The sequence below is a fragment of the Serratia sp. PF-27 genome, assembly GCF_030053255.1.
Classification (GTDB): domain Bacteria; phylum Pseudomonadota; class Gammaproteobacteria; order Enterobacterales; family Enterobacteriaceae; genus Serratia; species Serratia bockelmannii.
Window position 1 is genome coordinate 152,939 of sequence record NZ_JASGBT010000020.1, and the last position, 54,836, is coordinate 207,774.

57 protein-coding genes (2 of these 57 running past the window's edge) are annotated in these 54,836 nt (G+C 60.4%); 29 read left to right on the forward strand and 28 right to left on the reverse strand.

Annotation, left to right across the window (positions count from 1 at the left end):
* From QMZ29_RS13680 to QMZ29_RS13690, 3 genes are all read right to left on the reverse strand, one after another.
* A protein-coding gene (locus QMZ29_RS13680; protein WP_049295263.1) for a fimbria/pilus outer membrane usher protein crosses the window boundary here: on the reverse strand, window positions 1-336 show its 5' end (the start). Its footprint begins 2,280 nt before the window's first position; only the first 336 of its 2,616 coding nucleotides appear in the window; its start codon is at window positions 334-336; its stop codon lies beyond the left edge, outside the window.
* A gap of 27 nt (window positions 337-363) precedes the next feature.
* Entirely contained in the window at window positions 364-1,047 is a 684-nt protein-coding gene (locus tag QMZ29_RS13685; protein ID WP_019454457.1) for a fimbrial biogenesis chaperone, read from the reverse strand.
* Between the two features lie 66 nt (window positions 1,048-1,113).
* Window positions 1,114-1,641, reverse strand: coding sequence for a fimbrial protein (locus QMZ29_RS13690; RefSeq protein ID WP_004939088.1), 528 nt, complete (start codon window positions 1,639-1,641; stop codon window positions 1,114-1,116).
* Between the two features lie 514 nt (window positions 1,642-2,155).
* Between QMZ29_RS13690 and QMZ29_RS13695 the strand changes: the two genes are divergently transcribed.
* The 3 genes from QMZ29_RS13695 (at window position 2,156) to QMZ29_RS13705 (ending at window position 5,296) form a co-directional block, all read left to right on the forward strand.
* A complete protein-coding gene (locus QMZ29_RS13695; RefSeq protein ID WP_016928483.1) occupies window positions 2,156-2,872 on the forward strand; it encodes an EAL domain-containing protein in 717 nt (238 codons plus the stop codon).
* A gap of 21 nt (window positions 2,873-2,893) precedes the next feature.
* Window positions 2,894-3,484: a LuxR family transcriptional regulator gene (locus QMZ29_RS13700; protein WP_004939094.1), complete on the forward strand. Its 591-nt coding sequence runs from the start codon at window positions 2,894-2,896 to the stop codon at window positions 3,482-3,484.
* Between the two features lie 186 nt (window positions 3,485-3,670).
* Window positions 3,671-5,296, forward strand: coding sequence for an FMN-binding glutamate synthase family protein (locus QMZ29_RS13705; protein ID WP_025302112.1), 1,626 nt, complete (start codon window positions 3,671-3,673; stop codon window positions 5,294-5,296).
* 109 nt (window positions 5,297-5,405) lie between these two features.
* Here QMZ29_RS13705 and betA read toward each other — a convergent pair whose 3' ends face one another.
* From betA to betI, 3 genes are all read right to left on the reverse strand, one after another.
* Complete coding sequence (gene betA / locus QMZ29_RS13710; RefSeq protein ID WP_049295261.1) at window positions 5,406-7,073, reverse strand: choline dehydrogenase; 1,668 nt, start codon at window positions 7,071-7,073, stop codon at window positions 5,406-5,408.
* A gap of 134 nt (window positions 7,074-7,207) precedes the next feature.
* Window positions 7,208-8,680, reverse strand: coding sequence for a betaine-aldehyde dehydrogenase (betB, locus tag QMZ29_RS13715; RefSeq protein WP_025302110.1), 1,473 nt, complete (start codon window positions 8,678-8,680; stop codon window positions 7,208-7,210).
* A gap of 14 nt (window positions 8,681-8,694) precedes the next feature.
* A complete protein-coding gene (betI, locus tag QMZ29_RS13720) occupies window positions 8,695-9,297 on the reverse strand; it encodes a transcriptional regulator BetI (RefSeq protein ID WP_025302109.1) in 603 nt (200 codons plus the stop codon).
* A 400-nt stretch (window positions 9,298-9,697) separates the two neighbouring features.
* On the opposite strand from betI, the gene QMZ29_RS13725 reads away from it, so the two are divergent.
* Entirely contained in the window at window positions 9,698-11,737 is a 2,040-nt protein-coding gene (locus QMZ29_RS13725) for a choline transporter (RefSeq protein ID WP_004939112.1), read from the forward strand.
* 44 nt (window positions 11,738-11,781) lie between these two features.
* Here QMZ29_RS13725 and QMZ29_RS13730 read toward each other — a convergent pair whose 3' ends face one another.
* The 4 genes from QMZ29_RS13730 to QMZ29_RS13745 are packed head-to-tail and all read right to left on the reverse strand — an operon-like array spanning window position 11,782 to window position 14,052.
* A complete protein-coding gene (locus tag QMZ29_RS13730; protein WP_004939115.1) occupies window positions 11,782-12,252 on the reverse strand; it encodes a YkgB family protein in 471 nt (156 codons plus the stop codon).
* Window positions 12,253-12,303: 51 nt separating this feature from the next.
* On the reverse strand, window positions 12,304-12,594 hold the full coding sequence (locus tag QMZ29_RS13735; protein WP_025302107.1) for a pentapeptide MXKDX repeat protein: 291 nt from the start codon (window positions 12,592-12,594) through the stop codon (window positions 12,304-12,306).
* 59 nt (window positions 12,595-12,653) lie between these two features.
* Window positions 12,654-13,430 (reverse strand): molybdopterin-dependent oxidoreductase, encoded by a 777-nt coding sequence (locus tag QMZ29_RS13740; RefSeq protein WP_025302106.1) that lies wholly within the window; start codon window positions 13,428-13,430, stop codon window positions 12,654-12,656.
* Between the two features lie 10 nt (window positions 13,431-13,440).
* Window positions 13,441-14,052, reverse strand: coding sequence for a cytochrome b/b6 domain-containing protein (locus QMZ29_RS13745; protein ID WP_261423937.1), 612 nt, complete (start codon window positions 14,050-14,052; stop codon window positions 13,441-13,443).
* A 150-nt stretch (window positions 14,053-14,202) separates the two neighbouring features.
* On the opposite strand from QMZ29_RS13745, the gene QMZ29_RS13750 reads away from it, so the two are divergent.
* Window positions 14,203-14,916 carry a winged helix-turn-helix domain-containing protein gene (locus QMZ29_RS13750; protein ID WP_025302104.1) on the forward strand — a complete coding sequence of 238 codons (714 nt, stop codon included), beginning with the start codon at window positions 14,203-14,205 and terminating at the stop codon, window positions 14,914-14,916.
* A 3-nt stretch (window positions 14,917-14,919) separates the two neighbouring features.
* Window positions 14,920-16,386, forward strand: a complete 1,467-nt coding sequence (locus QMZ29_RS13755; RefSeq protein ID WP_049208889.1) for a sensor histidine kinase — start codon at window positions 14,920-14,922, stop codon at window positions 16,384-16,386.
* A gap of 13 nt (window positions 16,387-16,399) precedes the next feature.
* Here the strand turns inward: QMZ29_RS13755 and QMZ29_RS13760 are convergent, their stop codons facing one another.
* Complete coding sequence (locus QMZ29_RS13760; RefSeq protein ID WP_197835452.1) at window positions 16,400-17,818, reverse strand: heavy metal sensor histidine kinase; 1,419 nt, start codon at window positions 17,816-17,818, stop codon at window positions 16,400-16,402.
* Window positions 17,815-18,486, reverse strand: a complete 672-nt coding sequence (locus tag QMZ29_RS13765) for a heavy metal response regulator transcription factor (RefSeq protein ID WP_021504273.1) — start codon at window positions 18,484-18,486, stop codon at window positions 17,815-17,817. Before QMZ29_RS13765 ends, QMZ29_RS13760 begins: the two co-directional genes overlap by 4 nt.
* Before the next feature lie 140 nt (window positions 18,487-18,626).
* On the opposite strand from QMZ29_RS13765, the gene QMZ29_RS13770 reads away from it, so the two are divergent.
* From QMZ29_RS13770 to QMZ29_RS13785, 4 genes are all read left to right on the forward strand, one after another.
* A complete protein-coding gene (locus QMZ29_RS13770; RefSeq protein ID WP_025302101.1) occupies window positions 18,627-19,253 on the forward strand; it encodes a hypothetical protein in 627 nt (208 codons plus the stop codon).
* Between the two features lie 13 nt (window positions 19,254-19,266).
* Window positions 19,267-19,872 (forward strand): cytochrome b/b6 domain-containing protein, encoded by a 606-nt coding sequence (locus QMZ29_RS13775; protein WP_049203409.1) that lies wholly within the window; start codon window positions 19,267-19,269, stop codon window positions 19,870-19,872.
* On the forward strand, window positions 19,865-20,632 hold the full coding sequence (locus QMZ29_RS13780; RefSeq protein WP_025302099.1) for a molybdopterin-dependent oxidoreductase: 768 nt from the start codon (window positions 19,865-19,867) through the stop codon (window positions 20,630-20,632). Before QMZ29_RS13775 ends, QMZ29_RS13780 begins: the two co-directional genes overlap by 8 nt.
* A 122-nt stretch (window positions 20,633-20,754) precedes the next feature.
* Window positions 20,755-21,330 carry a hypothetical protein gene (locus QMZ29_RS13785; RefSeq protein WP_060432716.1) on the forward strand — a complete coding sequence of 192 codons (576 nt, stop codon included), beginning with the start codon at window positions 20,755-20,757 and terminating at the stop codon, window positions 21,328-21,330.
* Window positions 21,331-21,431: 101 nt separating this feature from the next.
* On the opposite strand, the gene ygbI is transcribed toward QMZ29_RS13785, so the two are convergent.
* The gene (gene ygbI, locus QMZ29_RS13790; protein ID WP_025302098.1) at window positions 21,432-22,202 is read right to left on the reverse strand and encodes a DNA-binding transcriptional repressor YgbI; all 771 of its coding nucleotides are present in this window, start codon (window positions 22,200-22,202) and stop codon (window positions 21,432-21,434) included.
* Window positions 22,203-22,485: 283 nt separating this feature from the next.
* Between ygbI and ltnD the strand changes: the two genes are divergently transcribed.
* From ltnD to QMZ29_RS13820, 6 genes are all read left to right on the forward strand, one after another.
* The gene (ltnD, locus tag QMZ29_RS13795; protein ID WP_261423943.1) at window positions 22,486-23,400 is read left to right on the forward strand and encodes an L-threonate dehydrogenase; all 915 of its coding nucleotides are present in this window, start codon (window positions 22,486-22,488) and stop codon (window positions 23,398-23,400) included.
* Entirely contained in the window at window positions 23,400-24,659 is a 1,260-nt protein-coding gene (gene otnK, locus QMZ29_RS13800) for a 3-oxo-tetronate kinase (RefSeq protein ID WP_282981104.1), read from the forward strand. The genes ltnD and otnK overlap by 1 nt, the downstream gene beginning before the upstream one ends.
* Window positions 24,656-25,288, forward strand: a complete 633-nt coding sequence (otnC, locus tag QMZ29_RS13805) for a 3-oxo-tetronate 4-phosphate decarboxylase (protein WP_038629064.1) — start codon at window positions 24,656-24,658, stop codon at window positions 25,286-25,288. Before otnK ends, otnC begins: the two co-directional genes overlap by 4 nt.
* A gap of 3 nt (window positions 25,289-25,291) precedes the next feature.
* Window positions 25,292-26,068 carry a 2-oxo-tetronate isomerase gene (gene otnI / locus QMZ29_RS13810; protein WP_261423945.1) on the forward strand — a complete coding sequence of 259 codons (777 nt, stop codon included), beginning with the start codon at window positions 25,292-25,294 and terminating at the stop codon, window positions 26,066-26,068.
* Window positions 26,069-26,172: 104 nt separating this feature from the next.
* Window positions 26,173-27,543, forward strand: coding sequence for a GntP family transporter (locus QMZ29_RS13815; protein ID WP_048795956.1), 1,371 nt, complete (start codon window positions 26,173-26,175; stop codon window positions 27,541-27,543).
* Window positions 27,544-27,606: 63 nt separating this feature from the next.
* Window positions 27,607-28,137, forward strand: coding sequence for a GNAT family N-acetyltransferase (locus QMZ29_RS13820; protein ID WP_025302092.1), 531 nt, complete (start codon window positions 27,607-27,609; stop codon window positions 28,135-28,137).
* A gap of 4 nt (window positions 28,138-28,141) precedes the next feature.
* Here QMZ29_RS13820 and QMZ29_RS13825 read toward each other — a convergent pair whose 3' ends face one another.
* Window positions 28,142-29,014 carry a LysR family transcriptional regulator gene (locus QMZ29_RS13825; protein ID WP_261423953.1) on the reverse strand — a complete coding sequence of 291 codons (873 nt, stop codon included), beginning with the start codon at window positions 29,012-29,014 and terminating at the stop codon, window positions 28,142-28,144.
* Window positions 29,015-29,105: 91 nt separating this feature from the next.
* On the opposite strand from QMZ29_RS13825, the gene QMZ29_RS13830 reads away from it, so the two are divergent.
* On the forward strand, window positions 29,106-30,089 hold the full coding sequence (locus QMZ29_RS13830) for a nitrilase family protein (RefSeq protein ID WP_060432711.1): 984 nt from the start codon (window positions 29,106-29,108) through the stop codon (window positions 30,087-30,089).
* Between the two features lie 86 nt (window positions 30,090-30,175).
* On the opposite strand, the gene ompX is transcribed toward QMZ29_RS13830, so the two are convergent.
* Window positions 30,176-30,694 carry an outer membrane protein OmpX gene (ompX, locus tag QMZ29_RS13835; RefSeq protein WP_019454480.1) on the reverse strand — a complete coding sequence of 173 codons (519 nt, stop codon included), beginning with the start codon at window positions 30,692-30,694 and terminating at the stop codon, window positions 30,176-30,178.
* Between the two features lie 400 nt (window positions 30,695-31,094).
* On the opposite strand from ompX, the gene rhtA reads away from it, so the two are divergent.
* Window positions 31,095-31,982: a threonine/homoserine exporter RhtA gene (rhtA, locus tag QMZ29_RS13840; protein WP_025302089.1), complete on the forward strand. Its 888-nt coding sequence runs from the start codon at window positions 31,095-31,097 to the stop codon at window positions 31,980-31,982.
* Between the two features lie 132 nt (window positions 31,983-32,114).
* Window positions 32,115-32,582: an N-acetylneuraminate anomerase gene (gene nanQ, locus QMZ29_RS13845; protein WP_060432710.1), complete on the forward strand. Its 468-nt coding sequence runs from the start codon at window positions 32,115-32,117 to the stop codon at window positions 32,580-32,582.
* On the opposite strand, the gene QMZ29_RS13850 is transcribed toward nanQ, so the two are convergent.
* A complete protein-coding gene (locus tag QMZ29_RS13850) occupies window positions 32,564-33,115 on the reverse strand; it encodes an AAA family ATPase (RefSeq protein ID WP_025302087.1) in 552 nt (183 codons plus the stop codon). The two genes, nanQ and QMZ29_RS13850, sit on opposite strands and share 19 nt — an antisense overlap.
* A gap of 356 nt (window positions 33,116-33,471) precedes the next feature.
* Here QMZ29_RS13850 and dps point away from each other — a divergent pair, with 356 nt between their 5' ends.
* From dps to ybiO, 6 genes are all read left to right on the forward strand, one after another.
* Window positions 33,472-33,975 carry a DNA starvation/stationary phase protection protein Dps gene (dps, locus tag QMZ29_RS13855; RefSeq protein ID WP_025302086.1) on the forward strand — a complete coding sequence of 168 codons (504 nt, stop codon included), beginning with the start codon at window positions 33,472-33,474 and terminating at the stop codon, window positions 33,973-33,975.
* Window positions 33,976-34,117: 142 nt separating this feature from the next.
* Entirely contained in the window at window positions 34,118-34,384 is a 267-nt protein-coding gene (locus QMZ29_RS13860; protein ID WP_049208895.1) for a DksA/TraR family C4-type zinc finger protein, read from the forward strand.
* 339 nt (window positions 34,385-34,723) lie between these two features.
* Window positions 34,724-35,467: a glutamine ABC transporter substrate-binding protein GlnH gene (glnH, locus tag QMZ29_RS13865; RefSeq protein ID WP_004939223.1), complete on the forward strand. Its 744-nt coding sequence runs from the start codon at window positions 34,724-34,726 to the stop codon at window positions 35,465-35,467.
* A gap of 103 nt (window positions 35,468-35,570) precedes the next feature.
* Window positions 35,571-36,230 (forward strand): glutamine ABC transporter permease GlnP, encoded by a 660-nt coding sequence (gene glnP, locus QMZ29_RS13870; RefSeq protein ID WP_019454487.1) that lies wholly within the window; start codon window positions 35,571-35,573, stop codon window positions 36,228-36,230.
* Window positions 36,227-36,949: a glutamine ABC transporter ATP-binding protein GlnQ gene (gene glnQ / locus QMZ29_RS13875; protein ID WP_004939230.1), complete on the forward strand. Its 723-nt coding sequence runs from the start codon at window positions 36,227-36,229 to the stop codon at window positions 36,947-36,949. Before glnP ends, glnQ begins: the two co-directional genes overlap by 4 nt.
* 153 nt (window positions 36,950-37,102) lie before the next feature.
* Window positions 37,103-39,322 (forward strand): mechanosensitive channel protein, encoded by a 2,220-nt coding sequence (gene ybiO, locus QMZ29_RS13880; RefSeq protein ID WP_261423964.1) that lies wholly within the window; start codon window positions 37,103-37,105, stop codon window positions 39,320-39,322.
* A 2-nt stretch (window positions 39,323-39,324) separates the two neighbouring features.
* Here ybiO and QMZ29_RS13885 read toward each other — a convergent pair whose 3' ends face one another.
* The 5 genes from QMZ29_RS13885 to rlmF all read right to left on the reverse strand — a co-directional run bounded on the left by QMZ29_RS13885 (window position 39,325) and on the right by rlmF (window position 44,289).
* A complete protein-coding gene (locus tag QMZ29_RS13885; RefSeq protein ID WP_261423966.1) occupies window positions 39,325-40,335 on the reverse strand; it encodes an alpha/beta hydrolase family protein in 1,011 nt (336 codons plus the stop codon).
* Window positions 40,323-40,961 (reverse strand): GNAT family N-acetyltransferase, encoded by a 639-nt coding sequence (locus QMZ29_RS13890; protein WP_148123253.1) that lies wholly within the window; start codon window positions 40,959-40,961, stop codon window positions 40,323-40,325. Before QMZ29_RS13890 ends, QMZ29_RS13885 begins: the two co-directional genes overlap by 13 nt.
* Before the next feature lie 11 nt (window positions 40,962-40,972).
* Window positions 40,973-41,542 carry a TetR/AcrR family transcriptional regulator gene (locus QMZ29_RS13895; protein WP_060432707.1) on the reverse strand — a complete coding sequence of 190 codons (570 nt, stop codon included), beginning with the start codon at window positions 41,540-41,542 and terminating at the stop codon, window positions 40,973-40,975.
* Between the two features lie 182 nt (window positions 41,543-41,724).
* Complete coding sequence (locus QMZ29_RS13900) at window positions 41,725-43,029, reverse strand: methyl-accepting chemotaxis protein (RefSeq protein ID WP_261423970.1); 1,305 nt, start codon at window positions 43,027-43,029, stop codon at window positions 41,725-41,727.
* A 294-nt stretch (window positions 43,030-43,323) separates the two neighbouring features.
* Complete coding sequence (rlmF, locus tag QMZ29_RS13905) at window positions 43,324-44,289, reverse strand: 23S rRNA (adenine(1618)-N(6))-methyltransferase RlmF (RefSeq protein ID WP_167325058.1); 966 nt, start codon at window positions 44,287-44,289, stop codon at window positions 43,324-43,326.
* Window positions 44,290-44,407: 118 nt separating this feature from the next.
* On the opposite strand from rlmF, the gene QMZ29_RS13910 reads away from it, so the two are divergent.
* From QMZ29_RS13910 to QMZ29_RS13920, 3 genes are all read left to right on the forward strand, one after another.
* A complete protein-coding gene (locus QMZ29_RS13910) occupies window positions 44,408-45,037 on the forward strand; it encodes a flavin reductase family protein (RefSeq protein WP_025302078.1) in 630 nt (209 codons plus the stop codon).
* Window positions 45,038-45,203: 166 nt separating this feature from the next.
* On the forward strand, window positions 45,204-45,464 hold the full coding sequence (bhsA, locus tag QMZ29_RS13915) for a multiple stress resistance protein BhsA (protein ID WP_025302077.1): 261 nt from the start codon (window positions 45,204-45,206) through the stop codon (window positions 45,462-45,464).
* 286 nt (window positions 45,465-45,750) lie between these two features.
* A complete protein-coding gene (locus QMZ29_RS13920; protein WP_025302076.1) occupies window positions 45,751-46,386 on the forward strand; it encodes a carbonic anhydrase in 636 nt (211 codons plus the stop codon).
* Window positions 46,387-46,449: 63 nt separating this feature from the next.
* On the opposite strand, the gene QMZ29_RS13925 is transcribed toward QMZ29_RS13920, so the two are convergent.
* Genes QMZ29_RS13925 through QMZ29_RS13940 form a run of 4 tightly spaced genes read right to left on the reverse strand, consistent with a single transcriptional unit; the run spans window position 46,450 to window position 51,461 of the window.
* Window positions 46,450-48,306 (reverse strand): M3 family metallopeptidase, encoded by a 1,857-nt coding sequence (locus tag QMZ29_RS13925; RefSeq protein WP_060432704.1) that lies wholly within the window; start codon window positions 48,304-48,306, stop codon window positions 46,450-46,452.
* 46 nt (window positions 48,307-48,352) lie between these two features.
* On the reverse strand, window positions 48,353-49,312 hold the full coding sequence (ybiB, locus tag QMZ29_RS13930; protein ID WP_261423997.1) for a DNA-binding protein YbiB: 960 nt from the start codon (window positions 49,310-49,312) through the stop codon (window positions 48,353-48,355).
* Between the two features lie 38 nt (window positions 49,313-49,350).
* Window positions 49,351-49,980 (reverse strand): FMN-binding negative transcriptional regulator, encoded by a 630-nt coding sequence (locus QMZ29_RS13935; RefSeq protein WP_197811178.1) that lies wholly within the window; start codon window positions 49,978-49,980, stop codon window positions 49,351-49,353.
* Between the two features lie 56 nt (window positions 49,981-50,036).
* Window positions 50,037-51,461 carry an MFS transporter gene (locus QMZ29_RS13940; protein ID WP_261423999.1) on the reverse strand — a complete coding sequence of 475 codons (1,425 nt, stop codon included), beginning with the start codon at window positions 51,459-51,461 and terminating at the stop codon, window positions 50,037-50,039.
* Between the two features lie 99 nt (window positions 51,462-51,560).
* Between QMZ29_RS13940 and QMZ29_RS13945 the strand changes: the two genes are divergently transcribed.
* Window positions 51,561-52,400 carry a helix-turn-helix transcriptional regulator gene (locus QMZ29_RS13945; protein ID WP_060447562.1) on the forward strand — a complete coding sequence of 280 codons (840 nt, stop codon included), beginning with the start codon at window positions 51,561-51,563 and terminating at the stop codon, window positions 52,398-52,400.
* On the opposite strand, the gene QMZ29_RS13950 is transcribed toward QMZ29_RS13945, so the two are convergent.
* The 3 genes from QMZ29_RS13950 to prpC form a co-directional block, all read right to left on the reverse strand.
* Window positions 52,397-53,026, reverse strand: coding sequence for a LysE family translocator (locus QMZ29_RS13950; RefSeq protein WP_147822963.1), 630 nt, complete (start codon window positions 53,024-53,026; stop codon window positions 52,397-52,399). The genes QMZ29_RS13945 and QMZ29_RS13950 overlap by 4 nt on opposite strands.
* A gap of 79 nt (window positions 53,027-53,105) precedes the next feature.
* Window positions 53,106-54,557 (reverse strand): bifunctional 2-methylcitrate dehydratase/aconitate hydratase, encoded by a 1,452-nt coding sequence (locus QMZ29_RS13955; protein WP_147823035.1) that lies wholly within the window; start codon window positions 54,555-54,557, stop codon window positions 53,106-53,108.
* Between the two features lie 50 nt (window positions 54,558-54,607).
* Window positions 54,608-54,836, reverse strand: the 3' end of a protein-coding gene (gene prpC / locus QMZ29_RS13960) for a bifunctional 2-methylcitrate synthase/citrate synthase (RefSeq protein ID WP_089180679.1). The gene runs 935 nt beyond the window's last position; only the last 229 of its 1,164 coding nucleotides appear in the window; the start codon falls outside the window, past its right edge — the gene reads right to left on this strand; its stop codon occupies window positions 54,608-54,610.

Genomic DNA, 54,836 nt, shown 5'->3' on the forward strand with positions numbered 1-54,836 from the left:
CAGCTTTACGCCATAATCCTGATAGTCCGCCGCCGTCAGGCATGGCGCTACCGGAGAGTCCTTGGATTCTTTCTTGAACTCGATTTCACGGTGATCGATACGCTGCCCGTTGAGATAGATATCAAACGGATATTTACCCGGCAGAATATCATCCCCGCTGGCCAAAGACGCCACCTGAGCGATATTGTCATCGCCATGGATGAAGGAAGTGTTGAACTGCTCCTCCGCCATGGCCATATGTGAGAATGAAAAAGGCACAGCAGAAAAATAAATTACACCATTAATCAGCTTCACCAAACGTTTTGGCGCGAGGGTTGTTATTCTTTTGTGTGCCATTTCTTTCATTCCTTGAAGTGCTTCAAATCAATTCAGTGCGACGTTTTTAATCTCGGTGTGACCGCCATAGTCGTTGATATAGGTAAACGACATAGTGTTGGCTGATTGCGCCCCCTGAGGCAGGGAAATACGCAGGCTGTCGTGTGGCTTGACCATGTCGGCGTTCACTTTCCAGCTTTTACCGCCGCTCTTGAGGTTCAATACGCCCAGCGTGACGAACAGCGGGCCATCGTTGGTCACGACCAAGTTCCCGCCCTGGCGCGTCCATTTCAGCGCTTCTGCCTGCTGCTGCAGGTTGGTTTTCAACGAATCCGGGCGGTAGAACAGCTTGATACGAGTACGGATCGCCACCTGCAGCACGTTATCTTGCTTAGGCGTTGGCGGAATTTCCTGTACGTTAACCCAGAGCAGAGATTCTCTGTCCTGCGGCAAACCGCTGCCGGAATAAATAAAACGCAAAATGGCGTCTTTCTTGGCAGCCAGCTTCAAAATGGGTGGTGTCACCACGATCGGCAAATTCTTAGGCATCTGGCTTGCGTCGCCAGTATCCAGCCAGGTTTGCACCATGTAGGTATCGTCGCTGTCATTGCTGATTGAGAGCGATGCGGATTTACTTGCACTGTTATAGATGACACGCGTCGCATCAACCTGAATGCCGGCAAAGGCATTAACAGAGAATGCGAATAAAATACCAGTCAGAATTTTTTTCATCGGAATGTCTCAACTCTCAAAATTTAGCCATCCTTGGCCAATAACTCTATCTATCCTGCCAGCGAATTATTTGTATTCGATGGTGAAGGTAGCGTTAGAGTTTGCCTGACCGGCAGTTACCAGATCCTGGAAGGATTTGTAACGAGCGCGCAGGTTGAAAGTCGCAGCGCCTGGGTTATCGCCATCAGCAGCAACAGTTACGGTAGCTGGGGTAGCCACTTCCTGAGAGATTGGCAGAGTAGAACCGTTGTTATCCAGAATTTCAACGCCAACGCCAGTTGCGCCGCCAGTTACAGCCAACAGCTCTGGGTGGCCAGCTGGAGTGTTACCGTCGAAACGCAGGGTGTAGTTACCCGCTTCACATTTCTCCAGGCTAATATCGAAAGCTTTAGCACCGCTGGTAGAACCGGCAGTTGGGAAAGCGGTGGTAGGATATTTACCCAGGTAAACTTCTTTATTCTGGTCTTTATCAACAACTTTACAGGTGGACTGTACAATTTCACCGGTGAATTTAACGTTGCCGTTTGCTGCCATTGCGTTGGAAGCAGTTGCAGACAATACCAGGGCAGCCAAAGGCAATAATACTTTTTTCATTTCCAGCTCCATAGAACAATAAAATAATCGATTCAGTGGCGGGCTTATATATATATTGCCGCCACTGAGCATACACTCAGCGATAGCACTCCCTTGCTGAAAAGGAGCGTTGCCTCGATGAACTCATTGCCGGACGAAATATAGACTAAGCATATTCTTAATGTTAAATCGTTTAAAACATTCATAAGGCCCCTCTTGATAGGAATAAACTATCGGCGGATACCTATCGATCGATGTTGACGATTCATATGAATAGGAATAATCTGTGTTTGGGAAAGCTGCAGAGTTCAAGATTTTGCATTAAGGCCTGAAAATCAGAATATTATCCCGAATATTTACATTTAGTAACAGATTGCGACGTTTGGAATTTGGCACGAATTACGCGTTAAATGGTCTGTCGACACGCTTCGGCCATTCTGACGTTTTAAATAAGAAATTTACCAATAAACCTGGAGTAACTTTCTTTTTAAGCATTTAAAATCAACAAGTTAAATATCAATCCAAGGATTGGGAAATGAGCGGTTCTTTCAGAGAGAAAAATAACGGCATTAATTATGTTTTTCAGCCAATGTTCGCGAAATCGGGACAATTGCTGGCCGTTGAATGTCTGTCTCGCTTTACGTTTAATAGCGAATACGCCCATTTTTCTCCTGAACAGTTCTTTCGTCACGCCGACAGCGCAACCCGGATTGAGATTTTGATGGATCAGATCAATCTGATCGATAAATACAAACACTGGTTTCATGAAAACCAAGTGATAGCCACTTTGAATGTTGACGATTATTCCCTGCAATCGCTGGCGAATACTCACTTTGCCGAAAGAATTAATGCCCTGCGCTGTATTCATTTTGAGATCAGCGAGAATTCAACCCGGCTGGTGAAAGATCGCGTGCACGGCGATCCGTCATTGAATAGTTATTCATTTTGGCTCGATGATTTTGGTTCTGGCTATGCGGGTTTTTCCGCGTTGTACAACAGCCAGTTCCGCTTCGTTAAGCTCGACCGTTTTCTGCTTTGGGACTTCATGAAAAAGTCCGGCGGCGAGGGCTTGATGCGCGCGTTACTGCGCTTTTTTTACCTTAATCATTACAAGGTAATTATCGAAGGAGTTGAAACTCCCGAACACAAGAAATGGCTGGATGAAATGCCATATTACGCACTGCAGGGAAAGCTGTGGAAGGAATCCAGCATCAAGGATTTGAACTCGCTTCTTACAGCTGAATACTTTTAACTCGGTATTGGTGTTTGCCCTATGTCTAAAAACAACGTTCTTGTGATTAGTGAGTGTAAGTACAGCTATGTTGGCCTGTCGGTGCTGCTAAAGAAACACTACGGCGCGTACGATATCCGCCTGTTTTCCGATTTCATGCACGGCGGCGCCAAAGCAGAGAAGATCACCAAGCACGATATTGCGCTGATTTTCACCTCGCAAAACCTGGAACAGAGCGTCAACGTGATCGAAAGCCTGGTGTCCCTGCATCAGCAGTACAACAGCAAGACGCGCCTGCTGGTGTTTTATGACGACGAGCGGGTAGTGAAACTGTTGTCGATCCTGGGGATTTCCGTCGAGTTGGTCTCCACCCGCATTCCGCTTTATTCGCTGCAGGAAAAAATCCAGCGGCTGCTGGAAAGCAAGGAACCGGGCGGTATCCGGGTGCAGAAAACCCGCGAGCTCAGTCCGGCGGAAAGCGACGTGATCTTCAACCTGCTGCGTGGCGACAGCCTGCTGCACATTGCGGAAAAGCGCGGCACGCACCCGAAAACCATCTTCTCGCAGAAATACAGCGCGATGAAAAAACTGCGGCTGCGCAGCATGAGCACCATCTTCGTCGCCGGCAAATAAATACCCAGGCTTGTTGCGCGGTTCGCCGCGCGGCAACCCGCCCCCCCTTCCGTCACGTTAAATTAATGTAACAACTGGCGACAAAGCAGCAACAGACACACAACATCCCCTCCTGTTGGTTACGATTTGCACACGGATTATCCGTGAGTCATGTCGTGTGGATTAAAATAAACATCAGGAGATGTTATGAAGTCGTCCTTATTCAGCCGCTATACCTGCTTTGTGCTGAGCATCTTGCTCACCCTGGTTTTCTTGATCATGATGCACAATCATCCGTGGTTCTGGCTGCCGGCCCTGGCCTGCGGTTGCCTGATGGTGCTGGGTATCTACGATCTCACGCAGCAACGCCACGCCATTTGCCGCAACTACCCGATCATCGGCCGCTTGCGCTTCTTCTTCGAGTTCATCCGCCCGGAACTGCGCCAGTATTTCCTCGAGCAGGACAATGAAGAAATCCCGTTTTCGCGCACCCAGCGCACGCTGGTGTATCGCCGGGCGAAAAACGAGATGGGCGACAAGCCGTTCGGCACCCTGCTAGATGTGTACCAAACCGGCTATGAGTGCATCGGCCATTCCATGCGGCCGGTGGAAGCCGCCGATCCGACCAGTTTTCGCGTCACCATCGGCGGCGCCGACTGCCGCCAGCCCTACTCCGCGTCAATCTTCAACATTTCGGCGATGAGCTTCGGCGCGCTCTCCGCCAACGCCATCCGCGCGCTCAACCTCGGCGCGGCCAAAGGCAACTTCTACCACGACACCGGCGAGGGCAGCATCAGCCGCTATCACCGCGAAAACAACGGCGATCTGGTGTGGGAGCTGGGCAGCGGCTATTTCGGCTGCCGCACCGCCGACGGCCATTTCGATCCGCGCCGCTTTGCCGAACAGGCGCAAAGCCCGCAGGTGAAAATGATTGAAATCAAGCTCAGCCAGGGCGCTAAACCCGGCCACGGCGGCATTCTGCCGGCGAAGAAGGTGGATGCGGAAATCGCCGCCACCCGCGGCGTGCCGGAAGGCGTCGATTGCATCTCGCCGGCCTCGCACAGCGCCTTCACCACCCCGCTGGAAATGATGCAGTTCATCCAACAGCTGCGCGAGCTGTCAGGTGGCAAACCGGTCGGTTTCAAGCTGTGCATCGGCCACCCGTGGGAGTTCGTCGCCATCGTCAAGGCGATGCTGCACACCCGCATTCTGCCGGACTTTATCGTGGTGGACGGCAAGGAAGGCGGCACCGGCGCCGCGCCGCTCGAACTCTCCAACTATATGGGCATGCCGCTGCGCGAAGGGCTGCTGTTCGTGCATAACACGCTGGTGGGCTGCGGCCTGCGCGACCAAATCAAGATTGGCGCCAGCGGCAAGATCATCAGCGCCTTTGACATCGCCAGCGTGCTGGTGCTCGGCGCCGACTGGGTGAATTCGGCGCGCGGCTTTATGTTCGCCGTCGGCTGCATCCAGTCGCAAAGCTGCCACACCAACCACTGCCCGACCGGCGTCGCGACGCAAGATCCGCTGCGTCAGAAGGCGTTGGTGGTGCCGAACAAGGCGGAGCGCGTCTATCACTTCCATCAAAATACGGTGAAAGCGCTGGCGGACATGCTGGCGGCGGCCGGCGTCAGCCGCCCGGAGCAGCTGACCTCGCACCATATGCTGCGCCGCATCACGCCGACCGAGATCAAGGTGTATGCCGATATCTATTACTACCTGGAGCCGGGCGCGCTGCTGCAGCCGGAGATCAAAAGCGAGTTCTACGCCCGCATGTGGCGCATGGCGACGCCCAACAGTTTCGATCAGGCGATCTCGCTGCCGGCGGCATGATGGGATAAGGGATAAAAAGAGAGTTGCCCCCTCGCCTTGGGGAAGAGCATATGGAGAGGGGTTGCTTGCTACGGCGGCCCTCCCCCTCAACGGCGAGAGGGCGTGTCGGTTACTGCTTGCGCACCGGCGCATCGCCGGCGACGTAGTAGTCGGCGGTGCTACGCGGCAGCGGCGCACGCTGGCGAATGCGATCGGCGATCTTCTCGGCGATCATGATGGTGGTGGCGTTCAGGTTGCCGGTGATGATCAGCGGCATAATCGACGCATCCACCACCCGCAATCCTTCCATGCCGTGCACCCGGCCCTGGCCGTCGACCACCGCCATCTCATCCTCGCCCATCTTGCACGAGCAGGACGGGTGGAAGGCGGTTTCGGCGTGCTCGCGCACAAAGGCGTCCAGCTGTTCGTCGGTCTGCACGTCCGGCCCTGGGCTTATCTCGCGGCCGCGGTATTCGTCCAGGGCCGGCTGCGCCATGATTTCGCGCGTGATGCGGATAGCGTCGCGGAACTCCTGCCAATCCTGTTCAGTCGCCATGTAGTTGAACAGAATGCTCGGGTGCTGACGCGGATCTTTCGATTTCACCTGCACCCGGCCGCGGCTCGGCGAACGCATCGAGCCGACGTGCGCCTGGAAGCCGTGCTCTTTCACCGCGTTGCTGCCGTTATAGTTAATCGCCACCGGCAGGAAGTGATACTGAATGTTCGGCCAGGCGAACTCTGCGCGGCTGCGGATGAAGCCGCCGGCCTCGAACTGGTTGCTGGCGCCGACGCCTGTGCCGTTGAACAGCCACTCCGCACCGATCTTCGGCTGGTTAAACCATTGCAACGCCGGGTACAGCGACACCGGTTTCTTGCAGGCGTATTGCAGGTACATCTCCAGGTGGTCCTGCAGGTTTTCTCCGACGCCCGGCAGATCGTGCACCACGTTGATGTCCAGGCTTTTCAGCAGCGCCGCCGGGCCGACGCCCGAACGCTGCAGAATTTGCGGCGAGGCGATGGCGCCGGCGCACAGCAGCACTTCGCGGCGCGCTGTGGCGTGAGTCAGCTGATTGCTGTCGCCCTGCAAATACTTGACGCCCACCGCACGCTTGCCGTCGAACACGATATGGTCGGTAAGCGCATGGGTGACGATTTTCAGGTTCGGCCGCGAACGCGCCTGATCCAGATAACCGCGGGCGGTGCTAGCGCGGCGCCCTTTCGGGGTCACGGTGCGATCCATCGGGCCGAAGCCTTCCTGCTGGTAACCGTTCAGATCGTCGGTGCGCGGATAGCCCGCCTGCACGCCGGCTTCCACCATGGCGTGGAACAGTTCGTTGTTACCGGCCTTCGGCGTGGTGACGCTCACCGGGCCATCGCCGCCGTGGTAATCGTTCGGGCCGATATCGCGCGTTTCCGCCTTGCGGAAATACGGCAGGCAGTCCAGATAGGTCCAGTCTTCCAGACCCGGCGCCTTGGCCCAGTTGTCGAAATCCATCGCGTTGCCGCGAATATAACACATGCCGTTGATCAGGGACGAACCGCCCAGCCCTTTGCCGCGGCCGCATTCCATTCGGCGGTTGTTCATGTGCGGCTCAGGATCGGTTTCATACGCCCAGTTATAGCGGCGGCCCTGCAGCGGAAACGCCAGCGCAGCCGGCATCTGAGTACGGAAATCCATCCGGTAATCGGGGCCGCCGGCTTCCAGCAGCAGCACGCTGACGTCGGCGTCCTCGGTCAATCGGGTGGCTAACACGTTGCCGGCGGAACCGGCACCGATAATGATGTAGTCAAATTCCATTCATTATCTCCTTACTTTATAGGCCTGCACGATGCGAAAACGCGAAGCGCTGATCCGCAGCAGGCGGTGTATTTGGCTCTCGAGGAGTGTCGGCCGCAGCCAACGCGGCTGCGGCTCGAAAGGCGACGGGAAGATCAGAATACCGAGGCGTATTCGCCCAGCTCGACCTGCACCGATTTGATCTGGGTGTAGTGCTCCAGCGTGGTCAGGCCGTTTTCGCGGCCGACGCCGGACTGCTTATAGCCGCCGACCGGCATTTCCGCCGCCGACTCGCCCCAGGTGTTGATCCAGCAAATGCCGGCTTCCAACTGATGAATCACGCGGTGTGCGCGGGCCAGATCGTGGGTCACCACGCCCGCGGCCAGGCCGAATGTGGTGTCGTTGGCGCGGCGCACCACTTCCTCTTCACTCTGGTAGCTGAGAATGCTCATCACCGGCCCGAAGATCTCCTCGCGCACGATTTCCATCTCGTCGCGGCAGTCGCTGAATACCGTCGGCGCCACATAAGCGCCCTTGCCGAATTCGCCATGGGTGACGCGTTCGCCGCCGCACAGCAGGCGCGCGCCGCTGTTCTTACCGCTTTCGATAAAGCGCAGCACCGACTCCATGTGCGCGAAGCTGACCAGCGGCCCGAAGTTGGTCTGCGGATCGGTCGGATCGCCGAGGCGAATGCGCTTCACGCGTTCGAGGATCTTCGCCTCAAACTGCGCCTGCAGCGCCGCCGGCACAAAGACGCGGGTGCCGTTGGTGCACACCTGGCCGGAGCTGTAGAAGTTGGCCATCATGGCGATATCGGCGGCACGATCCAGATCGGCGTCGTCGAAGATAATCAGCGGCGACTTGCCGCCCAGCTCCATGGTGACTTCCTTCAGCGTCGAACCCGACGCGTTGGCCATCACCTTCTTGCCGGTTTTCACCCCGCCGGTGAAAGAGACTTTGGCGATGCCCGGATGGTCGGTCAGGTACTGCCCCACCTCCGCACCGCTGCCGGTCACCACGTTGAATACGCCGTCCGGCAGGCCGGCTTCGGTGTAGATTTCCGCCAGCTTCAACGCCGTCAACGACGTAACTTCACTCGGCTTGAAGATCATCGCGTTGCCCGCCGCCAGCGCCGGCGCGGACTTCCACAGCGCGATTTGAATCGGGTAGTTCCAGGCGCCGATGCCGGCCACCACGCCCAGCGGTTCGCGGCGGGTGTAAACGAACGAAGTGTCGCGCAGCGGGATCTGCTCGCCTTCAATGGCCGGGATCAGGCCGGCATAATACTCCAGCACGTCGGCGCCGGTGACGATGTCCACCGCGGTGGTTTCCGACATCGCTTTGCCGGTATCCAGCGTTTCCAGCGCCGCCAGTTCATCGTTGCGCTCGCGCAGAATATCCACCGCGCGACGCAGGATGCGCGAACGCGCCATCGCCGTCATCGCCGCCCACACCTTCTGCCCGCTGGCCGCGCTGGCCACCGCACGATCGACGTCTTCAGCGCCGGCGGACTGGACTTCAGCCAGAACTTCGCCGTTCGCCGGGTTAATGGCGTTGAAGGTTTTTCCAGCGGTGCTGTCTACATAGGCGCCATGAATATAGAGCTTCTGCAAGCCAAAACGGGACATAGGATCTCCTTGAGTTAGCCTCCGGGCGGCGTTTGCCCCCGGAGTTGGAACGTGATGTATTCGGTCGTGAGCGTCAACGCCTGCGACTGATTGAACGCCGAGCCGCGCAGCGCGCTGCGCAGCCACAGCCCATCGATCAGTGCCGCCAGCCCCTTGGCCGCCAACCGCGCCTGCGGCTGCGGCATAACGCGGCGAAACTCGGCGCACAGGTTGGAATAAAGCCGGCGGCCGTTCACCTGTTGCAGCCGGTTGAGCTGCGGCTGGTGCAGGCTGCTGGCCCAAAAGGCCAGCCAGGTCTTCATCGCCGCGCTGTTGATCTGGCTGTCGTCGAAGTTGCCGGCGACGATCGCCTGCAGCCGCGCCGCCGGGCTGTTATCGGTCAGCGCCTGCAACCGCAGCTTCACCGCCTCGCCCAGATGGCTGATCAGATAGCGCATCGTGGCTTCCAGCAGGCCGTTCTTGTCCTTGAAATAATGGCTGATGATGCCGTTGGAAACGCCGGCCCGCCGCGCGATCTGCGCGATGGTGGCGTCATGCATTCCCACTTCGTTTACCGCGGCGAGCGTGGCATCAATCAACTGCTGCCTTCTGATTGGCTGCATTCCTACCTTTGGCATATTTCGACTCTCACAAAACCGACTTCGGCCTTATCTCAGCGGGCAAATTTCACTGCCGTTTCGCCCGTGATTCAGGTCATCATGAGGACTATTAAACTTTTTTTTGATTGAACGTTCAATAAAAATTGCATATATTTTATTGCCGCCTGGTTAAAAATTTGTACTATCTGGTTGTGGAACTGGCTGATTTTTGTGAGGTAATTAACGAATCTGACCAAAATCAGTGGCTGTAAGCGGTTCCCGCCACGAAGCGCTCCGGTGCTTCAGCAACAGGCGAAAGCGGCGTTTTTCAGGCCATTCCCATGGGGATGGTCGCCGCCTTCATTCGCCCGTTTTCCGGCGGCGCCAACGCGCCCCGAAATGCGGAGCGGCACGATTTTACTCAGTTCAGAGGATGACGATGACAACACGCGAAACCTCCTCCAAACCGCAGCAGGACCGCCTCAACCCTGTGGTTTTCTTCACCTCGGCGGGGCTGATCCTGGCCTTCTCGCTGATGACCATCTTTTTCACCGACTTCTCAGGGCAGTGGATCACCCGCACGCTGAATTGGGTGTCGACCACCTTCGGTTGGTACTACCTGCTGGCGGCGACGCTGTACATCGTGTTCGTGGTGTTTATCGCCGCCTCGCGCTTCGGTTCCATCAAGCTCGGGCCGGAACAGTCCAAACCGGAGTTCAGCCTGATGAGTTGGGCGGCGATGCTGTTCGCCGCCGGCATCGGCATCGATCTAATGTTCTTCTCGGTCGCCGAGCCGGTGACCCAGTACATGATGCCGCCGGAAGGCGACGCGCAAACGCTGGAGGCCGCCCGCCAGGCGATGGTCTGGACGCTGTTCCACTACGGCCTGACCGGCTGGTCGATGTATGCGCTGATGGGCATCGCCCTCGGCTACTTCAGCTATCGCTACAATCTGCCGCTGACCATCCGCTCGGCGCTGTACCCGATCTTCGGTAAGCGCATCAACGGCCCGATCGGCCACAGCGTGGACATCGCCGCGGTGCTTGGCACCATCTTCGGCATCGCCACCACGCTGGGCATTGGCGTGGTGCAGCTCAACTACGGCCTCAAGGTGCTGTTCGAGATCCCGGAAAACCTGACGGTGCAGGGCTCGCTGATCCTGCTGTCGGTGATCATGGCCACCATCTCGGTCACCTCGGGGGTCAACAAGGGCATCCGCATCCTGTCCGAGCTGAACGTGCTGCTGGCGCTGGGCCTGATCCTGTTCGTGCTGTTCTTCGGCGACACCGAGTTCCTGCTCAACGCGCTGGTGCTCAACGTCGGCGATTACGTCAACCGCTTTATGGGCATGACGCTCAACAGCTTCGCCTTCGATCGGCCGGTGGAGTGGATGAACAACTGGACGCTGTTCTTCTGGGCCTGGTGGGTGGCGTGGTCGCCGTTCGTCGGCCTGTTCCTGGCGCGCATCTCGCGCGGGCGCACCATTCGTCAGTTCGTGGTCGGCACGCTGATCATACCGTTCGTGTTTACCCTGCTGTGGCTGTCTATCTTCGGCAACAGCGCGCTGTACCAGATCATCCACGGCAACGCCGAGTTTGCTCAGGAAGTGATGCAGTTCCCGGAACGCGGCTTCTACAGCCTGCTGGCGCAATACCCCGGCTTCACCTTCAGCGCCTCGGTGGCCACCATCACCGGCCTGCTGTTCTACGTCACCTCGGCGGACTCTGGCTCGCTGGTGCTGGGTAACTTCACCTCGCGCCTGGCCGATATCAATAATGATGCACCGAACTGGCTGCGGATTTTCTGGTCGGTGGCCATCGGCCTGCTGACCATCGGCATGCTGATGACCGACGGCGTACCGGCGCTGCAGAAAACCACGGTGATCATGGGCCTGCCGTTCAGCTTCGTGATCTTCTTCGTGATGGCCGGGCTGTATAAATCGCTGCGGGTGGAAGACTACCGCAAGGCCAGCGCGCTCAGCACCCTGGCGCCGGTGCCGGTCTCCAGCCACGATGTGCTCAATTGGAAACAGCGTCTGTCGCGGGTGATGAACTACCCGGGCACGCAGTACACGCAGAAAATGCTGGATAAGGTTTGCCGCCCGGCGATGCAGGACGTGGCGCGCGAGCTGGAGTTGCGCGGCGCGAAAGTGGAGTTCAGCGAAGTGCCGCCGACCGAAGACGAGCGCCTGAACCACCTGGAACTGCTGGTGCACCTGGGCGAGGAACAGAACTTCATCTATCAGATCTGGCCGATGCGCTACTCGGTGCCGGGCTTCACCTACCGCGCCCGCTCCGGTAAATCGCACTACTACCGGCTGGAAACCTTCCTGATGGAAGGCACCCAGGGCAACGACCTGATGGACTACAGCAAGGAACAGGTGATTGGTGACATTCTCGACCAGTACGAGAAGCACCTGAACTTCCTGCACATTCATCGCGAGGCGCCGGGGGGCACCCTGACCTTCCCGGATATGTGATGGCCGAGAAATAACCACAGGGCGTAGCCAGGCTACGCCCTTTTTTATGCCTGCTCGGCCGGTAAATCGGCCTTCAGCAGCACCAGGGAACCGGCCAGCAACACCAGATCCTTAATTAAAAAACTGGTGGCCCCGGCCATGGCGGGAAACCCGCCGGCGGAGGGCTCCCAGGCACCCGGCGTGGAAAAGATCAGCGTCAGCGTGGTCAGGTAGGTCACCGTCGATCCGATCGCCCCCAGCAAACCCAGCCGCCGCGACCAGAACCCCGCCAGCAACAGTAAACCGAAGCTCCATTCGGCGACGCCCAATGCATAACTGGCGCCGCGAATGCCGAACGCCTGATGCATCCAGCTCAGCAGCGGGCTGTTGCCGATCAGAGGCACTAACCCCTGCGCTTCGTAATCAAACCATTTGGCGTAGCCGAAGGCGGCGAAGATCACCACCAACGCCGCACGCATAAAGATAACGTCCCCGTTCGAGCGCCGAAAGCGCCGCAGCCATGTCGCCAGCATCATCCTCTCTCCTTATGTTGCCCGCAGCCGCTTGCGGCCGCGGGGTGAGGCGGCTTAGTGCCCCATCGCGTCCTTTTTCATCTCGTCTTTCTTCATACCGTCTTTGGCCATACCGTCTTTCGCCATACCCTCTTTTTTCATGGCGTCTTTGCCCATTTTGTCTTTCTTCATGCAGTCCTTGCCCATGCACTCTTTCTTCATCCCATCTTTCGCCATGCCGTCGTGCGACATCTGGCTCATGCCGTCCTTTTTCATCGCGTCTTTGCTCATGCCGTCCGCGGCGTTGGCGCCGGCCACACCCAGCATCAGCGCGCTGCACATCATCATTGCGAATAACTTTTTCATGGTATTTCCTTCCGTCATGTCAAAGGCACCGGAGTGCCGGAGAATGGCCGGCGGCCGCCTCAGCTGCCGCCAAACCAGTTGTAACCCTGATCTTCCCAGTAACCGCCCGGGAAGCGGTTGGTGACCTCGATCACCTGAATGTGCTTCGGATTCTTGTAGCCCAGCTTGGTCGGCATGCGCAGCTTCATCGGATAGCCGTACTTGCGCGGCAAGATCTGGCCGTCGTAGGTCAGCGCGATAATCGTCTGCGGATGCAGCGCGGTGGCCATGTCGATGCTGGTGTAGTAGTCATCGGCGCATTTGAAGCTGACGTAGCGGGCGCTCAGATCCGCGCCGATCGCCTTGAGAAAGGTGGCGAACGGCACACCGCCCCACTTGCCGATGGCGCTCCAACCCTCAACGCAAATATGGCGCGTCACCTGGCTGACCTGCGCCATCCGATGCAGCTGCGGCAGGCTCCAGGCGCGCTTGTCCTGCACCAACCCCGCCACTTCCAGCCGATAGTCGTCGCCGTTGATGTCCGGCGCGTCCTCCTCGGCGTAAAAAGCGTTGAACGGGAACGGACGGGTGATCATCGATTCCGGGTAGACCGGCGCCAAACGATCGCCGTTGAACAGCCAGCCCTGCACCCGATCGTTGAGGCGCGAAATGCGGCTTAGCGCTTGCTCAACGTTGGCGTTGTCGCTGAGATCGCAGCCGGTGAGCATGGCGATGCCGCCCAGCGTCAGGCCATTGCGCAGAAAGCGGCGGCGCGAAGACGCGCTCAGCAAGCGCTGCGCTTCTTTGACGATCGTCTGCCCTTCGCCAATCGTCATGATCGGTTTATCCTTTTTCATCGTGAACTCCTTAACGTCCGCGCAGCATGGCCAGCAGAGTACGCGGCACCAGCGCCACCATCACCAGGTGGATCGCGACGAAGGCCACCAGCGCCGACATGGCGAAAAAGTGGATATAGCGCGCCGCCTCATAGCCGCCGAGCAGCGCGCGCAGCAGCGGAAACTGCACCGACTTCCACAGCACCAGTCCGGACAATGCGCTCAGCACGCCGAGGATCATCACCGACAGATAGGCCACGCGTTGCACCATGTTGTAATGGCGCAGGTCGGCGTGCTGCAGCCTGCCGCGCAGCGCAGCGCCGACATCGGCGAGAAACTGCTTCGGGCTGAGCGGCCAATATTTGCGTTTGAAGCGCCCGCTGGCCAGGTTGAGCAGCAGATAGCACAGCCCATTGACGCCGAACAGCCACATGCCGGCGAAGTGCCACTGCAGCGCGCCGCCCAACCAGCCACCGAGCGTCAGCTCGTTGAGAAAGCTGAAGTTGAACAGCGGCGAGGCGTTGTAGATGCGCCAGCCGCTGGTGACCATGATCAGCATCGCCAGCGCATTCAGCCAATGCGTCAACCGCAGCCACAGCGGATGCACCGTCTGTCGTTGTTCCGGGGTAAGAGTGAGGCTCATAAAGATTCCTGCCAGCTAACGATGCGATGGGCCGAGTATTCACCGGATTTGTTCCCCAAGACCTCACGCAAAGTTAAATAAAATGTGATAACTCCGCCGGTGGGGGTTGTGTAGACTTCAAAGAGGATCGGGCAATCAGCGGTAATGAGAATGGACAAGCCAAAACGAATTTTGATCGTCGAGGACGACGGCGACATCGCCGAGCTGCTGCAGCTGCATCTGCGTGACGAGGGTTACGCCATCAGCCACGCCGCCGACGGTAACCGAGGCATGGCGATGCTGGAACAGGGCGGCTGGGATGCCCTCATCCTCGATCTGATGCTGCCGGGCGTGGACGGATTGGAGATTTGCCGCCGGGCGCGCACCATGACGCGCTACACGCCGATCATCATCACCAGCGCGCGCTCCAGCGAGGTGCATCGCGTGTTGGGGCTGGAGCTGGGCGCCGATGACTATCTGGCCAAACCCTTCTCCATGCTGGAGCTGGTGGCACGAGTCAAGGCGCTGTTTCGCCGCCAGGAGGCCATGAGCCGTAACCTGCGCATGGACGCCGGCGTGCTCAGCTTCAACGATCTGACCATCGACCCCATCGCCCGCGAGGTGCACCTGCACCAACAACCGGTCGAGCTGACGCCGCGCGAATTCGACCTGCTGTATTTTTTCGCCCGCCATCCGGGCCAGGTGTTCTCGCGCCTCAGCCTGTTGAATCAGGTTTGGGGCTATCAGCACGAAGGGTATGAGCACACCGTCAACACCCATATCAACCGGCTGCGCATCAAGATCGAGCGCAACCCGGCAGAACCCGAGCGCATCCTCACGGTGTGGGGCATGGGCTATAAATTCGCGGCCACGCCGCATGAGTGAGCCATGAAAAACCTTACGTTAGCGCAACGCCTCACGCTGATCTTCACGCTGCTGATCGTCATCGGCTGCGCCTTTTCCGGCTGGATGCAGGTACGCAGCAGCACCCAGTACAGCCAGGCGGTGATCCAGCGCCTGTCCGGCAACCTGGCGCAGCATATCGCCGACAGCAATCCGCTGCTGGGGGTGAACGGGCCGGATCCTCAGGCGGTGCATACCCTGTTCGACCAGCTGATGGCGGTGAACCCCAGCGTGGAGGTTTACCTGCTCGACAAACAGGGCGCGATTATCGGCAACGCCGCGCCGGCCGGGCATCTGAAGCGGCAGCGGGTCGCGCTGGCGCCGCTGCAGGCGCTGCTCGATGGCGCGCAGATGCCGGTGTATGGCGACGATCCGCGCAGCGCGGACGGGCGCAAGGTGTTCAGCGTCGCGCCGCTGAAGGTCGACGGCCGGGTCGAAGGCTATCTGTACGTGGTCTTGCTCGGCGAAGAGTACACGGCGCTGGCCAGCAACGCCCAGTTCAACTCGGCGGTCAGGATGGCGCTGTGGACTTCTGGGTTGATGGTGCTGTTCAGCCTGCTGGCCGGCGGTTTCGCGTTTTATTGGGTAACGCGCCCGATCCGTCGCCTGACCCGGCAGGTCAGCGCGCTGGACAGCGGCGGCATCGAAGCGGTGCAGGCCTACGCGGCGCTGCCGGCGGTACGGGCCGGGCGCGACGAAGTCAGCCAGCTGCAACAGGCCTTCCACCGCATGGCGCAGCGCCTGGCCGAACAGTGGCAAACGCTGGCGCAGCAGGATCGGCTGCGGCGTGAATTCATCGCCAACGTCTCGCACGATCTGCGCACCCCGCTCACTTCGCTGCATGGCTATCTGGAGACGCTGTCGGTTAAGGCCGCCACCCTGAGCGAAGCCGATCGGCGGCGCTATCTGGAGATCGCGCTGGCGCAAAGCCGCAAGGTGGGCAAGCTGGCGCAGGAGCTGTTCGAGCTGGCTCGATTAGAGTATGGCGTGGTGAAGCCGCAGAAAGAGCCCTTCTCCCTCAGCGAGCTGTTGCAGGACGTGTTCCAGAAGTTCGAGCTGGCGGCAGAGGCGCGCAACCAGCGGCTGCACGCCGACATCGCTCCCGGCATTCCGCCGGTGTTCGCCGATCTCAGCATGATTGAGCGGGTGCTGACCAACCTGTTGGACAACGCCATTCGCCATACGCCGCCCGGCGGCGACATCGGCGTGCGGCTGTGGCGGCAGGACGATCGGGTCATGGTCCAGGTCAGCGACAGCGGCCCCGGCATTCCGCAGACGCTGCGCGCCGATCTGTTCGTGCGCCCGTCTGTTCTGAGCGGCGCCCGGCGCCCTTCCGGCGGACTGGGGTTGATGATCGTGCGGCGTATTCTGCAGCTGCACGACAGCGATATTCAGCTGATCGAACAAGCGCAAAGCGGCGCCTGCTTCCGCTTCGCCATTCCGCCGCGTTAACACGGCACAACGGTTATTGTGCGATCGGGAACCGCAGGCTGAAGAGGATGCTGGCGACAGGCGCGCGCCCGATACATTCGGCGCGCACCTCACCGCCGTGCAGCGTCATGATGGCGCGCACGATAGACAGCCCCAGCCCACTGGCATGATTGCCGGCGCTGCGTGCGGGATCGGCGCGATAGAAACGATCGAACAATTTTTCCAACTGTGCCGGCGCGATCGGCTGCCCCTGATTGATGACCTGCACCCACCAGGCATCGGCGCGCCGTTCAGCCCGCAGGACGATCAGGCTGTTTTCGTCGGCATAACGTACCGCGTTGGCCACCAGGTTGCTCAGCGCCCGCTGGAACAACATCGCGTCCGCCTCCAGCGCGCCTTCCCCTTCGCAGCTCAACGCAATGCCGCGCTCTTCCGCCAGCCCTTCGAAGTAATCCGCCACCCGCCGCAGCTCCAGCGCCACATCCAGGCGGCTGTAGTTTAGCGCAGACTGCGCCTCGCCGGCGCGCGCCAGAAACAGGATATTTTCCACCATGCGGGAAATGCGCTCCAGCTCATCCATATTGTTCGACAGCAGGGTTTCGTACTCCTCCACGCTGCGGGGCTGGTAAAGCGCCACCTGGCACTGGCCCATCAACGCCCCTACCGGCGTGCGGATCTCATGGGCCAGATCGGCGGAAAATTGCGTCAGCCGCTGATAGCCTTCATTCAACCGATCGAGCATCGCATTGAACGAACGGGTCAGCTGCTGCAACTCCTTCGGCGCCCCCTGCTCGCTGAGGCGTGTCGACAGCGTATTGGGCGCAATCTGCGACGCCTGCGCCGCCATGCGCCATAACGGCTTCAATCCCCGCCGCATGACCCCATAGCCCAGCAGCGCAATCAGCAGGAAAGCCACCGCGACCGCCGCGACGATGCGCCACAGGTAACGCGCCAGCATCTTCTGCTCGTTGGCCATCACATGCGCGGCGGAGATCTGCAACAGGCTGCCGTCTTCCAGACGCACCATCGCCGAAGCGGCGCGCAGCGGCACCCCCTGCGCCGTTTCTCCGCCGCGTATGGCGGCCAACGTCTGCGCCTGTTCAGGCGGCGTCGGCGCGATCGGCGGCAGGGCCACCCTGGCGGGGTTCACGTTGATGAGCGGTTTTTGCCCCGGGATTTGGAAAATCAGCACGTCCTGTTCATTGCCCAGCATGTTTTCAAACAGGCCGTTATTGGCGGTCAGGCGCGCCAAAGGAAAGCGCTGCCCCAGTAAATGGCGGAAATACTCTACGCGCCCGGTCACCTGCAGATCGCTGCGCAGCGTCATTTCCTGGCGCATGGCGCTAAACAGATACCCGCCTGTCCCGCTCACCACCAACGCGGCCACCAGCGCGAACAGCGTAGCGGTGCGCAGCGTCAGCGACACCGGCCGACGTGACGTGCGCCCGCTCACGAGCGTGGCTCGCAGACATAGCCGATGCCGCGCACGCTGTGGATCAGCTTGACGTCGAACGGCCGGTCGATTTTGGCGCGCAGGCGTTTGATCGCCACGTCAACCACATTGGTGTCGCTGTCAAAATTCATGTCCCACACCTGAGAGGCGATCTGCGTGCGCGACAGCACTTCGCCCTCGCGCCGCACCAGCAGGTGCAGCAGCATGAACTCCTTGTTGGTCAACGGGATCACCTGATCCTGGCGCACCGCCCGGCGGCGCAGCACGTCCAGCTGCAGATCGGCGATAGCGTAATGATCGGCTTCGCGCGCCGGCCCGCGGCGCAGCAAGGTGCGCAAACGCAATACCAGCTCGGTGAACGAGAACGGCTTGATAAGATAGTCGTCCGCGCCCAGCTCCAGACCGTGAATGCGATCCTGTACGCCATCGCGGGCGGTGAGAAACAGAATCGGCACGTCGCTTTTCTTGCGCAGCACCTCGATAATCTGCCAACCATCCAGCCCCGGCAGCATTACATCGAGCACGATCGCATCGTAGTCCTGCTCCAACGCGCGAAACAATCCGTCGGTGCCGGTGCGCGCCAAATCGACGCCGTACCCCGCCTCACCCAGCCCTTTCTTCAGGTAATCCCCTGTGCCGATATCGTCTTCAACTACCAGTATTCGCATGCTCACCACCTCGTTACGTCTGCAAAAATACTAGCAGCTTCGGCGGACAAACTTGATGACATTAATGTCATCAAACGGCCATGGCGCTGACCCAGTAGGTCAACCATGCTTAACCGGCAAACTCATTTCAGGAGAACGTTATGATTACCCGTCATCGTATAGCCGGTTTACTGTTGTCCACGTTACTGCTTTCCAGCGGATTGGCCGCCGCCGCCCAACCGCCGGGCAAGGTGATTGCGCCGCTGCGCGGCACCATCACGCAGGTTGCCGACGGCAATCTGCAGCTGACCGACCGCAAGGGCGAGACACTCAGCGTCAAGCTGAACGATCAGACCAAAGTGCTCAGCGTTTCCAAAGCCACGCTGGACGATATCAAACCGGACAGCTTTATCGGCACCGCCGCCGTGCCGCAGCCGGACGGCACGCTCAAAGCGCTGGAAGTGCACGTGTTCGCCGCCAGCCTGCGCGGCACCGGCGAAGGGCACTCGGCCTGGGAATCCGCCGACGGCAAAGTGGACACCATGACCAACGGCACCGTCGGTAAACTGGTGAAATCCAACGGCCGCACCCTGACCGTCACCTACGGCAACCAGCAGAAAACCGTCGTCGTGCCGGAAGACGTGCCGATCGTGACGCTGGATCCGGGCGATCTGAGCCTGCTGAAACCGGGCGTGCACATCGTGCTGTTCTCCGCCGCCGACGATAAGGGCGAACGCATCGCCACCCGCATTTCCGCCGGCAAAGACGGCACTGTGCCGCCGATGTAACCGGAGGAAAGCCATGAAGACCAACGCGTCGCCGCCGGTGCATCGCTGGCCGGTTCGAATCACTCATTGGATCAACCTGTTCGCCATGGTGTGCATGTTCATGAGCGGTTGGGAAATCTACAACGCCTCGCCGCTGTTCGATTTCCGCTTTCCGCCGCAGATGACGCTGGGCGGTTGGCTGGGCGGCGCGATTGGTTGGCATTTGGCGGTGATGTGGCTATTGGCGCTCAACGCCGTCTGCTATCTGTTGTGGAGCCTGTTCAGCGGTCATTTTCGCCGCGATCTGTTGCCGCTTCGCCTCGGCGCGCTGCGGCAGGATATCTGGCTGGCGTTGACGCTGCGCCTGCGCCACCGGCATGGCCGCTATAACGCCATTCAGAAACTGATGTACCTCGGCGTACTGGCGCTGGGGCTATTACTGGTGCTGTCCGGCCTGGCGATTTGGAAGCCGGTTCAGCTGCAGGGATTGGTCGCCCTGTTTGGCGGCTTCGATTTCGCGCGCTACGTGCATTTCTTCGCCATGGCCGGCATTGGCCTGTTTGTGGCGATCCACGTCTTTATGGTGGCTGTCGTGCCCAAAACCCTGTGGGCGATGATAACGGGTGGCAAACATGAATGAGAAAAAACCGCGGGCAACCGCGCCAAAACTGGAACCGGACCAAAAAAAGCAACTGGTCAATCTGCAGCGCCGCCTGATGTTGCGCTCCGGGCTGACACTGGGCGGCATCGCCATGCTCACCGGTTGCAACCTGCAAGACGGCGATCGGGTGGATAAGGTGCTGTGGGCCATGTCACGCTGGAACGACCGGGTGCAGGCCTGGCTGTTCAGCGGCCAGCGGCTGGCGCAAACTTACCGGCCGGACCAGATCACCCACCCTTTCCCCTTCAACGCGTTTTACCCGGAATACAACGTCCCCGAGATCGATCTCGCCGGCTACCGGCTTGAAGTCGCGGGGAAGGTGGAGAAAAAAGCCCCCTGGACGCTGGAACAGCTGCAGCGGCTGCCGCAGCAAAGCCAGATCACGCGTCTGATCTGCATTGAGGGCTGGAGCGCCATTGGTCAATGGGGAGGCGTGCCGCTGCGCACCTTTCTGCAGCACGTCGGCGCGGATCTGAATGCCGGTTACGTCGGCTTCAAATGCGCCGATCGTTACTACGCCAGCCTCGACATGGCCACCGCGCTGCACCCGCAGACCATCTTGGCGCTGGATTTCGGCGGCAAGGCGCTGCCGGCTGACTATGGCTACCCGTTGCGGCTGCGCGTGCCGACCAAACTGGGGTTCAAAAACGCCAAACATATCGCCGCGATCTTCGTCAGCGACGTCAATCCAGGCGGGTATTGGGAAGATCAGGGCTACAACTGGTTCAGCGGCATTTAGTTTTGCGCGGCGCTGCGCACAACTTTCATCGGCGGCTGGAGGATCGTCTCCGCCGCGGTTAATAATCTGTTCGTCACAAAGGGGATAACTATAGGAAAAATAATAGTAAAAAGGATTTTATCATGGATATTGATGTGAGGGAGATCAATGCGCGACCTGTCACGGAGTATAGGTACCGAATAACAGTTTATAAAAAAGCCAGCAGCGTTGCTGCGTATTACCTTGATTTTAAAAAAGCGACGTTAAGGATGCGTCAATGGCTTATTGGGGCGTATCCTGCCCCGGAAGTATTGGACAATGCTTACGTCATGGAACTGTACGATGTAAGAGCATTGGAAACCCGCGCCGAAGTAACCAGATCCTTATTTGATACCTATACCAGGATGGCGTACACCCGAGATGAACGAGAACAACTCTTCATTAATGGCATCGGCCTGGCGATCGTCACTTTTGTGGCGCAATACCAAGCAAGATTGGTTTTCAGCGTACCGCTCAGGCCAGCATTAGCCAGAATTTACGACTCGCTCTTGAAAAAACACGCGCATCGCGTACATTATTTGTACAACCAAGCGCTTATTGAGGACGGATTATATGTCATCGAAATCCCGCCTGTTAACGGCAGAATCCCACCCAATCCCTATGAGCATGAAGGAACGGCACCAAAAAGAGATGCAAGCCTTCCACGAAGAATGGGCTGAACAAAGGCGCCGCGAATGGCGTGAACGCGGCGGCGTTGAAGCCAGTGAACCGCCCGCACGTAGCATCGATACCGAACTTTCATCCTGATTCCGGTTCGTCCTTATTCTTCTTCTCCCGCCGTCAGCAATGCAATCCCCGCTTGCTCAATGGCCTCCCGCGCGGCGGCGGGCAACCCCTCGTCGGTAATGACAGCGTCAAAGGCAGCAATCGGCAGCGCCAGGTAGGTCGCGACCTTGCCGTATTTGGACGTATCGCTGAGCAGAATGCGGCGGCGGCTGGCCTCGACGATGGCCTTCTTCACCATCACCTTGTCTTCGTTCGGCGTCGACAGGCCGCGCATGCTCCACGAAGAGGCGGAGATAAACGCCAGATCGATAAACAGACCGCGCAGCGCCTGCGCCGCCGCTTCGCCAACGCAGGAACGGTTTTCCCGGCACACCGTGCCGCCGGTGTGGATGATTCGGCACTGGCTATGCTCTATCAGGAACCCGGCGATGACAAAGTCGTTGGTCACCACCGTCAAATCTTCACGTTCACCGATCTGTTTCGCCAGCGCCAGCGTGGTGGTACCGGCATCCAGATAAATACAGCTGTTGGCGGGAATTTGCCGCGCCGCCAGCCGGCCAATGGCGATTTTCTGCCGGCTGAACATCCCTTCTTTGGCCTGGTGCGAAGGTTCGCTTGCCACTCGCTCAGGCGCCTGCACGCCGCCCGAGACCGACTGCACCGCGCCCTGTTCCTCCAGCTTTTGCAAATCGCGGCGGATCGTCATGTGCGACACCCCCAGCCGTTCGGTCAGCTCGGCAATGCTGACGACGCCGCGTTCGGATACCAGCGCAAGAATTTGTTGATGGCGTTCTACAGGTATCACGGTTCCCTCTCGTTGCTGCGGTGATAATAATTGTGATTTTACGTCAATTTTCGTTCGCCGATAGCCCTAATTTTTCGCGGCGTGACGGCGAGCGCAGTTAGGTCAGGTAAACATAATCTTATTTAAAAACATAATAGTAATGTTGATACGGACCAGAAATCACCCGAAAAATTCGTTTCACACATTGTTAATTATTGTGATATCGATCGCGGATAAACGGCCACTAAGCGCTTACATTTAACACAACAAAACAAATTATCACTAAAATTAACAGGAGTGCAGTATGACACACCCAGGGAATTATGCCGTTTGCGTCATCGGGCTGGGGGCGATGGGCATGGGCGCGGCGCGCTCGTGCCTCCGCGCCGGATTGACCACCTACGGGGCGGACCTGAATCCGCAGGCACTGTCGGCGCTGCAACAGGCCGGCGCTAAGCAAACGTCCTCCCGCGCGTGCGACTTCGCCGCCGAGTTGGACGCCGTGCTGCTGCTGGTGGTGAACGCCGCCCAGGTGAAGCAGATCCTGTTCGGCGAACAAGGCCTGGCGCCAAAGCTCAAGCCGGGCACCGCGGTGATGGTCTGTTCGACCATTTCCGCCGATGACGCCAAACAGATCGAGCAACGGCTGCTGGACTACGGGCTGCCGATGCTGGATGCGCCGGTTTCCGGCGGAGCGGCCAAGGCAGAGGAAGGCCAGATGACGGTGATGGCCGCCGGCGCAGACGCCACCTTCGAGCGCCTGCAACCCGTGCTGGACGCCATCGCCGGCAAGGTTTACCACATCGGCGAAACGATCGGCCTGGGCGCGACGGTAAAAATCATCCACCAGCTGTTGGCTGGCGTACACATCGCCGCCGGCGCGGAAGCCATGGCGCTGGCCGCCCGCGCCGGCATCCCGCTGGACGTGATGTACGACGTGGTCACCCACGCCGCCGGCAACTCCTGGATGTTCGAAAATCGCATGCGCCACGTGGTCGACGGCGACTATACGCCCAAATCGGCGGTGGATATCTTCGTCAAGGATCTGGGGCTGGTGGCGGATACCGCCAAGGCGCTGCATTTCCCGCTGCCGCTGGCCTCCACCGCCTTCACCATGTTTACCGCCGCCAGCAACGCCGGCTACGGTAAAGAAGACGACAGTGCGGTAATCAAAATCTTTGCCGGCATTGATTTTCCGCAAAAAAAGGAGGCGCTCTGATGCTGCTTGGCGTAATCGCGGATGACTTTACCGGCGCGACCGACATCGCCAGTTTTCTGGTGCAAAATGGCCTGCCGACGGTGCAGCTGAATGGCGTGCCGCAAGACGAAACGCAAATAAACGCACAGGCGGCGGTCATTAGCCTGAAATCGCGTTCCTGCCCGGCAGAGCAGGCGGTCGAACAGTCGTTGCAGGCGCTGGCCTGGCTGCAAGAACAGGGCTGCCGTCAGTTCTACTTCAAGTACTGCTCCACCTTCGACAGCACCGCACAGGGCAATATCGGCCCGGTGACCGATGCTCTGCTCGCCGCGCTGGGAGAAAATTTCACGGTTGTCTCACCGGCGTTGCCGGTAAACGGCCGCACGGTCTATCAGGGCCACCTGTTTGTCGGGGAACAGCTGTTGTCTGAATCCGGCATGCGTCATCACCCGGTCACGCCAATGACTGACAGCAACCTGCTTCGCCTGATGGAATCCCAGGCCACCGGACGCTGTGGGTTGGTGGCGGCGGCAGAAATGGATCGCGGCGCCGAGGCGGTCAGCGAGAAGCTGCAGCAATTGGCGCAGGACGGCGTGCGCTACGCAGTGCTGGATACGCTCAACGAACGGCATCTGCTCACCCAGGGTGAAGCGTTGAAAACGATGAAGCTGGTGACCGGCGGTTCGGGCCTGGCGATCGGCCTGGCGCGTCAATGGGCGCAGAATGGCGAACGTTCGGCAGAGGCGGCCGGTGCGCCGCAGGGGGAAAAAGCGGCGGTGCTGTCGGGCTCGTGTTCTGTGATGACCAACCGGCAGGTGGCGCACTACCGTGAACGCGCGGCGGCGCAGGCCATCGATATCGGCCGCTGTCTCGATCCGCAGGCGCGAGCGGCCTACGCCGCCGAGTTGGCGCATTGGGCGCAGCGCCATGCCGGGGAAGCGCTTGCCCCGCTGATCTACGCCACTGCATCGCCGGAGTCGCTGCAGCAAACGCAACAACGGCATGGCGCCGCCGCCAGCGAAGCGGTAGAAGCCTTGTTCGCCGAACTGGTGGGGCAACTGCATCAGTTGGGGTTCAACCGCTTTATCGTCGCCGGCGGCGAAACCTCCGGCGTGGTCACGCAGGCGCTGGGCATTCGCGGCTTCCATATCGGCCCCAGCATTTCCCCCGGCGTTCCCTGGGTGCGCGCCAGCGATCGGGCCATTTCCCTGGCGTTGAAATCAGGCAATTTTGGCGATGAAGCCTTCTTCTCACGCGCGCAAACGGAGTTTTCAGTATGAGCATGACCACCGAACAGCAGGCGCGTGAAGAGATGGTGCGCCTGGGCGCCTCGTTTTTCCAACGCGGCTACGCCACCGGCTCTGCCGGCAACCTCTCGCTGTTGCTGCCGGACGGCGCGCTGCTGGCGACGCCGACCGGCTCCTGTCTCGGCGAGTTGCAGGCCGACCGCCTGTCTAAAGTGAGCCTGAACGGCGACTGGCTCTCCGGCGACAAACCGTCGAAAGAGATCAGCTTTCATCGGGCGCTCTATCTGAACAACCCGGAATGCAAAGCGGTCGTGCACTTGCATTGCACCTACCTCACGGCGCTCTCTTGCCTGCAGGGGCTGGACGCCGACAACGCCATCAAACCGTTCACCCCCTATGTGGTGATGCGCGTCGGCAAGGTGCCGGTGGTGCCTTACTACCGGCCCGGCGACGAAAGGCTGGCACAGGATCTGGCCCGCCTGGCGCCGACCCACCGTGCCTTTTTGCTGGCCAACCACGGGCCGGTGGTGACCGGTAAAGACCTGCGAGCGGCGGCGGACAATGCCGAAGAGATGGAAGATGCGGCGCGACTGATCTTCACCCTCGGCGATCGTCCGATCCGCTATTTGACCGATGATGAAATTGCCGAATTACGGAGCTGAACCATGCCTAAATTTGCCGCCAATTTGTCGATGATGTTTACTGAGGTGCCATTCCTCGATCGCTTCGCCGCCGCTGCCGCACAGGGCTTCAACGCGGTGGAATTCCTGTTCCCTTACGAGCATCCCGCGGAGCTGTTGGCCGAGAAGCTGCGCGAACACGGCCTGCAACAAGTGCTGTTCAACACCGCGCCCGGTGATGCCGCCACCGGTGAGTGGGGGCTGGCGGCGCTGCCGGGCCGCGAGCGGGATGCGCGCGCCGATATCGATCGCGCGCTGGCCTACGCCATCGCCCTTTCCTGCCCCTGCGTGCACCTGATGGCCGGCGTAGTGCCCGCGGGCGCTGATCGACAGCGTGATCTCGACACCTTTATCGCCAATGCGCGCTATGCCGCCGACGCCTTCGCCCCGCACGGCGTCAAGGTGCTGATCGAAGCGCTCAGCCCGCCGGTCAAGCCCGACTACCTGTTCGCCAGTCAACATCAGGCGGCGGAAGCGGTGGCGGCGATCGAAAGACCGAACGTGTTCATTCAGTTCGACTTTTTCCACGCGCAGTTGGTGGACGGCAATATCAGCGGGCTGCTGGAGACGCTGGCCGGGCGCTACGCGCATATCCAGATAGCCTCGGTGCCGGATCGCCATGAGCCTGACGAGGGCGAACTGAATTACCCGTGGCTGTTCGACAAGCTGGATGCGCTCGGCTATCAGGGCTGGATCGGTTGCGAATACCGCCCGCGCGGCGACACCGCCGCCGGGCTCGGCTGGCTGAAGCCTTACCGCTAAAGCCGCACGCCGACACCAGGAAATCGATTTTATAACAATGAAACGCACCCGTATCGCCTCGCGGCGATCGCGGTGCCAACGCTTACCCAACGAAAGGCTTTTTCATGTCTACCTCTCTGCTGTTGCTGATTGCCGTACTCGGCGTGGTGCTGCTGTTATTGATGGTGATTAAGGCGAAGGTGCAGCCCTTTGTCGCGCTGTTGGTGGTCAGTCTGCTGGTGGCGTTGGCCAGCGGCATTCCGACCGGTGAAGTGATGAAAGTAATGACCGCCGGGATGGGCGGCGTGCTCGGCTCGGTGACCATCATCATCGGTCTGGGGGCGATGCTCGGGCGCATGATCGAACACTCAGGCGGCGCCGAGTCGCTGGCGCAGCGCTTCAGCCAGGGGCTGGGGCCGAAACATACCGTCGCCGCGCTGACCCTCGCTGCATTTATCCTCGGCATTCCGGTGTTCTTCGACGTCGGCTTTATCATTCTGGCGCCGATTATTTACGGCTTCGCCAAGGTCGCCAAAGTGTCACCGCTGAAGTTCGGCCTGCCGATGGCCGGCGTGATGTTGACGGTACACGTCGCGCTACCGCCACACCCCGGCCCGGTCGCTGCCGCCGGCTTGCTCAACGCCGACATCGGTTGGCTGACCATCATCGGCCTCGCGATCTGTATCCCGGTCGGCGTGATCGGCTATTTCGCCGCCAACTACCTCAACCGCAAAACCTATCCATTATCGATAGAGGTGCTGGAACAGCTGCAGCTGGCGGCGCCGGAGCCGCGTCCGGAAGGGCAAGCGCCCCTCAGCGATCGCATCAACCCGCCTGGCGCCGGCCTGGTGGCGGCGCTGATCGTCATCCCGATCGCCATCATAATGCTCGGCACCGTCTCCGCCACGCTGTTGCCGGCAGGTTCGGCGCTGCGCGATGCGCTGTCTCTGCTGGGCTCGCCGGCGGTGGCGCTGATGATAGCCCTGCTGCTGGCCTTCTATTTCCTGGCGCTGCGCCGCGGCTGGAGCCTGCAACACGCCAGCGACGTGATGGGCGCCGCGCTGCCGACCGCCGCGGTGGTGATCCTGGTGACTGGCGCGGGCGGCGTGTTCGGCAAGGTGCTGGTGGAATCCGGCGTCGGCAAGGCGCTGGCCGAAGTACTGACGGCCATCGGCCTGCCGCTGGTACCCGCCGCCTTTATCATTTCGCTGGCGCTGCGCGCTTCACAGGGTTCCGCCACCGTGGCGATCCTGACCACCGGTGGCCTGTTGTCGGAAGCGGTCAGCGGGCTGAATCAGCTGCAGCTGGTGCTGGTGACGTTGGCGACCTGTTTTGGCGGGCTGGGGCTTTCCCACGTCAACGACTCCGGTTTTTGGATCGTCACGCGCTATTTGGGGCTGTCGGTGGCCGATGGCCTGAAGACCTGGACGGTGCTGACCACCCTGCTCGGTCTGAGCGGCTTTCTGTTCACCTGGCTATTGTGGCTGGCGGTGTGATTTCTCTGGCATACTGAACGCCGTTGTTTTTCATCGCCTTTCACCCTGTGCAGGAGCAGCAACATGACCGTAATCAACACCGCGCCAACGCTTGTCACCGAACGCCTGCGGCTGGACGCACACACGCTGGACGACTTCGACTCGCTGGCCGCTCTGTGGGCCGATCCGCTGGTGGTACGCTATATCGGCGGCACCCCGCGCGACCGAGAAGACTCCTGGGGGCGCCTGATGCGCTACGTCGGCCACTGGGCGCTGTTGGGGTACGGGTATTGGGCGGTGCGTGACAAACAGAGCGGCGAGTATCTCGGCAGCATCGGCTTCTCCGACTTCCTGCGCGACATCACCCCAGCGCTCGATGCGCCGGAGATGGGCTGGACGCTGGTGAGTTCGGCGCACGGCAAAGGCTATGCCACCGAGGCGCTGCGGGCGGCGCTGGCCTGGGGGAAAACGCACCTGCCGGGGGAAAAAACCGTCTGCATCATCTCGCCTGAAAACCAGGCTTCGCTGGCGTTGGCGAAAAAGGTCGGCTTCAGCGAAAGCCACCGCAGCGAGTATCACCAGAGCCCGATCGTGGTGATGCATTGCCCGCTTTGAATGCCTAAGCGCGTTGTACCGCCAACGCCGTCTGAATGAAGTTGTCCCGCAGCGCGTCGGTGCGCTGCGGATCCCAGGCGATACCGACCTGCCACTCCGTCTCCTCGCCGCTCAGCGGTAAAATGTCGATGCCGGCCGGCGCGATATGCGTGATGCTGTGCGGCAGCAGCGCGACACCGACGCCGGCGGCGACCAGCGCCAACAACGTTTGGATATCACCGGCCTGCTGCACCACGTTCGGCGTCAACCGGTGAGCGGCGATAAACCGCAGCGACTGATCGCTCAGCCCGCGCCCGCGTTTCGGCGTCAACTGCAACAGCGGCAGCAGATTGAAACGCGCCATCAGGTCGTCGGCACGTAGCGCCAGCGCACCCGGCGCAGCCAGCACCAACCGATCGCTCAACAACGCGACGCCGCACAGCGGCGTATTGACCGGCAAGCGCACGAACCCCGCCTGCAACTCTCCCTGCAGCAACAGCTGATACTGCCGTTCGGACGGCAAGTCTTCCAGGCCGATCGCCACCTCGGGAAACCGTTGGCGAAAGGCGGCCACCAGCTGCGGCGCCAGATGAAAGCTGGAAAGGCCAAATCCCAGCGACAGCCGCCCCGCTTCCCCGAGCGCCACCCGCCGAGCGCGCTGCTGAAACTGCTGGTACTGCGCCACCAGCACCTGCGCCCCCGGGTAGAGCCGCTGCCCGCCGGCGGTGAGCACCGCCCCCTGTCGGCCACGCTCGAACAATCGAACGCCGAGCTGGGTTTCCAGCGCCTGAATTTGCTTGCTCAGCGCCGGTTGGCTGATGCATAGCCGGCTCGCCGCCTGACGATAGTTGCCCTGTTCGGCCAGCGCCACCAGGGCGCGCAGTTGTTTTATATCCATTCCATTAAGTTATCGAATAGGGAATTTAATTGATTATACAGTAATCAATTCGCCTGCTGTAATCAACGCAGACCCTAACCGGAGAGACACCATGACCATCTCATTACGCGCCGCCACGGTGCAATTCCAGCATCGCGCCAACGATAAAAATTACAACCTGTCGACCATGGAGCGCTTTATCGCTCAGGCGGCCGAGCAGCAGGTACAGCTGCTGGCCTTCCCGGAAATGTGCGTCACCGGCTATTGGCACGTGCGCCATCTGTCCGACGCCGAAGTGCGGGCGCTGGCGGAGCCGATCGTGAGCAGCCCCTCGCTGGCGCGCATTCGCCCGCTGGCTGAGCGTTACAACATGGCGATTGGCGTCGGGCTGATCGAGCTGGGCGATGATGGCCGGTGTTACAACGCCTATGCCGTTTGTCTGCCGGACGGCGAACTGCATGTGCACCGCAAACTGCACGCCTTCGAGCACCCGGCTATCGCCAGCGGCGACCGCTATACGGTGTTCGATACCCCCTGGGGCGTACGCGTGGGCGTATTGATCTGCTGGGACAACAATCTGGTGGAGAATGTGCGCGCAACGGCGCTGCTGGGCGCGGACGTGCTGATGGCCCCGCACCAGACCGGCGGCACCCATTCGCGCAGCCCGCACGGCATGAAGCCAATCCCGCAGGCGCTGTGGCAGCGGCGGGTGGAAGATCCGCAGGCGATAGAAGCCGCCTTTCGCGGCGAACACGGCCGCGGCTGGCTAATGCGCTGGCTGCCGTCGCGCGCTCACGACAACGGGCTGTTCTTGCTGTTCAGCAACGGCGTGGGCCGAGATGACGATGAAATACGCACCGGCAACGCGATGATCCTCGATCCTTACGGCCGCATCGTAGCGGAGACCTGGGCGGCGGAAGACCGGCTGGTCAGCGCCGATCTCGATCTGACGCTGATCCCGCTCAGCACCGGCCGCCGCTGGATTTACGGACGCCGCCCCGAGCTGTACGGGTTGTTGACCGAACCGCAAGGCTATGAACGCGATGCCCGCAGCGCGCGCTTTTCGACACAGCCGACGGGGCGCGGCAGCCGATAACAGATAAAAAAAATCCGCCCGGAGGCGGATTTTTTATCGGTGCGACAAAAGCTGCCGCAGGTTCATGCCCTCAGGCACGAACACACTTAGAAGCGGTAGCCTACGCCAACGTTCCAGGTGCCAACGTCAACGCTACGAATGCGGTTCTGCTCGTAACCGACATCCAGGGCAACGTTCTCGATTGGGTTGAACTGCAGACCGGCACCGTAGGTGAAGCCGTAGTCAGCGGTATCGTGACGAGAAGTACCGTTCTGAGCGTTGGTAGTGAATTTACCGTAACCCAGACCAACCAGACCGTAGATGCTCGCCCAGTCATTGATGCGGTATGCTGGACCGGCAGAGATAGAGTTGTACTGAGCTTTGTTGTAGAAACCGTCCTGAGAACCGTCCTTTTCCAGGTGGGTAAAGGAACCGATTACGCCCAGTGGGTTGTTGTCGAACTCGTAACGGTATTTCAGGTTGAAACCGTCGGCCTTGTTAGCAACGCCTTGGAAATCACCCTGCGCATAGCCAGCGGATACGGTGCTCTGACCAGCGAATGCGGTACCTGCGCTAACTGCTAATACGCAAGCTGCTACTGCGGAAAGACATGCAATTTTTTTCATAACCACCTCAAACGCGTTTTATTATTAAGTACATCCATTTGTTCATGCTTTGAAAATATAACAAAAATTAGCGTGAAACTCTGCCTTGAAATGAGTGTCTAATGCTTTATATCGTGTAACAGAAGATTTCAAGAACAGTGTATCTGCTTCTTTTCGCTCTATTTTCGGCCATATTCTACGGCTTTCTGTGACAAAAATCACCAATTTAATATCCAGATAATTCTTAAGAAAAAGCGCACTTTTTGACCAAATCCACCCCATCTCATCCGAGGATCGGTGGATTTCACCGCGATGCGCGCTTTTCTCAGACAGATTTTCGCCATTTCATTTACACTGCTCGCATCCCCGTTTCGACCGTTTTCTCAAGGCTGAGGAACGGCGCATAAAAGGCCCGTTAAGGATGTCGTTATCTACTTCCGGCAGAGCGCCCTCCGCGCTGCTGCCTATCTGTCTGTTAATCATCGCCATGGTGTCTATCCAGAGCGGTGCCTCGTTGGCCAAAAGCCTGTTCCCGATCGTGGGTGCGGAAGGCATTACGACGCTGCGTCTTTTCATCGGCACCCTGATTCTGTTCATTATCTTCCGCCCATGGCGTATGCGCATCGCCGCTGGTAGCCGCTTGCCGCTACTGATTTACGGCCTGTCGCTCGGCGCGATGAATTACCTGTTCTACCTGTCGCTGCGCACCGTGCCGCTCGGCATCGCCGTGGCGCTGGAGTTTACTGGCCCGCTCGCGGTGGCCATGTTCTCCTCGCGGCGGCCGATCGACTTCCTCTGGGTGGCATTGGCGATCGCCGGATTATGGTTCCTGCTGCCGCTCGGCCACGGCGTGGGCGGGATAGACCCCTTCGGTGCCGCCTGCGCGCTCGGCGCCGGCGCCTGCTGGGCGGTCTATATCATCTTCGGCCAGAAGGCCGGCGGCGATCACGGCCCCGGCACGGTGGCGCTCGGCTCGCTGATCGCCGCGTTGGTGTTCTGCCCGATCGGCGCCTGGCAAACCGGCAGCGTGCTGTTCAACGTTGAGATTCTGCCGATAGCCCTGGCGGTAGCCATCCTCTCCACCGCGCTGCCTTATTCGCTGGAGATCATCGCGCTGCCCAAAATTCCGGCGCGCACCTTCGGCACCTTGATGAGCCTGGAACCGGCGATGGCGGCGTTATCCGGCATGCTGTTCCTCGGCGAACACCTGAGCGGCGTGCAATGGCTGGCGCTGGCGGCGATCATCGCCGCCTCCATGGGCTCCGCCCTCACCATTCGCCCCAAACCTCGCCTCGAAAGCCTTTCCTGATCGCCCGACCCGCCTGCAGACCGCAACGTCGGAATGCAGGCGGGTTAACTGTTTTCCTCGTGACAAGTCGGCATACTTCCCCTTAGCCTGTATCGCAGGCTCTTTGGACTTTCGCTCACATGGAGAATAACAGTGATTCACAACAGCCTGTTCAACCCACGCTTCGGCCGCGGACTCGCGCCGGCGCTGGTTTCAACCCTGACCGAGTTGCGCCGATGCGACCTGCCCGAACTGGCGCTGGGGCATCACCCGATCGACGGCGACAACATCTTTATGGACGTGATGACGCTGACCACCGCGCCGGCGGCGGAAAAGCGCGCCGAAATGCATCAGGAATACATCGCGCTGCATCTGCTGATCAGCGGTGAAGAACGAATCGAATACGGCCTGGCGGGCAACGGGCATCGTGAACACCCCCACGCGGAAAATAGCGATCTGCTGCTGCTGGACATTAAACGTCACCCGCAAACGCTGCACATGACGCACGGTATGTTCGCGATCTTTTTCCAGATGGAACCGCACAAGACCGGCTGCCTATGGCAGCGCCCGCAGCACATTAAGAAAGCGGTGGTGAGGATCCATCACCGCCTACTGCTGTGACCCTGCGGCAGCGCCCGTAGAAAATCGGCGGCCTGGCGGGGAGAGCGCAAGCGCTTGAAATGGCGCCCTACATCGGTACGGGCCATCTCCGCCAGGTATTTTCGCCGGTTCTTCGAGTAAGTGCGGATCGTCCACAGCACGATCGACTCACGGCTGAAGAAAGAACGGCGGAAACTTTCACGATTGCCGGTGCCCGGCCACAGCTCACGTTTGCTGGCCGCGCGTCGGCACGCCCGGCGCACGGCCTGCCACAGCGTGCGGCAGAAGCCGTAGTCCAACCACAGGATATAATCGACTTCGCGCCACTTAATCGGTTGTGTGCGGCTGTAGTTGCCGTCCAGCACCCAGCCTCCTCCCGCTTCGGCCAGCGTCTGCTCTAACCGCGCCAGGAACGCGTCATCGGGCGTACCCTGCCACTCGGGCCGCCAATACAGGCTGTCCATCTCGATATAGGGAACGTCAAGCCGTTCCGCCAATTGACGCGCCAGGGTGCTTTTACCGCTGCCGCTGGTGCCGACGACGTTAATTTTCATCACTCGCCAATAAAAACTGGGATAATTCCCTTACTTTAACCGCATCAATTACGGCTATCAATCTGAATAGGCTTACAATTAACAGCACGATAACAATATGGATATTTAGTCGAATCAGCCTATCCGCAGAAAATAAGATAACAGGGATAAATCGTCACTAACCAAAACAATAACAAAAAAATAAAAATAGCAATTAAATTCATTGCATTACATAGAAACACAAACCAAATTAAAATATTGACATTAGACCAAGCCTATTTGTGCAATAGCCATTTTCGTACGGCAAAAATAAATACCCCTGCTATAATTGATCCCGTAACGAAATAGGACAACGACTAATCAAGAGGATATCTGATATGAGTACCGCTAAACTGGTGAAAACGAAATCTTCTGATCTGCTGTATACCCGTAACGATCTGGACGAAAAAGTCAAACTGGCCGCCATCAAGGCGCTGAACCATCAGGTCGTGCAATTTATCGATCTTTCGTTGATCACCAAACAGGCGCACTGGAACATGCGCGGCGCGAACTTCATCGCGGTTCATGAAATGCTGGACGGCTTCCGTACCGCCATCATCGAGCATCAGGACACCTTCGCCGAGCGCGTAGTGCAACTGGGCGGCGTGGCGCTGGGCACCGTACAGGTCGTTAACGATCAGACGCCGCTGAAAAGCTATCCGACCAATATCCACAGCGTGCAAGAACACCTGAAAGCGCTGGCCGATCGCTACGGCGCGGTGGCGAATGACATCCGTAAGGCCATTACCGAAGTGGAAGATGAAGACACCGCCGACATGTTCACCGCCGCATCGCGCGATCTGGACAAGTTCCTGTGGTTCATCGAATCCAATATCGAATAACGCCGCAACGCGTTGCAGACCGCCCGTCGTGCCGGGCAGAACAGGCTGGGCTTCGCCCGGCCTGTTTTCTTTTGCGCGGTCGTTGAATTGTGCAAAAAACGGCCCATATTAAACGGTAGAGTTCCCTTGTTAGGAGGTGATGATGGCCAGCGGCTGGGCGGCAGACGGCGCCGTACAAGATCAGATTGACTCCACCGTCGACGATGCGGTGCAGCGTGCGCGTGATGCGCTCGGGCATGGCGAGAGCGAACGCTATTGCCAGGAATGCGGAGAACCGATCCCCGAGGCGCGCCGCAAGGCGTTAACAGGCGTGCGTTTTTGTCTCGCCTGCCAGGCAGAACAAGACAAAAAACACGCGGCCAATAGCCTGTACAACCGGCGCGGCAGCAAAGACAGCCAGTTGCGTTAGCATTATCTGCTCCCCTTTTTCTCCTCTCGCGGCCCCCGCTTGCACCGTCGGTGCATCATGAAAGTTAGAGTTAGTTATCAATATTGAAGCAAAAACGTTAAAGAACGGTTGTTTCACAGCCAAAATTTGGTTAATGATAGCCCCGTGCACCAAGATAATTCTTACGCACCATTTCGGTGCCTCATTGTGGTGCACAACCATAACAATTCGCCTTTTCGGCACAACATCACGAAGTAACTCTTTGTTTTTATAGTAGTTGAAAACATGGCACGATTTTTTCATGGCACCAACTGCAATATAAAAAATGGGTAATCCGCAACCTGTACAGGAATTCCTCTCATGAAGTCGATTTTTAAAGTCTCCCTGGCCGCACTCTCTCTGGCCTTTGCCGTAAGTTCCCACGCAGCAGACAAACTGGTGGTTGCCACCGACACCGCTTTCGTTCCTTTTGAGTTCAAACAAGGCGACAAATACGTCGGCTTCGACATCGATCTGTGGGCGGCTGTCGCCAAAGAGCTGAAGCTGGACTACACCCTGAAACCGATGGACTTCGGCGGCATCATTCCGGCGCTGCAGACCAAAAACGTCGATCTGGCGCTGGCCGGCATCACCATCACCGATGAGCGCAAGAAAGCTATCGACTTCTCCGATGGCTACTACAAGAGCGGCCTGCTGGTAATGGTCAACGCCGACAACAACAGCGTGAAAAGCATCGACGATCTAAATGGTAAAGTGGTGGCGGTGAAGAGCGGCACCGGTTCGGTGGATTACGCCAAGCAGCACATCAAAACCAAGGATCTGCGTCAGTTCCCTAACATCGACAACGCCTACATGGAGCTGGGCACCAAGCGCGCCGATGCGGTGCTGCACGACACGCCAAACATCCTATACTTCATCAAGACGGCCGGCGCCGGCAAGTTCAAAACCGTCGGCGATTCGCTGGAAGCGCAGCAGTATGGCATCGCCTTCCCTAAAGGCAGCGACGAGCTGCGCGAGAAGGTGAACGGCGCGCTGAAAACCCTGCGCGAGAACGGCACCTATAACGAAATCTACAAGAAGTGGTTCGGTACCGAACCTAAGTAAGCTGTGAATTTGGCAAGCTATTAACTTAAGCACAGGGGGTCGCTTAACCCCCTGCGCTTCGTTGTATCTGATACCCACGTTTGGGATCACCGGGAGAAATATCATGCAGTTCGACTGGAGCGCCATCTGGCCCGCCATTCCTATCTTGTTAGAGGGCGCCAAAATGACCCTGTGGATTTCGGTCCTCGGTCTGATTGGCGGCCTGATCATCGGCCTCGTCGCCGGCTTTGCCCGCACCTACGGCGGATGGATCGCCAACCACATCGCGTTGGTGTTTATCGAAGTGATCCGCGGCACGCCGATCGTGGTACAGGTGATGTTCATCTACTTCGCCCTGCCGATGGCATTTAGCGACTTGCGTATCGATCCGTTCACCGCGGCAGTGGTGACCATCATGATCAACTCCGGCGCTTACATCGCGGAAATCACCCGCGGCGCGGTGCTGTCGATTCATAACGGTTTCCGCGAAGCCGGCCTGGCGCTCGGCCTGTCGCGCCGCGAAACCATCCGCTACGTCATTATGCCGCTGGCGCTGCGTCGCATGCTGCCGCCGCTGGGCAACCAGTGGATCATCAGCATCAAAGACACCTCGCTGTTCATCGTGATCGGCGTGGCGGAGCTGACCCGTCAGGGTCAGGAAATTATTGCCGGTAACTTCCGCGCGCTGGAAATCTGGAGCGCCGTGGCGGTTATCTACCTGATTATTACCCTGGTGCTGAGCTTCGTGCTGCGTCGTCTGGAAAGAAGGATGAAAATCCTGTGATTGAATTTAAAAACGTCTCCAAGCATTTTGGCCAAACCCAGGTGCTGCACAACATCGATTTGAAGATCGACAAAGGCGAAGTGGTGGTGATCATCGGGCCATCCGGCTCTGGCAAATCCACCCTGCTGCGCTGCATCAACAAGCTGGAAGAGGTGACCAGCGGCGATCTGATCGTCGATGGCCTAAAAGCCAACGATCCGAAAGTGGACGATCGGTTGATCCGCCAGGAAGCCGGCATGGTATTCCAGCAGTTCTACCTATTCCCGCACCTGACGGCGCTGGAAAACGTCGCCTTTGGCCCGATCCGCGTGCGCGGCGCGAAGAAGTCCGATGCGGAAAAGCTGGCGCGCGAGCTGCTGGCTAAGGTCGGTTTGGCGGAGCGCGCCCACCACTACCCGTCCGAACTGTCGGGCGGCCAGCAGCAGCGCGTGGCCATTGCGCGCGCGCTGGCGGTGAAGCCGAAAATGATGCTGTTCGACGAGCCGACCTCTGCGCTCGATCCGGAGCTGCGCCACGAAGTGCTGAAGGTGATGCAGGATCTGGCCGAGGAAGGCATGACGATGGTCATCGTCACCCACGAAGTCGGCTTTGCCGAAAAAGTGGCGTCGCGCCTGATCTTTATCGATAAGGGCCGGATTGCCGAAGACGGCAACCCGCACGACCTGATCAACCATCCGCCAAGCCCGCGTCTGCAGGAGTTCCTGCAGCACGTTTCCTGATCCTGGCGGTTTAACGGCGGGCGCGCCACGCGCCCGCCGCTTTCATTCCGCACGCGTTCCCACGCCCCATCGCGTTTCCTTTCCTACTATATTCATTGTTTTCATCGTATTGCTCTGACATCCGCCGATCACAGAACGCCAAAGAGAGGAACAATGCCGCCAAACGCATACTCCCGACGAGGTTCTCATCTGCGAGAACACCTGCTTTTCCTGCTGCTGTTGCTGACCTTGAGCGTCTTCGCACCACCGGCGCTGGCGCAAAACGCGCCGCCTGCGCCCGCCGACAAGAGCGAGCAGCAGAAGGCCGCCTACGCCGCGCTGGCCGATCTGCTGCAAGACGACAAAGCGCGCGCGGAACTCATCAATCACCTGAAACAGACCGCCGGCGACGCCCCCGCCGCAGCGCCGGCAACGTCGGAGGAATCGACGCCAGCCACGCTGAGCGACAGCCTGAACTCGCTGGCGCAGGAAGGCATCGGCACCTTTAACCAGAAGCTCGGCGCGCTGCAAAAGCTGATCGACTCCGGCCCGAAGCGCGTTTTCAATCCCGCCGGCTTTTTCCGCGCGCTGGGCTACTTTCTGCTGACGGTGGCGGTCACCTTTGCGCTGTTCCACCTGATCCGGCGGTTGATCGCGCCGCTGTACAAACGCATGGGCAGTTGGGGGCACAATGCGCGGCTGCAACGCGGCCCGTGGTATAAGCGCCCCGCCGCCATTCTCGGCGCTTTCGCCGTCGATCTGCTGGTGCTGCTGCTGGCGCTGGCGGCGGGCAATCTGTTCGCCCGCCACGTCCACGCCGACAGCGCCACCATTCTGCGGCTGCAGACCCTGTTTCTCAGCGCCTTCGCGGTGATTGAATTTTTCAAGGCGGTGCTGCGGCTGATTTTCGCCCCTAACTTCGACTACCTGCGTCCCTTCCCCTTCAGCGACCGGAGCGCACGCTACTGGAACACGCGCCTCGCCTGGCTCAGCGGGCTGATCGGCTACGGTCTGATGGTGGTGGTGCCGGTGGTGGCGGTACAAATAAGCTACCCGGCCGCCGCCGCCGTCAACCTGGTGGTGATGCTGGCGCTGACGCTGTACGCCATTTGGCTGATCCTGCACAACCGCAAACCGATACAGCAACAGATCAACCTGCTGGCCGAACGGTCGATGGCGTTTTTCAGCGTGATCCTGCGCGGCCTGGGGCATATCTGGCACCTGCTGGCGATCGCCTATTTTCTGGTGTTGTTCGTGCTGTCCCAGTTCGACATCGGCAACAGCCTGCGCTTTATGATGAGCGCCACGGTGAAAAGCCTGCTGGTGGTCGGCGTCGGCGCCCTGCTGTCCGGCATGCTGACCCGCTGGATTTTCCGCCGCATTTCGCTGCCGACCGACGTCAATCTGCGCTATCCGATGCTCGAGCGGCGCATCAACTCCTACATCCCCAACGGGTTGAAGATACTGCGGGTGATGGTGGTGCTGACGGTGACGCTGTTTCTGCTCGACGCCTGGCACCTGATCAACCTGTACCAGTGGGCGGGCAGCGAAAATGGCCAGCGGACGCTCGGCGGGCTGGTGCATATCCTGCTGATCCTGCTGATTGCCGTCTTCAGCTGGACGCTGATGGCCAGCATCATCGAACACCGCCTGGCGCTGGAACTGAGCAACGGCGTGCGGCCGAGCGCGCGTGAACGCACGCTGCTGACGCTGTTTCGCAACGTGCTGGCTATCGTGATCAGCACCATTACCGTGATGATCGTGCTGTCGCAGGTCGGGCTGAACATCGCGCCGCTGCTGGCGGGCGCCGGCGCGCTGGGGCTGGCCATCAGCTTCGGTGCCCAGACGCTGGTGAAAGACGTGATCACCGGCGTGTTCATCCAGTTTGAAAACGGCATGAACACCGGCGAATATGTCACCGTCAGCGGCATCACCGGCACCGTGGAGCGCATGACCATCCGCTCGATCGGCCTGCGCGACGACTACGGCGTCTATCACATCGTGCCGTACTCTTCGATCACCACGCTGGCCAACTATGCGCGTGAGTTCGGGGTGTATCGCGCCAACTACACCGTCAGCCGCGACGAGGACATCGATCGGGTCAATGAGGTGCTGCATCAGGCCATCGCGGCGCTGAAGCAGGATGAACAGGTGAAGCATTTCCTGATTGGCGAGCCGGTCTTCAACGGCGTGGTGGCGCTGGGAGACCGCTCGTTCACCACCCGCGTGACGGTGCGCACGCAGGCGCTGAAACAGTGGGTGGTGCAATACGCCCTCGACCGGCTGGTGAAAATCCATTTCGATCGGGCCGGTATCGGCATGCCGCAACAGGCGATGCAGATCTCCCGCGCGCCGCAGCCGCACGAAGAACAGGCGCCGCCCGCGGCGATCTGAGGTTAGCGCCCGCGCCCGCAGGGCTGAGCGGCCAGGAAGGCCGCCACGTCCTGCCGGTAGGCATCGTATTGCACCGAGCGCGGCGCAAACAGGCCCACCACGTTGATCAGCCACGGATGGCGCGCGAACAGCGGTTTGATCATCACGTGGTCGGCTTCGTCGATGCGCGTCACCGTCAACAGCGAGGCCGGGACCGTTTGCCGATAAACGCGCTCGGTTTCGTCCGCGTCCACGTTGACGTCACGCCCGCCCAGTATCAGGTGTACCGGCGTGTTGAAATTTCGTAATCCCGCCGTCGCATCGCTGGCCATGTTGGCGCGAATAAAGCGCCAGCGGTCGGCGCTCAATGCGGCGGTGGCGCCATACTCACGGCGGTACTGCGCGTAGCCGTCCGGTTGTTCGAGCAGCGTTTGAATGTGGCGCCAGTGCGCCTCGCGCGCGGCGATCGACGCTTCATTGTCCCCTGCCGCCACCATCGCTGCCCAGGTGTTATAACGCCCTTGCTGCAGCCAGTTGATCGCCGGCGCCAGCGCCAGCGTGAAGGCGATGTCGGGGCGCAAACGCGCCACCTCCGGCATCACCCACCCCGCCTGGCTGGTGCCCCAGAGCCCCACGCAGCGCGCATCGAAGCGCCCGTCCCGCCGGGCCCAGTCGATGATATCGGCGGTTTCCCGTGCGCGATCCGCCATGGTCTGATGCAGCCAGTTGCCGCCGGAGCCGCCAACGCCCGGCTTATCGAAGGATAAAACCGCATAGCCCTGCTGCGCCATCGCCTCCCAAATGCCGTAATAGCCTTCGTCGCGGCTGGCGTTAGCCGGCCCATCGCCGTGCACGAACACCACGATACCGGGCTTGATCGGCGCATGCTGCGGCAACACCAGCGTGCCGGTCAACCGGTTGCCGCCGGCGGTCACCACGACCGGTTCGGTGACAAAGCGAAAGTCGTTGACGTAAATCACCCAGCCAAACGCCGCCAAAACCAGCGCCACGAGGCACAGCCCTATTTTGCGCACGTCGCCTCCCCGTTGCGTTTCTCCATCAATATCCAATCGGCCTGGCCGAACAGTAAGCCCAGCGAGGCGTAATGCTCTTCGCGCCGCACCTGAAAGCCGCAGCGCCGGTACAGACGCTGCGCATCCACGTTGCGCCGGCTGACGTGCAGGCTCAGACGCCGGCCTGTGCCTTGTTCGGCGGCGTAGTCGTTCATCCACTGCAGCAGCCGCCTGCCCACCCCTTTACCGCGCTGGTTCTCGGCCACCGCCAGGTAAGAGAGATACAGCTCACCGGCCGCCGGAGTGTGCTGCAGCACCGCAATTTGCAGATACATGCGCCAAACGTTCAGCCAGCCATAGCGGCGGCACAGCCGCCAAATCGGCAAGGTGCGCGGACGCAGCCCGACGTTGTTCTCGCCAGCGGCCGCATTGAGCGCAAAGGCCGCCACCACCTGTTCATCTTGCTTCACCACGAAGCTGCGCTCCCGGCTGCCGCTTTGCTGCCAACTCCACAGCCGATAGAACAGACGCCACTGAAGGCGGGCGCTGAGACGGCGCGCGCGCTGAAACTTGTCGCTGAACGCGGCGTAGATCAGCGCCGCCGTTTGCAGGCGATCAGCGTCGTGATAAGGATCAATATGCAACATATCAACCTCGTCTAGGGTTGGCGGTAGAGCAACTGCTCCAACAGCCGCACCGGCGCGGTCTCCTCCGGCGCAGGCGACGCAAAGATCGCCTGCCGCCAGGCCTGGCTTTCGATCACGTCCAGCACCAGCTGCGCGAGCGGTAACGGCGCTATCGCCGCCGCGATCTCACCGGTTTGCTGAGCGTCGGCGATCGTCGTCGCCAGCGCCTCAATCAGTTGCCGCTGGTTGGCGCTGAACGGCTCGGCCAACGCCGGGTTGCGTGCCACCTCCGCCACGATCTCCGCCGACAGTTGCACATTGGCCGGCTCGGCGACAAAGGCGTGATAGGCGGTGAAAAAGGCCGACAGCGCCTGTTTCGGCCGCGTTCTGTCGGCCCGCAATCCGGCGGCGAACTCGGCGAATATGCCGTTTTCCAGCAGCGCAATTTCGCCGATCAACGCCTCCTTGCCGGAAAAATGGTTATAGAGGTTGCCGACGCTGACGCCCGCTGCCTGCGCGATATCTCGCATGCTGGTCTGGTGAAATCCCTTATGGGTAAAGCTGTGCAGCGCGGCCTCGACAATCTTTTCTCGATTTCCCATCGTCAGCTCCCGAAACGGTGAAGGGGCGCCTGGCGCCACAAATTGACATCAACAAATGAACGAACGTTCGTTCATTTTCAAGTCTAGCATAGACCGATAAAATTGAACCGCAGCTCAACGGCGCAGGAATCGGTAGGAAGAGGCAAACGCCGCCCCTCTTTTAGGGGCGGCGCCCGGCACACTCAGTGCAGCGCGTCGCCCTGCTTCACTGACGTAAATGCTTGCATCAGCTTCACGACGTCGTGCATGCCGATGTTGACCTGGTTGATCACTTCCCCGGCGTCATGGGTCAATGCCACGCCGCCGCCAGCCTGTTCCACACAGGTCGCCATGCCGGCGATCGCCGCCGCTACGCCCTGCTGGATAGACTTGGTCATGCGTTCGATCTCGGTCGCCGCCTTGCGCGACTGCTCCGCCAGCGTGCGCACTTCGTTGGCCACCACGGCAAAACCGCGCCCGTGCTCACCGGCGTGGGCGGCTTCGATGGAGGCGTTAATCGCCAGCAGGTTGGTTTGGGAGGCGATTTTACGAATGGCTTCGACGATGGTGCCGATCTGCTGAGAGCACTTACCGAGCTCGGTGACCACGTCCGACGTTTCGCGCGCCGCCGCTTCGACCTGCTGCATGCCCTTCACCGCCTGCTGTACGATGACCGCACCCTGCGCCGCCTGCCGATCGGTGTCAAGCGACAGATGATGCGCGTTACGCACCATCTCTTCTTCGTGCTGCTGCTGTTGCATCAGCCGGGTGATGTCCTGGGCGATCTTCACCACTTTCACCACCTGGCCGTCGTTGTCGAGGATCGGGTTATAGCTGGCCTCCAGCCATACCCGTTCACCGCGCCGGTTGACGCGCTCAAAACGCCCGGTGATGAACTCGCCGCGCGCCAGGCGCTGCCAATGCCGCCGATAATCGTCGGAAGCGGCGAACTCCGGCGGGCACAGCACCGCATGCGACTGCCCACACGCCTCTTCCAGCCGATAGCCCATCAGCGCCAACATATTGTCGTTGGCGCTGACAATGGTGCCCTGCGGCGTGAAAGCGATCATCGCCATCGAGCGATTCAACGCCGCCAGCAGGCTGCGGTGCTCCTGCGCCTGCGTCACTCGCTCGGTCACTTCGCTGGCGATCTTGACGATTTCCACCACCTTACCCTGTTTATTCAGCACCGGCGCATAGGTGCCCTGCAGCCACACCGCCTCGCCGTTTTTCGCGATGCGCTTTATGGTGTCCGTGATGGGTTGGCCTTTATTCAGCGTCTCCCAATGTTTGCGATATAACGGGCTGGCGACATAGTTCGGATCGCAGAAAATACGGTGATGCTGACCTATCACGTCATCACGTTGAAATCCCAGCGTGCTGAGGAAAAGATCGTTGGCGCGCAAGACCGTGCCGTCGAGCGAAAATACGATCATCGGAACGGCGTGTTCTATCGCGCTCAGCTCGGCGCCTTTGTGGGTAGTTAACTGACTGAATCGTAACAGCATAAGGTGTAGTCCTTGTGGCAGATGATGGCGCTTTTCTTATTTTTCCTGGCCACATGCCGCGCCCACACGCAGACGTGCCATCGCGGAAGGAACGGGCAGCGCCGCTCCTTCTGGTTATTGCTCTTAACCGGATTAAATTTATTTATTCAGTAAAGTAATTATTCGAATTTAAATAAACCAACAACCTAAGATTTTTATTATGAAAACTGTATTGAGAATAACGTAAGTGATGAAAATTGAAAGGTAAAATGCGGATTTTTGTCGGCGCCGGCAGGATAACTGGCGCCGGGAAGATTAACGCCAGCGTTCGGCTGCCCAGGCGGCCTGTTGCTCGGCGTCGTGGAAGGTCCAGGCGACGAAGCGGCTGATCTTCTGCCCTTGCGCCATCTCGATGGTGCGCACCTCGGCCGCGCCCGCCACCTTCAGCGCATGATAAATGGCCGGCAGCGTGGTGTTTTTCGAGATGAGCGAAGTGAACCACAGGCAGTTGTTGGCCTTGCTGACGCTCTCTTCCACCATCTTGCGCACAAAGGCTTCTTCGCCGCCTTCGCACCACAGCTCGTTGTTCTTGCCGCCGAAGTTTTGCACCGGCTTGTCGGCCACTTCCCCTTTGCCCAATTTATGCAGCTTGCGGCGGGTGCTGGCGCGCGCTTCCTGCTCGGACGCGTGGAACGGCGGGTTGCACAGGGTGGCGTCGAATTTCTCGGCCGCGCCGATGATGCCGCTAAAAATCAGCTCAGGCTGTTTTTGCAGCCGCAGACGCACGCTATTGCGCAGTGTCGGGTTCATCTCGACGATCATCTTGGCCGCGTTGAGCGACACCGGATCGATTTCAGACCCGGTGAAACGCCAGCCGTATTCGCGCAGGCCGACGATCGGGTAGATGCAGTTGGCGCCGACGCCGACGTCGAGGATCGCCACGCCCTTGCCGCGCGGGATCTCGCCGCCGTTGCTGGTCGCCAGCAGATCCGCCAGGTGGTGCAGATAGTCGGCGCGGCCGGGGATCGGCGGGCACAGGTAGTCCGCCGGAATATCCCAGTGTTCGATGCCGTAAAAGTGTTGCAGCAACGCACGGTTGAGCATTTTCACCGCCGCCGGATCGGCGAAATCCACCGAGACATCGCCCCAGGCGTTCGGTTTCACGAACGGCGCCAGCGCCGGGCAGCTGGCGATCAGCGCCGGGAAGTCGTAGCGCGAACGATGACGGTTGCGCGGGTGCAGGCCGCTTTTCTGCTGCGGGAAGGTTTTCTTTTTTTCCACCGTGACGGGCTCTCTTGAAGGGATTTCCGGCGCGTAAGATAACACATCCGGCCCGCAATGGCGCAGCGGCGGGAAACCCGGCACAATGAAAGCTTCATCGATTGCCACAGGGTCCCCCATGAGCCGTGAATCTCGCTATTATTATGAACCCGCCGCCGGCCACGGCCTGCCGCACGATCCGCTGAACGCCATCGTCGGCCCGCGCCCCATCGGCTGGATCTCTTCCCGCAGCGCCGCTGGCTTGCGTAATCTGGCGCCCTACAGCTTTTTCAACTGCTTCAACTACCGCCCACCGATCATCGGTTTCGCCAGCACCGGCTGGAAAGACAGCGTGGCGAATATCGTAGAAACCGGCGAGTTCGTTTGGAACCTGGCGACGCGCCCGTTGGCGGAAGCGATGAACAACAGTTCCATCACCCTGCCGCGCGGTGAGGACGAATTCGCCTTCGCCGGCGTCACGCCGCTGCCCGGGCGCCGGGTCAAAGCCGAGCGCGTGGCCGAAAGCCCGGTGAACTTCGAATGCCGGCTGACCCAATGCATCCAACTGCAAACCGCCGCCGGGGAACAGGTGGAGACCTGGCTGGTGTTGGGCGAGGTGGTGGCGGTGCATCTCGATCCGGCGCTGCTGGATGAACACGGCGTCTACCAGACGGCCGCCGCCGAACCTATCCTGCGCGCCGGCGGCCCGACCGCCTACTACGGCATTTCCGAACAGCACCGTTTCGATCTGACGCGCCCGTCACGCTGATCGTTTCCCCCGTTTATGCAGAAGATAAACGGGGGAATTAATAATCAAAAAATCTGAATAAAACTATCAACACTCTCCGATTTCATCCCGCCTGTCACTGCGCAATAATCTGCCCATCGAAAGGCAAACCCTTTCTCCCTAATTCACTTTGACAGGAATGACGAACATGAAAACCATCAAAACTTTTGCTGCTGCTATTGCTCTGGCCACCGTTTCTTTCACCACTTTTGCCGCTGAACACGTCAGCGCCCAGGATGCCGCCCAATTCGAAAAAGCCGGCGTGATCGTCGCCAGCGGCGCAACCGACCTGAGCAGCCTGACCTCTCAGCTGGCCGCCAAAGCCGATGCCGTAGGCGCCAAGGCTTTCACCATCACCTCTACCAGCGGCAATAACCTGATGCACGCCACCGCGGTTATCTACAAATAATCGCCGCCCCAGACGTCCAAAAGCCCGCCGGATATCATCCCGGCGGGCTTTTTTTATGTTCGCGTACGTCAGCGCTGAATGGGTACGACAGCAATTTTCCTATCGTCCGCTTTGTCAGCAACCCACGCGTCAACGACCCGGAAAATACCGTCGCCAACAGGCAGAAACCCTTTATTTTATGGGGTTTGCAGGCAGTTAAGCACACATTTTTTTACCACCCCATTGCTGGACTAACGGGAGAGGATGATTATCATGTTACGCAGACTACAGATGCAGAGAGCGTTGTATGCAACATATCATTGAAGGTTTCCTCAGTTTCCAGAAAGAGATTTTCCCGCAGCGTAAGGAACTCTTTCGCAGCCTGGCCTCCAGCCAAAATCCTAAAGCGCTTTTCATCTCCTGTTCTGACAGCCGTCTGGTGCCCGAGCTGGTGACGCAGCAAGAACCTGGGCAGCTTTTCGTTATCCGTAACGCCGGTAACATCGTCCCTTCCTTTGGCCCGGAGCCGGGTGGGGTTTCTGCGACTATCGAATACGCGGTGGTGGCGCTGGGCGTGACTGATATCGTGATTTGTGGCCACTCGAACTGTGGCGCCATGAAGGCTATCGCATCCTGTCAGTGCCTCGATCCCATGCCTGCCGTTGCCCACTGGCTGCACTACGCGGATGCGGCCAAAGCGGTGGTCGAAAAGAAAACCTGGGATAGCGAAACAGACAAAGTGAACGCTATGGTGGAAGAAAACGTCATAGCCCAGCTAAATAATATCAAAACCCACCCTTCTGTGGCGGTGGGTCTGCGCAACAGTGGGCTGCGCCTACACGGCTGGGTATACGACATCGAAAGCGGCGAAATTCGCACGCTGGATAGAAACACCAAGAGCTTCGTGTCTCTGGCCGATAATCCCGACGTCTATTTCGAATAAAATAACGCCCGGTTTTTATCATTAAATAAAATCCACGCCGCGGCGTGGATTTTATTGTCAGCCTTAAGGCAAGCGCGCCTCTATCGCCGCAGCGAAGTCGCGGCACATCCGCTCGTCACCCTCGGCGTTGTCCGCCAATACCGTCTCGCCATCCACCACCCGGATGTGCGCCTGCAAATCGAAATCTGCCGGCGGCTGCGGGCGCTTGGCCGCGGCGGCCATCGTCTGCTGCGCCTCATGCCACGCCTGTGCCACCGTCTGGTTGCAGGCCTGCGCCAGATAGTCAGGATTAAACCCTTCGCCGGTCAGGCTGTGCAGCGTGTCGTCATGGCTGACGCTGTTGCCCGGCAACCAGTAGTGTTGCGCCAGATCCGGGCCAATGGCCGGGTTGTCCGTCAGGTAACCGTCGCGCTGCAGGAAGAAGTGACGGGTTTGCTCTACCGCCATCATCGCCAGCAGATAGCCCTGGTAGGAACAGGCGGATTCTAGCGACAGCAGGTGCGGGATCGCCAACGTCGGACGCGGGCTGCCGCTGATGCCGAGGATCTTTTGCTCGACCTCGCGCGCCAGCGCGGTAATGGCTTCCGGCGTGCGCTGCTCGTCATCCCACTGGTACAGCGCCCACTCGAAGTACGGCACCAGCAGGATGTGGCGTTCGTTGAACGCACGCATCGGCTGGCGCGCCGCGATGCCGGCCTCGATCAGCGCATCAGGCACCGCTTCGCCGGCGGCGTTTTTCGCATAGCGTTTCAGCCAGTCGGCGTCGTCCAGCAGGCTGTCGCAGAACATCGACTGGGTTTCGGCATAGGCCATCGAGGTCGGTGGGAACTCCTGCGAGAAGCACGGCGCATTCTGGCGAATGTTGGCGAAGTGCGCCGCGTGGCCGCCCTCGTGGAACAGGGTGTTGAGCCCGTAAGCGCCGCTGCCCACCTGCCCCGGCTGCGCCAGGCTGGTGAAGTTGATGCGCGCCGGCACCCATTCCCCCTGGCGCACAAACGGCGGCACCGGGCCGTGCATAAAGCCGTTCTCATACTTGCCTTTGCGCACCAACAGATCGAGGTTCATCTCGGCGCCGCCAAAGCCGATGTGCAGGCGTTTGAAGCTGTCGACCCAGCGTTCCAGCGAACGAGAAAACGGGAAGTAAGGATCCAGTTGACGGGTGACGTCGCCGGCGCTGGCGAAGCGGACGTTCCACGGCTCCAGCGCCTGGCCGCCCTTGTCGGCCGCCAGCTGTTGCAGGCTGCGCGCGTTGGCCTCGCGGGTTTCCCGCTCGAAACGATCCAGAATGGCGAACAGCTGCTCCGGCGTCATGCGCTCGGTTTTGTTCACCTTGTAGTCGAAATAGTTGCGATAGCCCATCTGGCGCGCAAAGCGGTTGCGCAGGCCGATCAGCTCCGGCAGGCCGTTATGCAGCAGCCATTGCTCCAGGTCGCGCAGCGCCTGCTGCGAACTGCGGCGGTAGTCTTCGTTCGGGTTGGTCGCCTGGTTGGTCAGCAGCTCGCCGAGCGAGGCCGCCACCCGCTGGCCGTCGGCGTTCAGATGTGTGACCTGATAGCCCTTGCGGCGCGAGTAGAGATCGGACTCGGCGTGAATGATCTGATCCAACAACGCCTGCGCCTGCGGATCTTCAATGGCGTTACAGTCGAAGAAACGCAGCCAGCCTTGCAGGCCGTGGATCAGCGCATCGCGCTGCGCCTCCTGCGGCAGCGTTTCCAATCCGGCCAGCAGATTGCGGATCTCGGCCAGCCGGCGCGGTTCGGCGATAAAGCGCTTATAGGCGCTTTCCGCGGCGGAAAAGCGCGCCGACACGCCTTCATCGCCGGTGCCCATGTAGTTTTGCCAGAACAGCTCTTCTTTGGCGCGGTGAACGTCGAGGTAATCCTGGTTCAATTGATTGAAGTAATCGAGAGCCTGTTGCATAACCGTCCTTCTCAGCCGATGAGGAAATATCCCAGTATAGTCGCGCTTAGGCCTGACGCAGGCGCTGCAGCCCCTGCTCGAGCGTCTCGCTCTCGCCGGCGGCCACCAGGCAACAGGCGACCTGCCGCTGGATGGCCTGCGGGATCGCCACCTCGCCCGCCAGGCAGCGCTCGGTCCAGCGTGCGGTGGTTTCCGCGTCTTTCGCCGCCGGCAATGCCGGCGTTTCATCCTGCAAGGTGCGCTCCAGCAATACGTGCTGTTCGCCGCCGACGATATGGTGAATCTGCGGGCAGCGCTGCGGGTTGGCGTAGGCTTCGCCTTCGGTGCCGTGCATCAACAGCCCGCGGGCGCCGATCTGGCGGAAAAACGACGCCACCCGGCCAACATACTCCGGGTGAGAGACGCTGGCGAGGCGCAGCGCATCCTGTTCGCCGAACGGCGTCGCCAGCTTGGCCAGCGTATGGGCGCTGTTGCGCACCCCCATGCGCCAACGCAGCCCAAGCTGCTGCGCCAACGGCGCCGACAGCGCGGAAACCGGCATGAATACCGCCTCGCCGTTATCGAGGCGCTGCTGGGCATGAGCGGCCTGTTCCGACCACGGCAGCCCCAGGGCACGGAAAATCTCGGCGCTGGTCACACGGGTGCTGTCGTCCAGGATGCCGTGCACCACCACCGGCAGGCCCACTTTCGCGAGCAGCAGCGCCAGCAGCGGCGTCAGGTTGGCCTGCTTGCGCGCGCCGTTGTAGCTCGGCAGCACCACCGGCAGTGGCCGCCCCTGCGGCGCCTGCAGCGGCAAGACCTGCTGCTGCATCGCCTGATAGAAGCCCAGCATCTCCTCTTCGGCTTCGCCCTTGATGCGCAGCGCGATCAGAATGCCGCCCAGCTCCAGCTCGGGGACCTCTCCAGCCAGCATCGTCTGATACAGCTCAAAGGCGGTCTGCCGATCCAGATCGCGCGCATGATTTTTGCCGCGGCCTATTTCTTTGATAATTTTGGTGTAATCCATCCGAAGGTTCCCTCAGCTCACTCTTCGGTTAGCATACCCTATCCGCGCCGCCGCTCAACCTCCGCCGCCAACCGCCGCTGCGCGTCATCGCCCTCGCACAGCCCGGCGATCACCCCGCCGGCATCGTCGGCGCTGCGGTTTTGGCTCATCTTGCATTTGCCTTCGCGCCGGGTGACGGCGATCTCGATACCGACGATGCCTTTAAGCTGCGCGGCGATGTAGTTGGCCGGCGCATCATCGAGCCGCCAGGGCGCCGGGCGGCGCCCTTCCTGCTGCGCGGTCAGATCGATCAGTTGGCGGCGCAGCCAGGCCGGGTCGTCCATCACCGTCGGTACGCCATACAGCTGCACCACGCTGTAATTCCAGGTCGGCACCACCTTGCCGGTCTGGCGCTTGCTCGGGTACCAGCCGGGCGACACATAACCTTCCACGCCCTGAAAAATTACCAGGCATTCCGCCGCATGCTGCAGCCGCCGCCAGTGCGCGTTGGCACGCGACAGGTGCGCCCGCAGCCGGATTTGCCCCTGTTCGACATCGGCCAGAAACGGCAGTGGATCGGCCGTCAATCCCTGTTCGCCGTGGCTGACCAATAGCCCCAACGGGTGGGCGCGCACCAGCGCCAGTTGGGCATCCAGATCGTCTTCGCGAAATGCGGCGGGTTGAAACATCAGTGTGGCTCCTTACGCTCTCTCATGATGACGACAGTAAAGCACCTGCCGGCGGCCTACTTAAGATCCGCTTTCTGAGTATTTCGAGTGATCCGGTTTAACAACAGCAGGGCAATGCCCATCGCCACCAAATTACAGAGCATCGCGCCGGCAAAGGCCTGGGCATAGCGCTCCGCTGCGCCGCCGCTCGCCAACAGCGGCACAAAACCGACGCCGCTGACCACGATGCCCAGCGCGCCCCCCACCTGCTGCACCGTGGCAACCAGACCCGCCGCCATGCCCGCCTGCCGCTCCGGCGCCAAACCGAGCACCAGATTCAGCAGCGGCGTCATGCTCAGCGCCTGACCGAACCCCAGCACCACTAACCCCGGCAGCAGCCGCAGAGGGTGCGCCAGCGCCTCACCCCACAGCGCCTGCGCCATCAATAGCGCCAACCCGGCGGCGTAAATCGCCACGCCCACGCTCAGTACGCCATTGCCCCAACGCAGCGCCAGCCGGGGCGCCAGCATCGACGCCAGCATAAAGGCCGCGCTGGCCGGGGCGAACAGGCTGCCCGCCTGAAAAGGCGTCAGCCCCGCCCCCGCCTGCAGCAGCAGTGCGAAACACAAGAAAAACGAGGAGGCGGTGGCATAAATCGCCAGCACCACCGCCATGCCCGGCGCGAAGCCCGCCTGACGGAACAGCGCCGGATCGAGCACCGCATCATCACCGCGCTGCGCCAGACGGCGCTCCCAACGCAGAAAGCCCCACAGCGTCAGCATCGCTAACGCCAACATCGGCGCTATCCACCACGGCCAGCCGCGCGCCGGCCCCTCCAGCAACGGCAGCAACAACAGCGACAGGCCGGTCGCCGCCAGCCACAGGCCAACGCCGTCCAGCCGCTGCGCCTGCGCCACGCGCGATTCGGGAATGCGCCGCGCCGCCCACAGCGCCATTGCGCCGATCGGCAAATTGATCAAAAAGATCATGCGCCAGCCGCTGCCGAACAGGTTAGCCTCGATGATAAATCCGCCGAGGATCTGGCCGAAGATTGCCGCCAATCCCAGCGTCATGCCCAGCCAAGCGAAGGCGCGCCGCCGCTGTTGCGGCGCGTACAGGACCCGCATCAAGGCGTAAATTTGCGGGAACAACAGCGCCGCCGTCGCCCCCTGCAGAATACGCGCGGCGATCAGCAGGCCGAGCGATCCCGCCAGCCCGCACAACAGGGAGCTCAGCGTGAATCCCAGCATGCCGAGGCTGAACAAGCGCCGACGCCCGAAGCGATCGCCCAAACGCCCACCGGCGATCAACAGCACCCCAAACGCCAGCTCATAACCGGCGACGATCAAACCGATCCCGGCGAAATCGGCGGCGAACTGCCGCTGGATCACCGGCGCCGCCACGTTGACCACGAACAGATCGAACACCGTGACGAACCCGCCCAACAGCAGCACCGGCAGGCCAGGCAGCCCTCGCCGCTCACGAGATAATGAATGTTCCATACCACCTCCAGAGATTATGATGGCCGCAGTATGGAACAGGGTTTAAACTGTTACTATATAGCCATTTATACTATTACTGACAGCAACAGGACGGCCGACATGCCCCCACGCACCCTCGAACGCACCCGCCACGAACTGGGGGATTTTCTGCGGCAAAAGCGAGAACAACTGTCACCAGAGTCAGTCGGCTTGCCAAGCGGCAGCCGCCGCCGCACGCCGGGATTGCGGCGCGAGGAGGTGGCGGCGCTGGCCGGCGTCGGCCTCACCTGGTACACCTGGCTGGAGCAAGGCAGGGAAATCAATGCGTCGGTGACGTTTTTGGAAAATCTGGCGCGGGTGCTGCAGCTCGACGCCGCCGGCCGCTACCACCTGTTCTTATTGGCGCATCAGCGCCCGCCGGTGCCGGTTGGGCATCAGTGGTGCCAGGTTTCGCCGTTGGTGCGGCGCCTGCTGGACGATTTGACGCTGCGGCCGGCCTACGTCATGAACCTGAGTTGGGACATCATCGCCTGGAATCCGGCGGCGCAGCGGCTGTTCGCCATCGGCGATCGCCCGGCGCAAGAACGCAACATGTTGTGGATGCTGTTTGCCGATCCGCAGCTCAATGCGCGCCTGCTGGAGTGGCGGGCGCAGGCGCCGCAAATCCTGGCCAGCTTCCGCCGCGACTACGCCCGTGCGCCGGAGGATGAGGTGATGCGCCAACGGGTACAGGCGCTGGAGCAGGTATCGCCGCAATTCCGCCAGCTCTGGCGGCAGCATGACATTCACGGACGTTGCCAGGGGCGGCGCAGCTTCATCGTCCCGGCAATCGGCCCGGTCACCTTTGACCACGCCTCTTTCATCGTCGACGAAGAGAACCACCTGCGGCTGGTGATGTACAGCGCGCTGCCGGACGAACCGGCCAGCGCGGCGTTTGAAGCGCTGCTGCGCGAGGGTTAGCGGCGGCTGTCGAAAATGAGCTTGCAGGCCAGCCCGGCAAATACGCCGCTCAGCAGGTAGTTCGGCCAGCGGGCGCTGAAGCGGCGGCCGGCGAAGCGGCTTTTCATGCGGCTGACCGCCAGGATCACCCCGCCGTTAATCAGCAACCCCACCAGATTCAGCACCGTCGCCAGCGCCAGCATCTGTACCACCACCGAGCCGGCACGCGGATCGATAAACTGGGGGAACAGCGCCAGCACGAACAGTGCCATTTTCGGGTTGAGGATGTTGGTGAACAGTCCCTGCCGGAAAATTCGCGCCGTCGGCACGGCCTGCAACCCGGCAGAAGCCTGCAGACTGCTGCCGGATCGCAGCGTTTTCCACGCCAGGTAGAGCAGATAGGCGGCGCCCAACATTCTCACCGCGTCGTAAGCCAGCGGCACCGCGACGAACAGTTGCGACAACCCCAGCGCCGCCGCCAGCGCGTGGCAGTATGTGCCGAGCTGAATGCCCGCCAGCGAAGCGAAACCGGCGCGCCGCCCCTGGCTGACGCTGCGCGAAGCGATCAGCAGCATATCCGGGCCGGGGGTCAGCGCCAGCGCCACGCAGGCACCGGAAAACAACAACAACGTTGCGGCATCAATCATGAATCACCTGATAAGAAGACGGACGGGGATGGAACGTCCATCATAGCGACGCCGACGTGGCTTGTCAGCGCCGCTCACCTCAGATCACCCACAAATCGAGATACTCGTTGACCGGCATCTGCGCCAGCCGCTGGCGGTCCAGCGACACCTCGAGAATGCGCTGCTGCTGCAGGGCTGGGAACTGGCGCGCCAGGTTGGTTTTGAACTTCTCGATCAGCAGCGGGATGCCCTCTTCGCGCCGCCGCGCATGGCCGATAGGATACTCCACCGCCACCTCATCCAGACGGCTGCCGTCGGCGAACTCCACCGTCAGCGCATTGGCGATCGAGCGCTTTTCCGGATCGTGATAATCGCGCGTGAAAGCGGGATCTTCATGGCAGTGGATCTTGCTACGCAATGCGTCGATACGCGGATCTTCGGCCACCCGGTCTTCGTAATCCGCCGCCGTCAGCCGGCCGAACAGCAATGGGATCGCCACCATATACTGAATGCAGTGATCGCGATCCGCCGGGTTATCCAGCGGCCCCTGCTTGTCGATAATGCGCAGGCAAGCCTCGTGGGTGCGGATGCTCACCCTGGCGATGTCGGCGGCGGTTTTGCCGGCGGCCTGCATCTGGCGGTGCAGCGTCATGGCCGCCTCCACGGCGGTCTGGGCATGGAACTCCGCCGGGAACGAAATTTTAAACAGCACGTTCTCCATCACATATGCGCCGTACGGCCGCTGGAAGCGGAAAGGTTTGCCGTTGAACGAGACGTCGTAGAATCCCCAGGTCGGTGCCGTCAGCGCCGAGGGGTAGCCCATTTCGCCGGTGGCGGCCATCAGCGCCAACCGCACCGCGCGGGCGGTCGCATCTCCCGCTGCCCAGGATTTGCGGGTGCCGGCGTTCGGCGCGTGGCGATAGGTACGCAGCGACTGCCCGTCCACCCACGCCAGCGACACCGCGTTCAGGATCGCCTCGCGGCTCAGGCCGAGCAGCTGCGCCACCACCGCGGTGGACGCCACCTTCACCAGCAGCACGTGATCCAACCCTACCCGGTTGAAGGCGTTTTCCAGCGCCAGGCAGCCCTGGATCTCATGCGCCTTGATCATGGCGATCAGCACCTGCCGCATGGTCAGCGGCGCTTTGCCTGCCGCCACCGCCTGGCGAGAGAGCCAATCGGCCACCGCCAGGATCCCGCCCAGGTTATCCGACGGGTGGCCCCACTCCGCCGCCAGCCAGGTGTCGTTGAAGTCGAGCCAGCGGATCATGGCGCCGATATTGAACGCCGCCTGCACCGGATCCAGCTGGAAACGGGTGCCCGGCACCCGGCTGCCGTTCAGCACCTCGGCGCCCGGCACCACCGGCCCCATCAGTTTCTTGCAGGCCGGGTAGCTCAGCGCCTCCAGCCCGCAGCCGAGGGTGTCGAGCAGGCAATAGTGAGCGGTGCGGTACGCCGCCGGGGTATCGACGGCCTCTTTCATCACATAATCGACGATATCGACCATTTCGCGATCGAACGGCGGACGGCGGGTATTGGCAGACTCAAGCATCATGATTCCCAAAGGCTCCAGAGTGAAAACGACACGATAACGACCGGCGCTCAGCGCTGATCCAGCGGTACGAAGGCTCGCGCTTCCGGCCCGGTATAGTTGGCGGACGGGCGAATGATTTTGTTGTCCTGCCGTTGCTCGATGATGTGCGCCGACCAGCCGCTGACGCGCGCCATGACGAACAGCGGCGTGAACATTTCGGTGGGCACCCCCAGCTGGTGGTAAGACACCGCCGAGAACCAGTCGAGGTTGGGGAACATGTTTTTGGTGTCGTGCATC

What these genes read in the sequence shown, in the direction of transcription:
- glnH (WP_004939223.1), top strand. Translation starts at nt 34,724, where the DNA reads ATGAAGTCGATTTTTAAAGTCTCCCTGGCCGCACTCTCTCTGGCCTTT.
- QMZ29_RS13815 (WP_048795956.1), top strand. Translation starts at nt 26,173, where the DNA reads ATGTCTACCTCTCTGCTGTTGCTGATTGCCGTACTCGGCGTGGTGCTG.
- otnC (WP_038629064.1), top strand. Translation starts at nt 24,656, where the DNA reads ATGAGCATGACCACCGAACAGCAGGCGCGTGAAGAGATGGTGCGCCTG.
- QMZ29_RS13755 (WP_049208889.1), top strand. Translation starts at nt 14,920, where the DNA reads ATGAAAAACCTTACGTTAGCGCAACGCCTCACGCTGATCTTCACGCTG.
- bhsA (WP_025302077.1), top strand. Translation starts at nt 45,204, where the DNA reads ATGAAAACCATCAAAACTTTTGCTGCTGCTATTGCTCTGGCCACCGTT.
- ybiO (WP_261423964.1), top strand. Translation starts at nt 37,103, where the DNA reads ATGCCGCCAAACGCATACTCCCGACGAGGTTCTCATCTGCGAGAACAC.
- QMZ29_RS13725 (WP_004939112.1), top strand. Translation starts at nt 9,698, where the DNA reads ATGACAACACGCGAAACCTCCTCCAAACCGCAGCAGGACCGCCTCAAC.
- QMZ29_RS13935 (WP_197811178.1), bottom strand. Translation starts at nt 49,980, where the DNA reads ATGTTTCAACCCGCCGCATTTCGCGAAGACGATCTGGATGCCCAACTG.
- betB (WP_025302110.1), bottom strand. Translation starts at nt 8,680, where the DNA reads ATGTCCCGTTTTGGCTTGCAGAAGCTCTATATTCATGGCGCCTATGTA.
- QMZ29_RS13765 (WP_021504273.1), bottom strand. Translation starts at nt 18,486, where the DNA reads ATGCGAATACTGGTAGTTGAAGACGATATCGGCACAGGGGATTACCTG.
- QMZ29_RS13820 (WP_025302092.1), top strand. Translation starts at nt 27,607, where the DNA reads ATGACCGTAATCAACACCGCGCCAACGCTTGTCACCGAACGCCTGCGG.
- rhtA (WP_025302089.1), top strand. Translation starts at nt 31,095, where the DNA reads ATGTCGTTATCTACTTCCGGCAGAGCGCCCTCCGCGCTGCTGCCTATC.
- otnI (WP_261423945.1), top strand. Translation starts at nt 25,292, where the DNA reads ATGCCTAAATTTGCCGCCAATTTGTCGATGATGTTTACTGAGGTGCCA.
- QMZ29_RS13900 (WP_261423970.1), bottom strand. Translation starts at nt 43,029, where the DNA reads ATGCTGTTACGATTCAGTCAGTTAACTACCCACAAAGGCGCCGAGCTG.
- QMZ29_RS13860 (WP_049208895.1), top strand. Translation starts at nt 34,118, where the DNA reads ATGGCCAGCGGCTGGGCGGCAGACGGCGCCGTACAAGATCAGATTGAC.
- QMZ29_RS13955 (WP_147823035.1), bottom strand. Translation starts at nt 54,557, where the DNA reads ATGCTTGAGTCTGCCAATACCCGCCGTCCGCCGTTCGATCGCGAAATG.
- ltnD (WP_261423943.1), top strand. Translation starts at nt 22,486, where the DNA reads ATGACACACCCAGGGAATTATGCCGTTTGCGTCATCGGGCTGGGGGCG.
- QMZ29_RS13690 (WP_004939088.1), bottom strand. Translation starts at nt 1,641, where the DNA reads ATGAAAAAAGTATTATTGCCTTTGGCTGCCCTGGTATTGTCTGCAACT.
- QMZ29_RS13780 (WP_025302099.1), top strand. Translation starts at nt 19,865, where the DNA reads ATGAATGAGAAAAAACCGCGGGCAACCGCGCCAAAACTGGAACCGGAC.
- QMZ29_RS13695 (WP_016928483.1), top strand. Translation starts at nt 2,156, where the DNA reads ATGAGCGGTTCTTTCAGAGAGAAAAATAACGGCATTAATTATGTTTTT.
- QMZ29_RS13940 (WP_261423999.1), bottom strand. Translation starts at nt 51,461, where the DNA reads ATGGAACATTCATTATCTCGTGAGCGGCGAGGGCTGCCTGGCCTGCCG.
- otnK (WP_282981104.1), top strand. Translation starts at nt 23,400, where the DNA reads ATGCTGCTTGGCGTAATCGCGGATGACTTTACCGGCGCGACCGACATC.
- QMZ29_RS13850 (WP_025302087.1), bottom strand. Translation starts at nt 33,115, where the DNA reads ATGAAAATTAACGTCGTCGGCACCAGCGGCAGCGGTAAAAGCACCCTG.
- ompX (WP_019454480.1), bottom strand. Translation starts at nt 30,694, where the DNA reads ATGAAAAAAATTGCATGTCTTTCCGCAGTAGCAGCTTGCGTATTAGCA.
- QMZ29_RS13730 (WP_004939115.1), bottom strand. Translation starts at nt 12,252, where the DNA reads ATGATGCTGGCGACATGGCTGCGGCGCTTTCGGCGCTCGAACGGGGAC.
- QMZ29_RS13750 (WP_025302104.1), top strand. Translation starts at nt 14,203, where the DNA reads ATGGACAAGCCAAAACGAATTTTGATCGTCGAGGACGACGGCGACATC.
- QMZ29_RS13735 (WP_025302107.1), bottom strand. Translation starts at nt 12,594, where the DNA reads ATGAAAAAGTTATTCGCAATGATGATGTGCAGCGCGCTGATGCTGGGT.
- QMZ29_RS13890 (WP_148123253.1), bottom strand. Translation starts at nt 40,961, where the DNA reads ATGTTGCATATTGATCCTTATCACGACGCTGATCGCCTGCAAACGGCG.
- QMZ29_RS13910 (WP_025302078.1), top strand. Translation starts at nt 44,408, where the DNA reads ATGAGCCGTGAATCTCGCTATTATTATGAACCCGCCGCCGGCCACGGC.
- QMZ29_RS13775 (WP_049203409.1), top strand. Translation starts at nt 19,267, where the DNA reads ATGAAGACCAACGCGTCGCCGCCGGTGCATCGCTGGCCGGTTCGAATC.
- QMZ29_RS13830 (WP_060432711.1), top strand. Translation starts at nt 29,106, where the DNA reads ATGACCATCTCATTACGCGCCGCCACGGTGCAATTCCAGCATCGCGCC.
- QMZ29_RS13945 (WP_060447562.1), top strand. Translation starts at nt 51,561, where the DNA reads ATGCCCCCACGCACCCTCGAACGCACCCGCCACGAACTGGGGGATTTT.
- glnP (WP_019454487.1), top strand. Translation starts at nt 35,571, where the DNA reads ATGCAGTTCGACTGGAGCGCCATCTGGCCCGCCATTCCTATCTTGTTA.
- QMZ29_RS13895 (WP_060432707.1), bottom strand. Translation starts at nt 41,542, where the DNA reads ATGGGAAATCGAGAAAAGATTGTCGAGGCCGCGCTGCACAGCTTTACC.
- dps (WP_025302086.1), top strand. Translation starts at nt 33,472, where the DNA reads ATGAGTACCGCTAAACTGGTGAAAACGAAATCTTCTGATCTGCTGTAT.
- QMZ29_RS13705 (WP_025302112.1), top strand. Translation starts at nt 3,671, where the DNA reads ATGAAGTCGTCCTTATTCAGCCGCTATACCTGCTTTGTGCTGAGCATC.
- ybiB (WP_261423997.1), bottom strand. Translation starts at nt 49,312, where the DNA reads ATGGATTACACCAAAATTATCAAAGAAATAGGCCGCGGCAAAAATCAT.
- QMZ29_RS13685 (WP_019454457.1), bottom strand. Translation starts at nt 1,047, where the DNA reads ATGAAAAAAATTCTGACTGGTATTTTATTCGCATTCTCTGTTAATGCC.
- QMZ29_RS13770 (WP_025302101.1), top strand. Translation starts at nt 18,627, where the DNA reads ATGATTACCCGTCATCGTATAGCCGGTTTACTGTTGTCCACGTTACTG.
- betA (WP_049295261.1), bottom strand. Translation starts at nt 7,073, where the DNA reads ATGGAATTTGACTACATCATTATCGGTGCCGGTTCCGCCGGCAACGTG.
- QMZ29_RS13740 (WP_025302106.1), bottom strand. Translation starts at nt 13,430, where the DNA reads ATGAAAAAGGATAAACCGATCATGACGATTGGCGAAGGGCAGACGATC.
- QMZ29_RS13950 (WP_147822963.1), bottom strand. Translation starts at nt 53,026, where the DNA reads ATGATTGATGCCGCAACGTTGTTGTTGTTTTCCGGTGCCTGCGTGGCG.
- QMZ29_RS13925 (WP_060432704.1), bottom strand. Translation starts at nt 48,306, where the DNA reads ATGCAACAGGCTCTCGATTACTTCAATCAATTGAACCAGGATTACCTC.
- betI (WP_025302109.1), bottom strand. Translation starts at nt 9,297, where the DNA reads ATGCCAAAGGTAGGAATGCAGCCAATCAGAAGGCAGCAGTTGATTGAT.
- QMZ29_RS13920 (WP_025302076.1), top strand. Translation starts at nt 45,751, where the DNA reads ATGCAACATATCATTGAAGGTTTCCTCAGTTTCCAGAAAGAGATTTTC.
- QMZ29_RS13785 (WP_060432716.1), top strand. Translation starts at nt 20,755, where the DNA reads ATGGATATTGATGTGAGGGAGATCAATGCGCGACCTGTCACGGAGTAT.
- QMZ29_RS13700 (WP_004939094.1), top strand. Translation starts at nt 2,894, where the DNA reads ATGTCTAAAAACAACGTTCTTGTGATTAGTGAGTGTAAGTACAGCTAT.
- QMZ29_RS13745 (WP_261423937.1), bottom strand. Translation starts at nt 14,052, where the DNA reads ATGAGCCTCACTCTTACCCCGGAACAACGACAGACGGTGCATCCGCTG.
- QMZ29_RS13825 (WP_261423953.1), bottom strand. Translation starts at nt 29,014, where the DNA reads ATGGATATAAAACAACTGCGCGCCCTGGTGGCGCTGGCCGAACAGGGC.